The following is a 57,671-nucleotide window of genomic DNA, read 5'->3' on the forward strand; positions in this document are numbered from 1 at the left end:
ACAAATGCCACTTCCAAAATCATTAAAATACGGAGACACAATTGGGATTTACTCACCTTCTTCTCCAGTAACCTACACTTCTCCTAAAAGATTTGAACGAGCGAAATCTTACTTACAACAGAAAGGATTTCATATATTAGAAGGTTCACTAACAGGTCGATATGATTATTATCGTTCGGGTAGTATACAAGAGCGTGCTGAGGAACTAAATGCTTTAATAAGAAATCCTAATATTTCTTGTATTATGTCAACAATTGGTGGGATGAATTCAAATTCAATATTACCTTATATTGATTATGATGCTTTTCTAAATAACCCTAAAATAATGATTGGATATTCAGATGCAACTGCTTTATTACTAGGAATTTATGCTAAAACAGGAATCCCTACATTTTATGGGCCAGCTCTCGTCCCTTCCTTTGGCGAATTTGAACCTTTTGTTAATTGCACATACAAATATTTTGCAGAAACTTTACTACATGATCAATCTCTTCCTTATCATATAAAACAACCATTATTTTGGTCAGATGAATTTATTAATTGGGAAGAAAAGACGAAGGAGAAAGAACTTCGACCAAACGATTGGATTTCAGTAATTGATGGAAAAGCTACTGGGCGTATTATTGGCGGAAATTTAAACACGATACAAGGAATTTTGGGTAGCCCCTATATGCCACATATTCAAGAAGGCGACATTCTCTTTATTGAGGACAGTTCAAAAGATGCAGCTACTATTGAAAGAAGCTTTTCATTACTTAAAATTAACGGTGTATTTGATAAAATTTCAGGTATTATTCTTGGAAAACATGAGCAATTTGATGATTGTGGTACAAATCGAAAACCTTTTGAAATACTATTAGAAGTACTTCAAAATCAAAGAATTCCTTTTCTAGCAGACTTCGATTGTTGCCATACACATCCAATGATTACCATACCTATCGGTGTTCAAGTAGAGTTGGATGCAACAAATAAAACGATACATATTATAGAATCTTGGAAAAAATGAATACATGGCTTTTATTGTTTTACAATAAAAGCCATGATACTATATAATTTGGAATGTGAAAGATTAAACTCAATACGTTCCAATATCTATCATTAGAAAAATTAGGTATAAATATATATTTATATGCAAAAGAGAGTGAATAAATGAAACCAACTATTAAAAATTACTTATTTTTACATGTAGCTTTTTTGATATATTCTATCATTATGGTTTACATGAAATGGGCGGCTAAATTTCCCATTGCTTCCATCTCATTTTTTATTGCTTATTTCGGACTAGTTATACTTTTATTTGGATATGCAATTTTATGGCAACAAGTAATTAAACATTTCGAAATATCAAAAGCATATTCACATCGCGGGATTATTATACTATGGTCAATGCTTTGGTCAGTATTTCTATTTGGAGATACGATTCAGTGGAATCATTTACTTGGTGCAGCTATTATTATCGTCGGAATTGTGGTGGTGACAAAAGATGAATAGTTATATGTTATTATTTATTTTCGGGATAATTTTAGCTAATTACTCACAAATATTATTAAAAAAAGCTACTTTGCAACAATACGATTCTAGAATAAAAGAATATGCGAATCCTTATGTTATTATCGGCTACTCTTTATTTGTAATTAACGCTGGATTAAATGTTATCGCCATGAAGGGCATGGCATTAAAACAAGCATCAGCATTAGAATCCTTAAGTTATATCATCATATTAATTTTCGGTTGGTATTTCCTAGGAGAAAAAATAACGAAACGTAAACTCATCGGCAACATGATTATTATCGTTGGTGTAATCGTTTATTGTATCCAATAGTAAAAAGCTCCGTTTATCACAAACGGAGCTTTTTACTATTGACCTAAATTTTGCACTTTATCTTTCAAATCTCGAACTTGATCTACCGTCTGCATAAGCTCAGAGTTTTTAAACTCTTCTACATTCACTTTGCCTTCTTCTATCTTTGTCTTCGCCGTATCAATTAACGTATTTAACTTTTCGTTATATCCGACGATTTGTTGATGAAGATCCTTTGCTACATCAGGTGGCGTTAATTCATTGAATGCGGGTATATCTTGTTTAATTTCACTAAGCTTCGTTTCTAATTCTTTTCGAGCCTCGCTATCATTAACGGCCTTTTCAGCTAATGCTGGTGCATCATTTGCAAACGCACTTATTTCATTTACATAGTCTGTCGCTTTTTGAGCATAATCTATGGAGTTCTTCCCTTGTTCTACTAGTGAACATCCCATTAAGCCAATTGTAACTATAAATACCACTAAAGTTGATTTTATTTTCATTTTAGGCTCCCTTCGTCTTTATAATTGTCTGTAAGTTTCTCTATCCTAACTTCTAGCTACATTACTTATAACCTTTTTTCAAATAGCTATTTACCCTCTTACATGCCCGATTACTGTTACAACATCTACTTCTATATGTACGCTAATAATATCTTCAATTATATCCGTATATCCTTGTCCTATAGCTGTTCCATAGTGTAATGTAAGCCCCTTCTTTTCATACACTGACTTTGGCACTGAAAAAATAAATCTCCTCAAGTTTCTTTCATCAGCTGGTTCCATAATTAAAACAATCCCATCCTCATCAAACATATACGCTCGCCCTCCAACTTTACATTCACTATGGCTCAGTATTGCCTTGGTCAGCAAAATTTAAAACATCATAAGTTAAGATACACTCTGCTCTATCATAAAGTGAAACTTTAATTAGCCCTCACAAGTCGACTCTTTATCGGCAAATAGCGGGATAAAAATAAAAAGCATTCATTCTTTTTTGTTAAGAATGAATGCTTTTTAAAAAATCAATTTCTAACTCTAGCATCTTTTTTTGACGAGGTTTTACTTTCCTTACGGGAACTCCAGCGTAAATATACCAATCATCTAAACTCTCTTTTACCATACTCATCGCACCGACTGCCGTACCTTCTCCTACAATTACATTTGGAAAAATAATAGAATTAGCACCAATAATCACATGTTTTTTAAAAATAACTTTTTCTGCTTTCACATTCCTATATTGATTCGGGACGGTTGGCCCCATTAATGTATTTCCACTGAAATCATCAAGTACTCCATATACGATTGTTTTAGCTGAGATGTTTGCAAAATCATGCATTTCAATCCCAACTTCCCCTCCATATAACGCTGTATACGCTGATATGTGCGAATAACTTCCAATTGTGATTTTACCACTTAAAATGCAAAAATCATCAATTCTTACATGATTGCCAACTGATATAGCACCTGGATTATATATACTTGCTTTTTTACTAACCAATACATTTTTCCCAACAGATAAAAATCCAATTTTCTTTAGTTCTTCTTGGCTATAAAAACTATTCATCTACCGACACCACCTTCTGCTCTAAACAGATTACAATTTGCTCTACTAGTTCTTTCGTCATTCCTTCCCATAAAGGTAAACTTACGATTCGTTTTGCTATTTTATTCGTTTTTGTTAAATCTGTCGACTTATAGTTTTTAAAAAGAACTTGTTGGTGGCAAGATGGTGAAAAGTATAATCTAGCTTCTATTTTCTGTTTTTTCAGTTCTTCAATTACTTGTATGTTGCGAACTTCTTCTGGACAAATGATAGGCATAAATTGGTGAATAACTGCTTCTGTCTTTTGGACTTTCCACCCTTTTTTCATTAACCCAGTATTTTGTAACAACTGTTTATACCATTCAGAAATACGGGTACGTTCTTTTAATTTTTGATCCCACTTTTTTATAGTCGCAATCCCAATAGCTGCTGCGTATTCAGACATTTTACAATTAAACCCCATCATCGTACATTCACGATTTTTATCAAATCCGAAATTCCCCATTCTTTTAATACGTTGTATATCTTCTTCGTTTTTACTATATATGAGCCCTCCTTCACCAATTCCGAACGGCTTTGTTGCATGAAAGCTATATACGATCATTCCACTAAAATCTTGACCGTAATGCATCCCTCCATTCATTAATCCAAATCCCGGCGCCGCATCTACGACAACCGGAATCCCCTTCTTCTCTAATTCTTCATATTCTTCTAAGTTCATCCATGATCCAAAAGTGGCGTACGGGACAACAATCGCAACCTCTTCTTTTAATTCTTCTATCTTATCCAAAAGTACGGTTTTATCCATATACCAATCATCTATTGAGATATCAATAAAATAAGGTTCCAATCCACACCAAATAGCGGCTAAGGCAGTCGCAGGGAATGTAAAGCTAGGCATGAGAGCATACTTTCCCTTTCTTCTTTTCTTTAGTTGAATAGCCGCCATTAACCCTAACGTTGCGTTTGCTACTGTTGTAACAGCTCCCCTGTTTTGAAAAAATGACGACATAATTGTTTCCTCAAAACGTTGATTTATAGGTCCATAATTCGTATATATGTGAGATGTATCAATTTCCTTCAATTCATCCAAATACTCAATTACAGGTACAGTTGAAGCACGTAAAAAAGGAATATTCTCCATATCTATCTATTCCTTCCTATCATTTTCGGACAATATAGAGCATATCTGTTTCAGATAATCCAAATTTCCTAGCACTTTTCATCCCTTGTTTTTCAGCTAGGTTATATAATTCCACTTTAAATCCCGCATTCATTAATCGTTGAATGAACCCTGATTGATTATAAATTCTCACATGATCTTCTTGACCAAAAGCTAATTTCCTCAATTGTGGAGTTACAATTAATTCATTCTCTATAATAGAATCCACATTCATTACGATGGGTACTTGAATAATTCCCCATCCACCTGGTTTTAGAACCCTATATAACTCTCGCATTGCTTTGCCATCATCAAGAACATGTTCTAATACGTGGCTACATAAAATTACATCAAAAGTATTACTATCATATGTAATGCTTGTAACATCAATTTCCTTCATTAATGGATCCTTTGGCTCTAAATCCCCACATACATACGTAATATTTTTATACTCGTTAAACCAATCTCTTACATTCGCTTCAGGTGCAATATGAAGCATAGTATATTTTCTACTTAACAAGTCCGTTTCCGTTTCAATGTACGCACGATACAATCTTTCACGATCCATTGAACTACAAACTGGACATATCCCTGTATCTTTATTCCACATCTCAAATTTATATTTCGGAAAATCATAATGTGCTGGCCAAGGTAAAAATTTTTCAAATTGTTGATTGCAATATTGACAATAACAACATTCTTTCTCAAACATATGGGCAACTAGTTTGTTTAACCCCTTTTTAATCTTTTCATTATAAATTTGATCTAGTTCTCCATTTCTTACTGCATCCTTAACTATAAATCCCGCATTCTCTAAACAATAGGATAAGCTCTCTTTATAATCTCTTTCAGAACTTAAAAACCCACTATTATATGCATCAATAATTAATTCAATCCATTCTTCAATTGTCATTAAAATAAAATGCATTTGTTTTTGATTTTGTCCACTATGTTGTCTAAAATAACTAAGAGGTTCTTGTATATAAACTACTTTTCCTTTCCTCATCATGTCTAGCCAAGTTGCAATGTCATTAATAGCAGAATAAGCCTTCCCTTTAAAATACCCAAACTTCCCTTCAAACATATCTCGATTAAATAGAACAGTTGTCGGCTCACCAACTACATTTTTCAAATTTTTTAACATATAATTCCCTAATTCTTTTCCTTCAAAAAGTGTAGTTTCTTTCGCGATTTTCATATTTAATGTTGAAGGTGGTAATATCTCTCCATTCTCATCAATCAGTTCACGATATGACGTCACAAATGAAATATTTTCTAACGTCAAAAAGTATTTCATCATTCTCTCGATCTTTTCATGATGAAATAAGTCATCATCTAATAAAAAGTTTATATAATCCCCGTTCGCAAGTTCTATACACTTATTAAAGTTTTCAGCAACTAACGGCGTTTCATTTTTAACATATGTAATACACTCATATTCACGTAAATACGGTTGAATCATCGCATTGACTTCATTATTTGTACTGTCGTCAGAAATAATAATTTCAATATTTTCATATGTTTGATTCAGAGCACTATTAAGCGCCAATTCCAAGTAATACGGTCTATTGTACGCAGGAATCAGTATACTTACTTTCGGTAAAGGAGAATTATTATTTATATATTGTTTTTTCTTTTCTATGTTTATTTTCTTTTCTTTAATTTTTTGATAATAGTCTAATGTATATAATATTGATGACGGAACTATCCTTCTTGCATATTCTAGAAAATTAGTTATCGCTTCATCTAACTCTTTTTCGTTAGATAAGAAACCATATTTTTCTCCAGCTATAATACTATGTGAAAAATCTTCTAATCCATCCATCATTTTATTAGATTCATTTAACTGTTGATCTGGATGTAATCGAAAGTAACTCAGTGTCTCTGCTATATATACTGCTTTTCCTTTACTTAATAAAGATAACCATGAAGCTATATCTACGTTACAAAGATACCTCCTCTTATCAAAAATCCCATACGGTTCTTGTAAATCATTTTTACGAAATAAAACTGTTGTCGGTTCTCCAATATAATTTTTTTGATCCACAATTACCCTATTTGCTAATTCTGTTCCCTCTATAATCGTATCCTCTTCAAATAAACGGACAGTTGAATAAATATGTCGTAGTTCTTTCCCTTTTTCATCAATTACTTGACGATGAGATGTTACAAGCTTAATTTCATTATCTAAATCATTGAAAAAACACTTCATCATTTTTTCAATTTTATCCACATGAAAGATATCATCATCCATTAAAAAATTTATATACTCACCGTTCGCTTCATGAAATAACATGAGTGCATTTTCAAATTGTCCGAGTGTTGAACTGTTTTTTATATAAATAATATTTGAATGATCACATAAGTATTTTTGTAATACCTTTTCTGTTTCGTCATTCGTACTATCATCTCCAACTATAATTTCTATATTAGGGTACGTTTGTTCCAGCACACTACATAACGCCTCTTCAAAAAAGCGAGGACGATTATATGTAGGAATTAAAACACTTACCAAAGGAAGTTGATCTACCACCTCTTCAGTTCTTTCAATACGAGTTTTCATTTTACTCTCTCACCTCTTCGCATATTATTTATATACGCGACACAAAAATCACATCACTTTAACCGAATGGAGCCTATATACTTTTATGCAGACATGAAACGAAATATCATACTTTTCGTTCCTGAATAAACATATTTAATAACATGGACATTTTATTTGCACCTTTTTTATTCAAATGATCACTATCATAAAAATCTTCATCACAAAATAATGGTGAATCAAATAAATCTATAATTTCAAAAGAATATTGAGCTTGAAAGTCGTTTATAACTTTATAAAAATCTTCTTTTAATTTCTTACTACTACAATTGAAATAATGTGAAGTAACAGGGAATACAACAATTAGTGGTTTTATATCATGTTTTAAAAGTAATTCTAAATATGTTTTAAAAATTGTTTTATTTTCAACTAAAGTATGAGGATATGACAATTTAGCATGTGAAGCTGCTCTTATTTTTCCGTGTTCTTCAAAAGGAATGTGAAGAGGAGTGATATTCCATTCAGCATTTATCCAGGGCAATATCAATGATTCATCTTTTAGTTCGTCTAATAAAATATATTCAAAATGCAAATTAAAAATAGAAGAAAGTGGTTTCGGGGTATCTAGATGTGAGAATCCATCAGTGGGTAGAGGAGAATGCACTACAGTATGATGACCGTCTTGAAACAATGGATAATATACTTTGTGAATTCTATATGCTTCAGATGATAACGACATGTCAAAGTAAAAAGAGAAATAGGCTATTCCTATCAAACAATATTTAAAGGAATGATCGTTTGATAGTAGTTGTGACGCTATTAAATAATCATAGTACAGGTCTTGCGATGGAAGTGTAAATTTTATTGACTTTTTTGAGAGGATCTCCGTACTTATGCCACAATGCGGATAAGACAAGCCCGTCGCAAACAATTCATACGTTGGATCACTCTTTGCTTTTTTCATAGCAATATATAAAGACATAAGATCCGGATTTATTTGATAGATAGAAATTAATTTATTCCTCCATTCATACATGTATTTTATTAAATTAATAATTTTTGAACTTTGCACGCCCCTATTTATCAATTCATTTGTAAGTTTTTCTGCGTCCATTCTCCAAATGACTATATATTGAAAAGAATTTTCTATTTGAACAATAGCTGAAACGTCTACAACATGAACGATTGTTTTACATTTATTTTTGTCTAATGCATTTTGAATCCTTCCCCCTGATAATTCATCACAGAAAACAATAATTTTATACTGCTCCTTCATGTATATCCCCTCCATTATATGTATAATATGAAATCCATTTTTCATTCGTAACAATCATATACATCTGCAATCCAACATGAAAGAAGAATAGAATATTCATTTCAAAACAAAAATAGCTGCACCATTAGGCGTAGCTATTTTCACAATTATTACTTATTCAAACTATATTCCTTTATCTAACTCATAAAGCTTTCGATACTTCTCATTTTCTTTCAGAAGTTGTTCATGACTTCCTTGCATCACAATTTTACCACGATCAAGGAAGATAACTTCATCTACATGTTCAATTCCTACAAGATGGTGCGTAATCCAAATTACTGTCTTTTCTTCCGTTGCAGAAAACATTGTTTCTATTAAAGACAATTCTGTCTTTGGATCTAAGCCTATCGTCGGCTCATCAAGTACAATGATTGGTGCTTCTTGCATTAGCGTTCTAGCAAAAGCAACTCGTTGTCTCTCCCCGCCAGAAAACCTTTTTCCCATTTCATGCATTTTTGTTTGTAATCCATCTGGAAGAGTAGCAATATGCGAAGCTAATTGTGCTTTCTCTAAAGCTTTCCATATCTCTTCATCCGTAGCCTCTGGTTTGCCGATTCGAACATTATTTCCAATTGTCGTATCGAATAGATGCGGCTTTTGATTCAATACAGAAATATATTTTGATAAAAGATTCGTATGAGCATGTTCACTATTCAATAAAACTTCACCATGTAATGGGCTTAGTGCACCTGTTAACAATTTTAACAAAGTAGATTTTCCAGTTCCGCTTCTTCCTAAAATGGCGATTTTTTTTCCTGCTTTTATTTGTAATGATACGTCTTTCAATACAAATTCATTACTATGTGGGTAACTATACGATACATGATTTAATTCAATGTCTATATGTTTTGGTGCAACATAATCTTTATCTCTAGGTAATTCCTTTTCATCCTGTAAAACACCATTACCTTCTACTTGATTGAGACGATGAGCGGATTCTACATATGATGGAATTCGATCGATAGCATCTGACAGAGGAATTAACGCGTTTGTGACAGATAACGTCATTAAGACGAAAGCCGCAATAACGGTAGGAGCAATCTGTTCACTCGCCGCCTCATTTCCAGTCCATATAATCATTGAAACAACTACAATACCCACTACTAATTGAATAATACTGTCCCGAATATGATTCCAGCGCTTCATTCTTTTTTCCGTTTTTAACAACTGAGCATTTTGCTCTACATACTTATCAATAAATTCATCTTTTCTACCACTTGCTTGCCAATCAGATAATCCAAAAACAGCATCTGTTAGTTGTTGGTACAAACGGTTTCTTCCTTGTTTTAAAGTAACATGATGTTTCTTCATTAAAAGTAATGATATAAATGGAAGAAGAAAAACGATAGTAGCCAACATACATGCTGCAATAAGTGCAAACACTACGTCAAATGTACCGATAACAAGTACGAATATGCTATATACAACTAATGCTAATATGCTAGGAAATATTGTACGTAAATATAGGTTTTGTAAATGCTCTATATCTTCGGATAATACGCCTAACATATCGCCCGTTTGAAATCGTGAACGGAAAAATAACGCCTGTGGTTCTACTATCCCATATAGTTTCGTTCTCATCTTTTCTAATATGCGTAATACAACATCGTGTCCAACTAAACGCTCTACATAATGAAATACCGCTTGTCCTATACTAAACGCACGTGTTGCAACGATAGGAACATATACAGCCATTACATTTTCTGGTCTAAGAGCAGATTTAGAGATTAAATAACCTGAAATGAAAAGTAGCATCGCACCTGAACTAACTCCAAGAAGACCAAGGAAAATAGTTACAGTCATTCTACCTTTATTTTGCTCTATATACGGTTTAATCCAGTTACTCATCTCTATCCCCTCTCTTTCCTGCGAAAATGTAATGCTTCATTCTTTACAAGTTCTTCATACGTTCCGCTTTCTATCATTTTCCCTTTATTTAAAATAAGAATATGATCCATTTGTTTCATCCAGTGAAGACGATGTGTTGCAAGAAATACTAACTTACCTTCAAACAGACGTAACATCGCTTGCTTTATTTCAAATTCAGTTTCAATATCAAGATGTGCCGTAGGCTCGTCTAATAAAATAATTGACTTTTTACTTAAAAGGGCTCGCGCCATTGCGACACGCTGTTCTTGTCCGCCACTAAGCATACGCCCACCTTCTCCAATTCTTTCGTACATTCCATTTGGAAGTGATGTAACGAGTGAACGAAGACCGACTTCATTCATAACTCTTTCCACTTCTTCATCAGTTGTATTTGTTTCATAGAAACAAATGTTATCTTTTAATGAAAGCGGGAAAATATAAGGTTGCTGCGGAATATAAGCAATATTCTTTTGCCACTCTTCACGAGTAGACCAGTCAATTTCCACACCATTTACAATCATCTTTCCACCCGAAGGAGTTAAAAATCCAGCTAATACGTCGATTAACGTTGATTTCCCTGCTCCACTTTCACCAATTACACCTATAGCGCCAGTGCCTTTCCAAGTAAAATCAATTTCCTCTAATATAGCTTTTTCAGATTCATCATTCTTTACTTTTACATCTTGTAATTTCAAGTTACTAGAGGAATTCCATATTAGATCTACATTAGATTCTTTCTTCCCTATTTCTTTTTGTCGCTGTAAAATCTCTTCTATTTGTTCCATTGCAAGTTGTCCATCTAACGTAGCATGATAATTTGCTCCAACTTGTTTAATCGGCAAGAAATATTCCGGAGCTAAAATTAAAATCGTAAGGGCTGGCAATAGTACAATTGTTCCATCTATTAAACGTATCCCTAATCCGACCGCTACAAATGCAATTGATAAACTCGTAAAGAAATCTAATGCAAATGAAGAAAGAAAAGCAACTCGCAAAGTACGCATCGTTGCTTTTCTATATCTTTTACTTACTTTTTCAATCTTTCCTTCGTGTTGTTTACTTTGACCTAAATACTTTAATGTTTCTAATCCTTTTAACGTATCTACAAAATGATTAGAAAGAACACGATATGTTTCATATTGGCTATCCGCCATTTTCTGCGCTGCTAATCCTAGTAGGATCATAAAAATAATTACGATAGGAATCGTTACAACTAAAATGATTCCTGACTCAATATCTAGCGTAAAAACATATAGTACAATTAGTCCTGGTACGATACTACTTCTAATCATTTTAGGAATTGTTAATTCAATATATGTTTTAAATTTCTCAATACCCTCTATCGACAAGGTAACCAGATGACCTGTTCCAGCGGTTTGAACATACCGTGGACCTAATGTGAAATACGCCTCTATCAATTGTTTTCTCAGTAGCGATCCTGTTTTTTCAGCGAAACGTTCCACTAATATTTGCGATACTCGAACTAGCATGTGACGTACTGCAAACGCGATTCCAAAATAAACCGTTTCATTTAACATAGATTGCACTGTTTCTCCTTGAAATAAAAACGTAATAGCCCGCGCTAAAAACACTGTTTGCGCAATAATACTTATAGCTTCTAACATGCTAATGATCGTTAACACTACATATAAAACTCGGCTACCAGGATACGACGGAAGTCCTCTTTTTCTTTTCATTAGTACTCCAAATCTTTATCTGACTTAACAGGTTGTCTAAACACATAGAAACTCCATATTTGACTTCCCAAAACAAATGGCAATATAGCAATTGAAAAATACGTCATCAGTTTTAGTGCATAATCTCCTGATGCTGCATTATAAATTGTTAAATCGTATATTGACCCTAACGAACTAATTAAGACACGTGGGAACATGCCAGCAAACACACTTGCACTTAGTAAAATGATTGTTAAACTTGTCATAAAGAAAGCCCAACCATCTCTTCTTCTTTTATTTAATAATGTTGACACACATAATGCTACAAAAGCTCCGATTGGAACCATAATCCACTCTGTACCATGACCAGTGAAAATATCTGTTTTCCATAACCCTACACCGGCAAAAATAAGAAGTGCTATAATTGCGAGTGGTGCAATTTTCAACGCGGCAATACGTGCACGTTCTCTTAACTTACCTGTTGTACGTATAGTAAGGAATTGTAAGCCGTGAACAATACATAGCAGAAGAAACATAACTCCTCCAAGTAATGCAAAGGGATGAAGTAATTGTAAGAATCCACCTACAGCATTTTTCGTCTCATCAATTGGAATACCTACCATAAAGTTAGCAATGGCAACTCCCCAAAGGATTGGTGGTAGTAAACTTCCTAAAAACATACCCCAATCCCAAAAACCTTTCCATTTATGATTATCTATTTTCGCACGGAATTTAAAGGAAACACCTCTAATAATTAAAGCAAGAAGCATAAACACAAACGGAATGTAAAACCCACTAAATAAAGTTGCATACCAGTGCGGGAATGCTGCGAACATAGCACCACCTGCACAAACAAGCCATACTTCATTCGCGTGCCAAAATGGGCCAATTGTATTTAAGTAAATCCTTTTCTCTAAATCGTTTTCTCCTAAAAGCCTTGAAACTATACCTACACCGAAATCGAAACCTTCAAGTACAAAGAAGCCTACGAATAAAACTGCAATAATAATAAACCACAACTCATTAAGAGATAACATACTCATCCTCCTTATCAAATGGATCATGGCTTTGAGAATCCTGTTTCGCTTTCTTATTCTCATGTCCTTTAATGATACGAACGAATAAGTAAACTGTAATTCCACCTATAATTAAATATAGTGATGTGAACGAAACTAAAGAGAATAATACTTCTCCGAACGTAACATTTGGAGATACAGCATCTTCCGTTTTCATAACACCGAAAACTACCCAAGGCTGACGTCCCATTTCAGTCATAATCCATCCTACTGTATTACCGATAAACGGTAGTGAAATTGCATACACCATTAATTTTAAATACCAAGTTTTTTCAGCTAATCGATCTTTTCTTGATAAGAACCATCCGTACGCTCCTAGAAGAAGCATAAATGTTCCACTCATTACCATCGCTCTAAAGCTCCAGAACATCGTGTGTACTGGTGGAATATAATCTCCAGGCCCATATTTTTCTTCATATTGCTTTTGAATTTGATTCATCCCTTCTACTTGACCGCTAAATTTATCATATGATAATAGACTTAGCATATACGGGATTTGAATTTCAAACGAATTTTCTTTCTTCTCTGCATCAATTTTCGCAAATACGGTAAATGGCGCTGGATCTTCACTCGTATTCCATAACGCTTCAGCAGCCGCCATTTTCATTGGGTGTGTTTTGATTAATTGTTGCGCTTGCGCATGACCGAAGAATAATACTAGCGCCGTTGTAAGTGTTCCAACAATGATAGAAATGCGGAATGATTTTTTAAACACTTCCGTTTCTTGGGCTTTCGTTATTTTCCATGCACTCACACCTGCAATAAAGAATGCACCCGTTGCAATTGCCGCTGTAATGGTATGCGGGAATTGTACCCATAATTGTGGATTTTGAATGATCGCTAAGAAATCATTCATTTGTGCACGTCCATCGGCTGCCATTTCATATCCTACCGGTGATTGCATAAATGCACTTGCAGTTAAAATCCAAAATGCTGATAACATTGTTCCAATTGAAAGGAGCCAAATACATAAAAGGTGAATTCGCTTCGGTAATTTATCCTCACCGAATACCCATAAACCTAAAAATGTAGACTCAATGAAAAATGCTAATAAACCTTCAATCGCAAGTGATGGACCAAACACATCACCTACGAAACGTGAATAGGTTGACCAGTTCATACCAAACTGGAATTCTTGTAAAATACCAGTTACTACACCTACCGCAAAGTTAACAAGGAATATTTGTGTCCAAAACTTCGTCATCTTCTTATAAATTTCTTGTCCCTTTACCACATATAACGTTTGCATTAACGCAATGATAAAAGCTAAACCAATAGACAGCGGAACAAAAAAGTAATGGAAAATCGTTGTTGATGCGAATTGTATTCGTGCCAATTCGAGCGTTTCCATACTACAATCACTTCCTTCATAGTTTTTATAATAAAAGTTAATTGAGCAATCTTATCAAGCTCAATTATTAAGAAATACGAAAAGACAAAAACATTTTGTATGTATTGTCGAAAAATACGAAGTTTCAGTTTTTCAAACTATTGTAATGCTATTTTTTACCTTTTCACTATTTCTGTAGTGTTTTATTCGTTAATCGAATTGTATAATATACCTGCATAGTAAATTCAGCTGATTTTTGACGTATTATTGACATCATTTTGTCTGAAATATGTCTTTTGGTATTTTTTTGAATTAGATTTTTCTCATCGATAAAATGTGTTTTTTTAGTATGAGACTTATCTTTGCATCAATAAAATAATCGTTTCTCTCTTTATACACTTGACTTTTCTACGAAAAAATGTCCTATTAACCAATGGATAATTTCGTTATTTTTTTGTCAAGAGAAAAATGTATTTCTAAAATTCAAACATGAAATATTGTTATTCAAAAATAGGAAATAACCTCCTCTTTTCAGATTAAAAATTCACTTTTTTGTCATTTTTTCAAACTAAAATAAATTAAAAAATACCGAGAATCCATTAGACTCTCGGTATTTTTTAATTTATTTTGCTGTATGTTTTCTAATAGCCGGTAAAATTTCAGTAGCAATTAGCTCGATATTTTTCTCAATTTTATCATATGGTACGCCACCAAAATCAATTTGTGCCATAAAGCGTTGTTGCCCAAACAATTCATATTGGTAAAGCATTTTTTCAATAATTTGTTGTGGGCTACCAACCATTAACGCGTCACGATAATCTATTGCATTTGTAAATTGTTGTTTCGGATACCCACCACCGCGTAGCGTAAGCATACCAGCATTAATGTGAGGGTAGTATTCACTAAGTGCATCTTGTGAATTTTTCGCTGTATAAAATAAACTCGTTGTTGCAACTGGCAAACTCGCTGGATTAAATCCACTTTGCGCAGCCGCCTCACGGTAAGCATCTACTGATCCTTTAAAGTTAATAGCTGGACCACCTAGTGTTGTTATCATCATTGGTACACCTGCACGTCCTGCTTTAATCGCACTAGCTGGTGGGCCACCAACTGCACGCCAAATTGGTAAGTTATTATTTTTAGCTCTTGGAATAACCGATGCATGCGCAAGCGGTGCTCTGAACTGTCCATTCCATGTTACATGTTCCTCTTTATTAATTTTTAATAAAAGATCCATCTTCTCTTCAAATAACTCTTCATAATCATTCACATCATAACCAAGTAAACTATATCCCCCAATACGAGATCCACGACCAGCCACAATTTCTGCACGTCCATTAGAAATCAAATCAAGTGTAGCAAAGTCCTCGTATACTCGTACCGGATCAGATGTACTTATTATCGTTGCTGAACTTGCAATTTTTATATTTTTCGTTGCTTGCGCAATCGCTCCTAAAATAACTGTATGAGCTTGCGTTGTAAAGTGTGTTTGATGACTTTCACCGACAGCAAATACATCAAGTCCAGCTTCATCCGCTAACTGTGCGGTTTTAATTAATTCATGAATTCTTTGTTCAGCACTAATTTTCTCTCCGTTATGTGGATTTAAAACATGATCCCCAATTGAATATAACCCAAACTCCATTCCTTTACTTGTATTCATACGGTATTTTTCCATCATTACTCTCTCCTTTGATGAGGTATTATTAGTTTCTCTTTTAAAAACATTTGTAAGTCAAATGTTTTTCCCTATTGCTTACAACATCACTTGATTAGTCAATTGATAGTGTAAAAAAAATTACTCTTGCGGTAATTCTTTTTTTTCACTATGCTTATGAACCTTCGTCATTAGCTCGTATAACATTTTCTGCTCTTCTTCATTTAATACATCATCAAAAAACGATGATTGAAATGCAAGCTGCTCTGGCAGTGCTCTCTCTAAGGCCGCTTCCCCTTGCTCTGTCAGACTAATTGTTTTCGTTTTCCAATCTTGTTTTCGTACAATATATCCTTCTTTTTCAAGACGTGTTAACATTCGAGAAATACCGCCTTGTGTAACAGTTACCTTTTCAGCTAACTCCATTTGTGTTAGTGGTTGATACGTACGTATTTGTAAAAGCACATCAAATTGAGCAGTCGTTAAATCAAAGCGTTTTAAAAACTCATTTGACATCTGATTACTTTGGTTCGTAAATCGTATTAAACGTAACCATATTAATGATCCTATCGTATTATCACGCATGTTTGATCACTTCCTATCGTGAATCTTACTATCACTTTACTACGCAAGTGATAAAAAAGCAAGAGAAAAAGTGAAAAATATCTCATTAGAGTATTACATAAATAACGATAAGAAAGAATTCATGTTTAAATGAATTCTTTCTTATCGTTATTCTTAACTTTCCATATCATTCATTGCTATATGTAAAGCGCCTACTGCTTTGGGCCAACCAACATAAAAAGCCAAATGTGTTATTAATGCAATCATTTCATTTTCTTTAATTCCATTTTGTTTGGCCAGTCGCAAATGAAATGGTAATTGCTCTGTATTACCAAGACTGATTAATACCGACACTGTACATAAACTCCTTTCTCTTAATGTTAAAGTGTCATCTCGCCACACTTCCTCGAACAATATTTTTTCACTATAATGAGCAAATGCAGGTGCCTTTTCTCTCATTTTCTCTTGAATACAATATTCAATGGATTCATTCATCATTTCACTCCCCCTTCACTTTTACCAATTGCGCCAATCCTTGACCAAACGACCAATTTTCAGCGGCTGTCTCGTTAAGTGTAATAAAAATGTCTGCACTTTTTATACTAGAACATTCAGAAACCCTCAAAGATATTGACTGATACAGATCGCGTTTCTGCTTTATCGTTCTTCCCGGTCCACATGTGATAGAAACATATATCATATTCTCTGTTCTCTTTTCTCCTCTTTCTAATAAATAATATGGATCATATAAAAAATGATTTTGTTGATAAGGTACAAACATTTCAAAAAAATCATTTTCAGGGATGTTAAAATGTTTAATTAATGAAAGATGAATACATTCACCTATCTTTTTCAATTCTTCTTCATTTAATATATTTTCATGATAATAAACGTTTACAAAAGGCATATATTTTCACCCCTTTACTTAATTTAGCATTCAACAAGATATCATTGTGAAATGTGCAAAATCTCATATACTGTAGTACCTTTATTCGTTACCATATCAGGCTTTTCTTCATAAAAATTAAACTTACTATATCCCCATTTATCTGGATTATATACTATTACATTTCCTAAACAATTTTCTACCTTTTGATCCACAATGATAGATTGAATCCCACTCAATGATTCACTTGGAGAAATACTTCCTTCATATTCAACAACATATCTACATTTCTTAAAATCATTTTTTAAATTAACAACTAATGGAACACCTATATTTATTTGTTGCCACCCAAACGATTGTAAAATATTATCGTAATACCCTTCAAAAATAAATTTATTCATCCCTTCATGACCATTCCAAATATATATAGGTGCATAACAGTTATAGAAATTTCCGTCCTTATCTGCCTCAGTAATTAAATAAGCTTTAAAATTTAAGTCTTGAAAACCATCCGTTTTATACCCATTATCCTTTACCCTTTTCTTAATAATCTCCATATCATAATCTTTCGGCAAAATGACCTTATATTGCATTCCAATCATGTTTATCACTCACTTTCCATCTTATATACACAATGATAAACCGATGATTGACTAACGTAAAATAGGTATAAATTATGTTTGGTATCATTTATAATGATATCGTATAAGGGGCTGTGATAAATGGAAATAAATGATCTTATTATATTCAAAACTGTGGCTAGCGAAGGTTCTATTAGTAAAGCTGCGAAAGAGTTAGGGTATGTTCAACCGAACGTAACTGAGCGAATTAAAAAATTAGAACAAGAGTTAGAAACACCTTTACTACATAGAGATAACAAAGGCGTTTCTTTATTACCTTCTGGTGACATTTTATTAGACTACACAAATCAAATATTAACGCTAGTAGAAGAAGCAAAAAATAAAATTAAAACAAGTGGGTCTTCTTATATAATCGCAACGTCACAATCTATTTTGACTAATTATGTAAGCAAGCGCATTAAAGAAAATTTTAGGAGTTATCAAATATATGTAGAAAATAGTAGTCATTTGCAAAAATTACTGCAGCAACAAAAAGTTGATATGGTCATTACTTATGAGGATTACCCAGACATATCGTTTAAAAAAGTATTTTCCACTTCAATTTCTATCGGCTTATTAAAACCGAAAGAAAAGTGTACCATTGAATTTTCAAAGGAACTCTTCTTCGTTAGTAATGACAAAAAGTGCCCTTTTAGGAATAAGACGATACAATTTCTAAAAGAAAATAATTTATCTCAGCGCCAACTTCAACAACTAGATTCTTATTCGCTTATAGAAGAGTTTATTCAGGACGGAAAAGGAATAGCCTTTTTACCAATTAAAAATGATAAATTAGTACCAATTGAAGATGTTCCAATTGAGAAATTAGCTGTTCATTTCTTTACGAATCAAAATTCTTTCAAACAAATCCCTGATGAACTATTTAATTAATATAATATTTATAAAAGAACTAAATTTACATACAGCAATAAAAATCCCTCCTTTCCGAATCTAAAAGAGGGATTTTCATATTCTATACAATTGATTTTTCACACATTTTGCTCCACTTCTGCACTTTTCTCCTTCTTATTCCGTTTCATATTCTTCAGTCCCTTAACCGTGCCAACTAATCCTTTCGGGAAAACTAGCAGTACGATAATGTACAATACACCAAGAATAATCGTCCATCGTTCAAAGATCGGATACTCTGTAGCTAGTTCTGATAAATAATATTTTAGGGATTCAATAATTCCAGCTCCTGCAATGGCTCCTATTAACGTTCCAACGCCTCCAATCATAGTCATCAATAATGCATTTAATGTCATTTCAATTGAAAATACAGTTGTATTAACAAAGCGTAAAGTGATAACAAATAAACCACCGCTAATTGCAGCTACTACTCCTGCAACAATGCTAGCAATAATTTTATAATGAAGAACTTTATATCCTAGTGCTTCAACACGTTGCTCGTTTTGTGAAATTGCCTTTAATACTTTTCCAATAGAAGATTTGGTAAAAAGACGTAACAGAACAAAAATGATAAGTAAACATATAAGTGTTACATAATAAAACGTAAAACGATCACGAAATACGTCTGGTATACCAAATGTAAAACCATCTCCTCCGTGAGTGAGCCCACGCCATTTTTCAGCAAGTACGAAAAACAACTGTGAAATAGCAAGTGTTAACATTGCATAAAAATGACTTTTCAGCCGTAAAGAAAGCAAACCAATTATATAACTAACAATGGCTGAAATGATAATTGCAGCTACTATCCCTATTAAAAAGTTCGTTATGGATACTCCTTGTCGATCAAATAAAAGTGCTACGCCATATGCTCCTATTCCAAAGAACATACAATGGCCGAATGATACAATTCCTGTATATCCAAGCAATACATCAAAACTCATTGCAAAAATAGCAAAGATGAAGATTTGAGTGAACAAAATTAACAAGCTCCGTGAATCATTTACGAATGGAAATACACTTAAACAAATGAGCATACATACTCCGAAGTATACTTTAATTCGATTTGATGTGCTGTTCACCATTTCACCCCTTTTCACCAACAAGTCCATTTGGCTTCACGATTAAGAAAAACAGTAGCATTAACATATTGATTGCAAGTGATAAATCCGGTATAAAATACGCTGTAAAAGCACCAGCTAATCCGACAATTAAAGAAGCAATTGCTGAACCTTGTACGCTTCCTAACCCTCCAATGATTACTACTATGAAAGCCAAAATCGCATACTGCATACCCATCTCAGCGAAAATAACACCTGAATACGGTGCTAATAAGAAACCTCCCAACGCTGCCATCCCTGCGCCTAATAAAAAGACGAAAGAAAATATCGCTTTTACGTTAATACCGAGCGCTTGAACCATCTCTTTATCCATTACGCCTGCGCGTATCATAAGACCTATCTTTGTTTTTTTGAGCAATAATATTAATGCAATGTATATGATAACCCCAATTATGATAACGAATAGACGATATTTAATTAATATAACGCCTCCGAACGTAAAACTTCCTTGTAGCCATAACGGTAACTTTGCCCCAATTGGATTTGGTCCCCAAAATACTTTAATACATTCACTAAGTACAAGCATTCCTCCAAGCGTAACAAGAAGCTGTCGAACATGATTTCCATATACCGGTCTAATAAGGAATCTTTCTAAAATAAATCCAAGGAACATTCCCATAGCTATTGCTCCAATTAAAGCTAACACATAACTCCCTGTCATATTAAATAGCCAAACACCTGTAAATGCTCCCCACGCAAATAAACCACCATGTGCGAAGTTTAGAACACTCATTAAACCGAAAATAAGTGAAAGACCTGATGCTAATAAAAAAATGAGCATCCCTGTTGAAATCCCATTTACAAATAAATTGATTAACACATCCATCCTTCTCACCCCGGATTCATGTTAAGAGATTCCTAAATATTTGTGACACATTTCCTTATCCTCTTTTAATTCATGCATAAAACCGTTATGAACAATTTTTCCGTTATCCATAATATAAAAATAATCACCAATTTGACTAGCCATCATAAAATTTTGTTCAACGAGTAAAACTGTTGTTTTCTCCTTCATTTTCAAAATAGCTATCATTAATTTTTCTATCATAATAGGAGACAAGCCTTTACTCGGCTCATCAATAAGTAGTAAACCATCACTATTAATAAATGCTCTTGAAATTGCTAACATTTGCTTTTGTCCCCCGCTTAAGAGTCCACTTTTTTTGTGCCAAAATTGCTTTAAATCTGGAAATAGTTCAAGCATCCATTCTATTTTTCCTTCCGCTTCTTCGCCCTTACCTCTAGCAAGAGCGAATGTTTCTTCTACTGTCAGATCGTGAAAAATACCTTGATTTTCTGGTACATACCCTATCCCTTTCCTTGAAATTAAATGTGTAGATAATCCATTTACTGGTGTACGATCATAATAAATTTCACCATGTGCGATATGGTGAAACCCCATAACCGAACGTAACGTCGTAGTCTTCCCTGCCCCATTTCTTCCAAACAGTACAGTAATCGTTCCTTTCTCAACAGTAAGAGATACCCCTTGTAAAATATGAAACTGATCTAAATACGTCTCTATATTATTCACTTGTAATAGTGCCACTATATAATCCCCCTAAATAAGCACTTTGTACACGCTCATCTTTCATAATTTCTTCGGGTAAACCTTCAGCCAATAACTCTCCATGAAATAAAACGATTAGATGGTCTGACAAACCTAGTACCATATCCATTTTGTGTTCAATAAGTACAATTGTACTCTCTGGATGTTTCTTAATATTTTCAATCACTTGTAGTATAGCTGGGACTTCCTCAACCGAAATACCTGCCGTCGGCTCATCAAGTAATAACACATCCGTTTTTAAAGCTAATAACATCGCAAGTTCTAGCTTTCTTTTCTCTCCATGTGCCAAATCTTTCGCTAATACATTCTCTTTCTCCTGAAGTAATACTGTTTTTAAGAAACGTCTCGCCTCTCCAACTTGTTGCTTTAATTTTGCTGGACTCGGGAAAAAACTATAGTAATCTTGTACGAATGATTGAACACTTAAACGGACATTTTCAAGTACCGTTAATTCTGGGAATATGTTTGTAAGCTGAAAAGAGCGACCGATTCCTAAGCGTGTTCAATCTGAAATCGATAGTTTTGTAATATCTTGCCCTTTAAAATACACTTCACCTGTTGTGGGTGAAATCTGTCCACTTAGTAAATTAAATAATGTTGTCTTACCCGCACCATTTGGCCCGATAATAGAAATGAGTTTTCCTTTTTGTACAGTTAAATTTACATCTTTAATAACATGATGCTCGCCAAAAGATACACTAAGATTTTTCGTTTCTAGCAAATGTGTCACGAAATCCCTCCCTTTCAAGCTTTCAGTATGAAAGAAATACGTATAAAGAGGGTGTACCCCTCTTTATACGTAAACAACAGAAAATTCAGTCTATTTATTTTGAACTGGTGGTTCTGTTTCTTTCATCGTTAATTCTCGCTCTAACACTGGCACCGGATAATCAACACCATCTTGTTTTTTCAATGTGATAGAATACAGCGTCTGCATCGCTTGATGATCCTTCTCTCTAAATTTCATCTTTCCTTTCGGTGTATCAAATTCCATTCCTTCCATTTTCTTAATTAATGTATCTACATCTGTATCACCTTTTGTTTTCTTTAAAGCTTCTACAATTGAAATTGCCGCTGACATTCCTCCTGCTGTAAATAAATCTGGCACCGCACCATTAAATCGTTTTTTATGTTCTTCCACTAACCAATCATTCACCTTATTTTTCGGGAGTGTATGATAATAAACAGAAAAACCTTGCATTCCTACTAATGCATCCATCGTTTTTAATGCTGGTATATCTGGCGCACCTGTGGAGATTTTAATACCTTGCGCTTCCACATTCATATCTTTCAACTGTTTCCAAGGTGAATTCGCCCCTGCCCAAACGATAAATAAATAATCTGGTTTTGAGCTAATGATATTTTGAATATTAGCTGTAAAGTCAGTCGAATTTGTATCTGCATATTGCTCGTTTACAATGTTCGCACCTAATTTCTTTGCTCCAGCTTTAAACGCCGCAATTCCTTCACGGCCGTATGCGTTATCTTGTGCCAACGTTGCTATTTTCACATCTTTTTTAGCAATTGCTGCAGCACCAGCGACTGCATCTTGAGATGAATTTCTACCTGTTCTAAAAATATATTTATTCCAGTTCTTACCGGTAATACTATCAGCTACCGCCGGTTCTACAACCATTATTTTTTCATATTCTTCAGCTAGTGGTAAAACCGCTAATGTATCACTTGAACTAGACGATCCGACTAAAAAATCAACTTTCTCTTCTTCTAATAACTTCGTAGCTTTTTTAACCGCTACATCAGCTTTTGTTTCTGTATCTTCTACAACAAACTTAATCTTCTTTCCTTCCACTTTCCCAGTTCCATCCGTCGCATAGTCTAACCCTAATTCAAATCCGTTCACTGTTTGTTTTCCATATGATTCTAACGGACCTGTTAATGATGCAAGAACCCCTACCTTAATCGTCTTTTCATCCTCTGTACTTGTTTTCTTTCCTGAACAAGCTGCCGTTATTAATAACGAACCTAAAACACAACCAGTAGCCATCATTTTTAGCCATTTACGTTTTTTCATCGACATTGTGATCCTCCCCATACTTTTCTTTCTGATAGAATCAATCTCGCCAAAGTTATCCATCCGTAATTATGACTTTTTCTTTGAATCATACAAACAAATTTATTAAAAAATTAATGAAGTACCATTACATTCGCCGCCCCTTTCCAAATACCTCCATTTCCCATATGTTCATTTGGAATTTTTCACCATCTAATCACAGTAGCTGCCCACGTATACCCAGTCCCTGCACTAACTACTACTGCAATATCTCCGGCCTGTAATTTTCCCTGTTCATTTGCAAAGTGAAGACCAATACAAGGATCAAGCGCTGACATATGTCCATAATGATCTAAATATACAACTTGTTCTTCCGCTAGCCCTAGCCCCTGTATCAATTCTATTAACATAGAACGTTTTGTATGCAGTGGTAACAATACTTTAATATCTTTAGGAGTTAACCCACTTTTTCTTAACGCCTCCCGAATCACCTTGTCAAAATTAGGGATTGAAACCCGATCTAGACGTTCTTTCATACTATTAGGATCTATTACATCAATATAATGCTGTCGATTCTCAACTGTATCATAGCTCGCAACCTTCTTCGATCCACCAGCGGGGATACGAACATCTTCATGAAATGAACCATCTGTTATTATCGTACTTCCTAATATTTCACCGTTTCTAGCGTCTTTTTTCACTAAAGCTGCACTTCCGCCATCAGCGAAATTAAACATAAAACGTGAACGTGGATTATCATAATCTACAATTTGAGATTCTTTACATCCACCTACTAATAATATATTTTCAATTGAGTTATCGGAGTAGAGCATATCTTTTGCGACTTTGAGAGCAATAGGAAAGCAAGAACTAACATTCATAATTTCAAAAGCATAAGCATTTTTCAATCCAAGTTCATGCTGAATTTTTGGGGCACTTGACCATACGTGGTAATCTTTATGTGGACTGCCAAAATAAATGACTACATCAATAGATTGAGGATCTACTTGTGATAATATTGGTTTTGCAGCAGCAATAGCTAAATCTGATGCATGCATCGTTTCATCTGCGACATGTTTTTCATATAATCCAAACTTTTCTATAATAATATGCTCAGGAATACCTGTTTTTTTAGATAGGTCTGCAGCCGTCTCTACGTCTTTTGGGAAGAAAACACCAGTCGCTTCAATCCCAATATTCATTAGACTACTCCTCCTTCTTTTGGCACCATCATTGTAGCTACACCTGTTAATACTAAATCTCCTTTTTGGTTATGACACTCTGTTAACAATTTCAAAACTCTCTTTTCCATCATAAATTCTTGTACTGTAGCCGTTGCTGTAATTGTATCTCCTATAAAAACTGGTGCTGTAAATTTAATAGTTTGCTCCATGTAAACGGATCCTTTTCCAGGTAAATGAATACCAAGCAATTGCGATAATAAACTAGAAGTTAGTAAACCATGTGCTATTCTTTGATTAAATCTAGTTTGTTTCGCATACTCATGATCAATATGGATTGGGTTAAAATCCCCACTCAAACCTGCAAATAATACAAAATCTGTTTCTGTAATTGTTTTACTACATGACGCCTGTTGACCAGTGATATATACCGTCATCTCTTCACCTGCTTTTCAATTGATTTGCTAACTGTGCTTTTTGAATTTTACCAGTTGCATTTTTTGGCAATTCCTCTAGAAAAACAATTTCTTTCGGTATTTTATATTTTGCTAGAAATAAACGACAATGCTCAATGACTTCTTTTTCAGTTAATACACTGCTACTCTTTTTCACAATAAAGGCGATTGGAGTCTCTCCCCACTTTACATGTTGCCTACCAACGACCGCTACCTCATATACGTCCGAAAGCTTATTAATGACTTGCTCTACTTCAAGTGGATAAATATTTTCACCACCGGAAATTATCATTTCTTTTTTTCTACCGACAATGTATACAAAACCATCTTCATCAACTCTAGCTAAATCTCCCGTATATAACCAACCATCTTGAATCGCTTCTTTTGTTGCATCTAGCCGGTTCCAATACTCTTTCATTACATTCGGTCCTCTTATTAGTAACTCCCCAACTTCACCAACCTCAACTTTATTTTTGTTTTCATCAATAAGTTCATACTCACAAAACAGAACAGGTTTCCCAATCGAGCCTACTTTACGTCTTGCATCTTCTTCTGAAAGCATAAATACGGTTGGTGATGTTTCAGTCATACCGAATCCTTGACCAAATAAAAATCCTCTATCTATAAATTCTCTCATCAACTCTTCTGGACACGGAGCACCACCGTTATAAAACCAGCGAACTGATTGTAAATTTGTAGTTTCAAACTTTGAACAATTTATTAATGCTTGATGAATTGTAGGTACTCCCATCACAACAGTCACTTTATGTTTTTCTATCATAGAAAGAGCTTTGGTTGGCTCAAATTTTCTTGGAATAACGATTACACCACCTGCAAATAAAGTTGGAAATGCGAATAAACCAATACCACCAATATGAAATAAAGGCAATAATACAATAGAGCGATCGTGCATAGTTAAATCAATCGCAAATGTATTATTAAGCGCATTCCAAAACATATTTTCTTGTGTAAGTACAGCTCCTTTCGGTTTTCCAGTTGTCCCTGAGGTATAACATATAATAAAGGATGCGCTTTCATTTATCTCCTCAAAGTTATCAATTTTTCTATCTTCTATTTCTTTTAAACTTGTAATCGAAATAACTCTTTGTACATACGATACCTTCTGCATTGACAATGCCATATTTTGAAATGTTTCCTCTACAAATAAAACTGTAGTTCCACTATCCTTCAACTGAAATATAAGTTCATTTTCTGTTAACCGTATATTTAGTGGAACAGCAATACATTCTACCTTTGCTATAGCGAATAAAAGCACAATATATTCCAAGCTATTTTGCGATAAAATAGCTATCCTTTCTCCTTTTTGCACATGTAAGTCGTAAATGAAATATGCAGCTACTTTATTTACATACTCATGTAACTGTTTATATGTCATTTCCTCCTCATCTGTAATAATGGCAATGCGATCTGGATGTAAATAGGCCCGTTTTTCAATCCAATAAGCAATGCCTTGCATATGTTCCCCACTCCCTTATCTCTTTCTCAATCCTTCAAATATTAATGACATCGCTGCTTCAAATACATCTTCTGGAACATCTTTCTCTTCCCAATAACCCCATCGCATACCTAGAAATTGCCCAATTGACATAAGACAATACGCAATTGTTTCTGTATCAAGTTGTTTAAACTCTCCTGCTTCCATACCAGCTGATAAACTTTTTAAAAATCCATTTGCGAGCTTTGCATAGTACCATCTATATAAATTATCATCAACAACTACCGCCTGTTGTACAATGTTATATAGATTAGGACGATCTTTCACCCACCGAAAAAATGCCTGAAAACCTCTTCTTTGTGCCTCTTCATAACTTGATATCCCCTTCATTTCTTCTTTAATAATTAAGCGTAACTCACGGTTCAATCTGCGAATCAATTCATCAAATATATCTTTTTTAGATGGAAAGTAATTATAGAAAGTTCCGTGCGCCACCTTTGCTTCTTGTGTAATATTCACGATAGAAGCCTCGTAATATCCTTTACTACCAAACACCTTTTCTGCAGCACACAATAATTTCTCTCTCGTTTCTAGTCCTTTTGTTGTTAAGTTTTTTACATCCATTATTATTTTTTCTGACACCTGAATCACCTCTTATATTTGATTATAAATATTTTTCCTAATTTTACAATTATTATTGTTAGACAAAATCCGCAACTGTCTTTCTATCCCCCAATAAAGATCGGCTTCTTTTGACTAACTATTAATTAATGAGCATTTTATAATGCATTCCTAATCAGAATATATAAACGTCCGTCAGTTGAATTTTTTACACTTCCCACCCTCTCATAACACCATATACATTTAAGAAATATTATGAAAATAAATCCATATTTTACAAAATCGGAATATCCTAATATAATATATAAATGATTATCACTTATAAGTATCGGATATGAGTGAGGAAAATTTTTATATACCTAGGAGGAATCATAATGAATTTTAAACATGTACTCGCAACAGGCTTAATTACCGCCACATTATTTGGTGCAACGAATGCTCATGCACAAACTGAACATTTCATTGATGTACCAACGAATCACTGGTCTAAAGATTCGATTGACCATTTAACTGAGCAAAAGATTATTAGTGGTTATGGTAACGGAAAATTTGGATTTGGGGACAATGTAACTCGTGGGCAAGTAGCTGCGATTATTTCAAGATACTTAAAACTAGAAAATACCGGATCTACAAATAAACATTTCTCTGATATTCATGGGCATATGTTTGAAAACAATATTAAAGCAGTTGCCCAAAAAGGACTTATGACAGGGGACAGTAAGACTGACAAGTTTAGACCTGATGATACATTAACTCGATATGAAATGGCTGTTATCTTACAAAAAGCATTTCATCTACCTGTAAAAACAAATGACCTTTTCTATGATGTCCCAAATAATCATTGGGCAACAAACTCTGTTCGTTCATTGTATAGTAATGGCATTACAAAAGGAATTGGAGACTATAAATATGGCGGAGAAATGAATGTAACAAGAGAACAATTTGCAACGTTTATGTATAAAGCAATTAATGTAAGCCCTTATTTTATTCCTGATTCTATTCCTGCAAAAGATGAGGATAAGTATAAAGAAATTGAGAATATACTAATTGATTCTGGATTTTTAAAAACCGATTATAACTATGTATATACTAAAACTAGTCAAACATATGATGGCATTATGTATTTTAATTTTTCTCCCTATGATGACAGCGCATATAGAATGTCTATTCATAGTGATGATCCTGTATTAAACGAGCCGGTGAAAAAAATTCTCAATACACTACTACCAACTGAAGCGGATAATCTGTACAATCTAATTAAAAACCCTACTGCAAGCTCTCGAACAACAGAATTAGATGGTCGCAAAATTGAATTTAGAAGAGACTCTAGTACTAGTGTAAATGTTTCTCTTGGAAAACGAAAATACTAAAAGAGTGACTATTTAAAATGAATACAAGTATCTATATACTTATTCATAATAAAATAAAAGGACTGCCCCATAAGTCGTTTTCAGCAACTTATGGGGCAGCTCCCTTTAATGTTAGTTAGAATTAAGTTCCACTTTCTCTAACCCTTCAGCCAATTGGTTCTTATCTAGCCCTTCCCCTATTACTACTAAGTTCGTTGGGAAACCGAAGTCTTGTTCCAGTAAAGTCGGTACTCCGAACGAGTATTGGAATAAGTGAGGATATTTGTCCCCATGAAATTTCACAAAACCTTTTACGCGATAAATACTATCTGGTAAATTTGAAAGCCATTCGTATAATTTATCTTGATCAATCGATTTCGTAAATTGATACGTCATCGTTTGTATATGTAAATGCTGTTTTACATGTAGTGTCTCATGTTCCGCGTCATTCGTAAATTCAGCTTCTTCTATGTCTTCTAAAGATATATTACAATATTTTGTTTCAAACAATTTCGCATGATTATTTATCACTTTCACTTCTTCTATTACTTTGTTCTTATCCGCATCTGTTAGTAAATCTGATTTATTAATTAAAATGTGACTACCAAACTTCAGTTGCTCATGCAATAATTGCTGAACGTTTGCACTTAATACACTTCGATTTAACCATCTTACTGCATCTAAAACGACTACAATGGATTTCACTTCTAAGAAAGGTGCTAAAATTGGTGATACACATGCATCTAACACTTCAATTGGATGTGCAACACCTGTCGTTTCTATATAAATGACATCTGGTCTTTCTTGCTGATATAACGAATGCAACTGTATTTCAAGCTCTTCTTTTAACGTACAACAAATACATCCTTTCAGAAGTTCTCTTAAAACATTCTCTTTTCCAATAATATCTGTATCTACCGAGTATTCACCAATTTCATTCATTAATACTGCAACTTTTCTATTTTTCTTTTTCTCTGCTAACAATAAATTTTGTAATAATGTTGATTTTCCACTACCTAAAAAACCACCTAATATATGAATCTCCACTTTATTCATGCGATCGACCATCCATTTCTTTATTTCAAACGTATTCAAAGCGTAATAATTACGATTTATATTTATCATTTTATTAAAAGAATGACCATTTGTAAACATAACAGATTCATTGTTCATTTACTTCATGTGCAACCCTAACTCCAGACTCTATTGCTCCTTGCATCCATCCATGTGTTAATGTCGTATGCTCTCCTGCAAAATGTACTTTCCCAGATGGTGGTGTAATATACGGAAATAACTCGAGCTCTTGGCCCGGTTCGAACGCTGTAAATGCGCCGCAAGAATACGGATTTTGACTCCAGCTAAAAGAGGTTCCAGTGACAAACTCACTATAGACGATGTCACCGTATATTTCCGCTAAATTTTTTAATGCGTAACGAATACGATCTCTTTGCGAGAGACTATCCCATGTTAATGCCTCATCTGCCCACGTATAACTTGCTATAACGATAGCTGGTCCTGGAGTATGAATACCATAGCTCGGATAGTATGTAAACCGTATCGGTAAATCAGTAATAGATTTACCGCCACACTGTCCCGCTTTCTCCCAAAATTTACTTTTAAACTCTATCGCAATTTTAGTCGCAGCAATATAATTTAATTCACGAATCGCTCGTCTTTTAAAATAAGAGAATAAATGGTATGGCTGAACTTCTACAAATCGTAACGCTGAAAATGGAATTGTAATAATAGCAAAATCACTTGTTATTGTAAATTGCTCTAACGTTTGTTCATGATTTCCTTGTAACATTACTTTACTATCTTCTTGTATGATTTTATCAACCTTATACGGCATTAAAATATGTTCTCTTAATTGTGGTAAGAATGCATTCGATAACTTATCCATTCCACCAGTTATTTCATAATATTTCGTTGTTGAAGTAAAGAAAATCATTTCACGTAATACTTCAATTAAAGACATTCCCATATAAGCTTCCATATCAAGAAGTACCCCGATCATGTCTATTGCACCATCTGAATAATACTCCATTAAAAATGAACCAAGCGAATACATTTTATACTTTTTTTCAATGATAAGCCAATTTTTATCAGGATCCTTCTTAATATAATTTAGTATTGGTTCTAATACCTCAAGCATTAGCTCTTCTGCCGTTTTTCCTCTTTCTTTATCCAAAACCGGATATTCAAGTACACTTGGATCATTTTCAAACACATTCAATCTCGTTTGAATGTTATTCGTATAAATGATATCTGCAAAAGTTTTATTTATAAAAAGGTTTAAAGGAAGTTTAAATTTATGAATATACGCTAAGGTTAACTTATGGGTATCAGGGATTCTCATCGGTCCAGCATTAAAATATAAACCCACATTAAATGGCTCCCGAATTGTGTACACTCTGCCACCTATTCTGTTATTTGCTTCTATAATCGTTACTTCATGCCCAGCCTCTTTTAATAAAGAACCTGCAACTAATCCAGAAATCCCTGCACCGGCAATCGTAATTCGTTTTGGGTTATTCTTTTTAACAAGCCCTGCATGAATAATATGAAGCATTTCTTCCATTGCTAATGGGTTCCCCATGCCATTTCCCCTTTTACAAAGGATTTTACTGAATTATATTCGGTTCACTGAATTCCTATGTTTTGTTCACGGATTTGCACGGATACATTTTCAAACACTTGAATATCTTTTATAAAATGTAATAAACTAGATATGACTCTGTAGAAGTAAGACGTATTATCTTACATAATAAAATCAATGAAATTGCGAGGAATTTTAAAATGAAAAAAGGGATTAACCGTGTTGTATTAGTAGGAACAGGAGCAGTTGGATGTAGTTATGCTTACTGCATGATTAACCAAGCTGTAGCTGAAGAATTTGTTTTAGTTGATGTAAACGAAGCAAAAGCTGAAGGAGAAGCAATGGATTTAAGTCATGCCGTTCCATTTGCTCCAGCTCCAACTAGAGTATGGAAAGGTAGCTACGAAGATTGTAAAGATGCTGACCTTGTAGTCATTACGGCTGGATTACCACAAAAGCCAGGCGAAACACGTTTAGATTTAGTTGAGAAAAATGCAAAAATCTTTAAACAAATCGTGCGCAGTATTATGGATAGCGGATTTGATGGTATCTTCTTAATCGCAACTAACCCTGTCGATATTTTAACTTACGTAACTTGGAAAGAATCTGGTTTACCGAAAGAACGCGTAATTGGTTCTGGTACAACACTTGATTCTGCTCGTTTCCGCTATATGTTAGGTGAGTACTTCAATATTGGTCCACACAACATTCACGCTTATATTATCGGAGAACATGGTGATACGGAACTTCCTGTTTGGAGTCACGTATCAGTTGGTATTCAAAAACTACAAACACTGCTTGAAAAAGACAATACGTATAATCAAGAAGATTTAGACAAAATCTTCATAAACGTTCGTGATGCAGCTTACCATATTATTGAACGAAAAGGCGCAACATACTATGGTATTGGTATGTCACTTCTACGCGTTACTAAGGCAATTTTAAACGACGAAAATAGTGTATTAACTGTTTCGGCATATTTAGAAGGTCAATACGGTCAAAAAGATGTGTATATCGGTGTACCTGCTGTTTTAAATCGCGGCGGTGTTCGTGAAATTTTAGAAGTAGAATTAAGTGAAGACGAAGAATTAAAATTCGATCACTCTGTTCAAGTGTTGAAAGAAACAATGGCTCCTGTTCTTTAATCATATATGTGAAAAAGCAATCCAATTTATTTTGGATTGCTTTTTGTTTATTTTCTATTTTTTATTCGATTCCTCATTATTTACATCAAGTACATCTAATAAAAAGATGAAGATTGGTATCCCGATAATAAGCCCCCATATTCCAAGGAAATGTTCTGAAAAGATGAGAATCATAAATGTATAAAAGATTGGTAAATTTGTTTTCGCAGACATAAACTTCGGGTTTAAAAAATAACTTTCAAGAGCATGGATGACTGTAATGAACACAAGTATGTACACAACGTATATAACTCCGCCTACGTTATAAGCAATAATACAAAGTGGAAATAAAGAAATAATCACACCTGCAACCGGAATTAATCCTAGTAGAAAAATCATAACAGCTAATACGAGAAGCTGCGGAAATCCTAAAACAATTAATACAATAACAGTAAGAATACAATTTACAACTGCAATCAAAAACTGTGCTTCAATTACTTTACCGAACGATCTTGCAAACCTTTCGCCAAAATAGGCAATCTCCTCGTAAAAAATCTTTAGCTTACTCTCTTTAAATTTAGAAGTAAAGGTAATAATACGCTCTTTTTCTAATAAGAAAAAGAGGCTTAATATGAGAGACAATAATATTTGTAAACTTACCTTCCCTATATTTGCTATCGATTGATAGATGACATCTACACCTTGTTCTATATACTTTGATACTTCCATTCCGTTAATTGTCGAAAGTGCATATTTAATGATTTCATTATCAGGTGGGTTTTGAAAAAACAATTTAAATTGATAAATCAATTGCGAAATTTGTATCGTTAACACAGGTAAATATTTATACAATGTCGTGCCAATAAAGGAAACTAATATGATATACAAACAGGCGATAACAATTTTCCGGTTCACTTTCAATTTCTTTGAAATAAAACGTTGAAATCGATCCATTAAAAATGTCAGTATAAACGTAATTAATATTAAGTTGATCATACTTTTTAATCCATATAATACAAGCGCTAATATTATTAAAACGAGAAACCGTTGAAACCCTCTACTTCGAAAGAAATTTTTCACTTCATTCATTAAGATTTAACCTCCCCCTTCAATGGATGGAAATTGAATATATTACATTTTATGAACTTCTATAGACAATCTTTCTTACTAATTAGGAAGAATCCTTTTTTTCTTTTTATATTGTTAGATTCTATTTATATTAGCCCACCTACTTACTTCAGTTGAGATCTTTTTTTCGTTTAACCTTTTACAATTTAGGTGGTTTTCTATTTTTAGACTGCTGTTCATACGCATATCCAATATTGAACAGTTCCTTCTCACTGAATTGCTTCCCGACAAATACTGCACCTACTGGCTCTCCATTGTTATCATATCCTGCTGGCACCGCTAATTCTGGATAGCCAGCTACAGCTGATAGAAGAACTTCCTCGTTGTTAATCATAACTAAAGCATCCAAACCTTTTTCTACTAAATATCTATCTAGCTCTTTTTTTGCATTTTCTTGACTCGTTTGCACTACTTTTTCAAACTCATCTTTCGTTATAGCAGATTTTTCAGACCCCTCAATTAATGTTTGTCCGTATTTTATTCGTCTATTACTATCTCTTTTGTTAAACGCTATAATCTCTTTTAACGATTTTACCGGTACATTCTTTTGCTTTGAAAGAAAATCGTTAACATTATGTTTGAATTCATATTCTAATGTTTGTAGATTATCTACACCCTCAGCGTTTAACTGAATATCATCAGTCAATGTTGCACCTGCATCTTGAAGGTCTTTTCTTATCTTTTGTGCTACTTCTTTTCTATTGTCATCTTGTCGATCTATTGAAAATAGTACTCCTACTTTTTTCCCTTTCAAACCGTCTATTGATAAGTCCTTCGTATAATCCATTCTTTCTTTATCTTTCATTTTTTCTGTCATAGCATCTTTTTCATCATAACTTACCATTATGTTAAATAACGTTGCCGCATCCTTTACCGTTCTTGCCATCGGCCCTGCTGTATCAAGCGTTTCAGCTAACGGAATAATGCCTAATCTACTCACCATACCTAGTGATGGACGTAATCCAACTACTGATTGCTGCGTCGCTGGTGCTACAATTGATCCAGTCGTTTCTGTCCCGATTGCAAGCGGTGCAAAATCTGCCGCAACTACTGTAGCAGATCCAGAGCTTGATCCTGATGTATCAAACGTAATCGGACCATACGGATTCAAATTTTGTCCTTTTTTCCCGCTATATCCGCTAGGCATTGTAAAGGATAAATAATTTGCCCACTCAGACATATTCGCTTTTCCTAAAACAAAAGCACCTTCTTCTTTCAACTTTTTCACAATCGTCGCATCCTCATCTGCAATCCAATCTTTTAACACATACGTTCCTGCACTAGTAGGCATCACTTTTTCCGTCTGTACATTATCTTTTACAATGACAGGAATACCATATAAATTCGATTTTTTATTTCTACCTCGCTCTTGATCTAACTTTCTTGCTTCCTCCATCGCATTAGGGTTTATCTCTGTAACAGCATTTAATGTTATTCCATTTTGATCATGTTCTTGTATTCTAAAAAGATAAATACTCGTTAATTCTTCATATGACAACTTTCCATCATCAATCATTTTTTGAAGCTCATCTATAGTCGCATTTACGACTTCTTTTTCTTTTATCTTTACATTTTCTATGTTAATTCCTTTTAACTGGTTATATATCGGTTTTAACACTCTATCTTTATCATATACGATACGCTCAGGTTCCTTTGGAAAATAATTTTTATATACGTAATATCCGCCAGCACACGCTAATAAAACAATGCCTCCAGCGATAGACAGCGTTACCTTTACCCATTTCTTCATGTTGCTTCCTCCACTCTATAAGGTGCTTCTTTATACGAAAAAGAGAGTTACCTTTTACTTAACTCTCTCCAATCAAAATGCTAAATGAAAAAATGAAAGATTTCAATCTAATTACTTCTTTTTTTGCATTTGCTTTGCTAACATTTCTTTTACTTGATTATACGTTAACCCTGAATTTTTATTTAAACGCTTTACTTCCTCAACATCAGTACCTACCACTGTATATTTTTTCTCATCATTCATTTTCCTAATTCCCTTCTCAACGGATTATTTCTTATATTTCTTCCCTAAATGCGCATAATTTAACACCACTACAAAAAAGGAAGCTGTTTTTAAGCACAGCTTCCTTCTCGTTACATATTGTATTTCTTAATAAAATTTCACTACATCTTCAGTAGGCAAGAACGTTCTTTCTGCTGGTTGTTCGTTTGGTTCACCAAATGGCATTTGACCTACTAAGCTCCACTCTGCTGGAATGTTCCAAGTTTCTTTCACTTCAGCATCTACGATTGGGTTGTAATGTTGTAATGATGCCCCAATTCCTTCAGCAGATAATAACATCCACACAGTATGTTGTAACATTGCATTTCCTTGATGAGACCAGAATGGGAACTGATCTTTATATAATGGTGCGTTTTCTTGCATTTTTTCTACAGTTGCTTGATCTTCAAAGAATAGTACAGTCCCTACACCTGCATGAAAACCTTTTAGTCTTTCTACAGTCGCTTCAAAGTTTTCTGCTGGTACGCGGGCTCTTAATGTTTCTTTTACAATATCCCAAAACTTTTCATGTTCTCCATCCATTAATACGACCATACGGCCACTTTGCATATTGAAAGATGTTGGTGCGTGTAAAGCTGTTTTTAGCACTTCTTCAATTCTTTCTTTCGTAATTGCATCATTTTTTGTTACTTTACGAATGGAACGGCGGTTCACGATTGCTTCTTTTAAGTTTGTTGTAGTTGTTGACATTTTAATTCCTCCAAATGTTTGTTTTATAATTTATTTTGTTATTTCATAACAAGCGAATTAGCAATATCCATCGGTATTACATTGCATACCTTCAAATGAATTTGTTTTATCCTTTTCAATTTCTTTATCAATGACCCTTTGTAGTGTTTCTTTACTAGCAAGCCCTTGAATGATTTCATCTCCAATCATGACAGTTGGAACAGCCATAATATTCGCTTCATCATATGCGTGCTGAATTGCTTCTTGATGCTTTTCCTTATATTTACGAGTTACTAAAGCATCTTTAAATTCCGCCTCAGGAAGTCCTACTTCTACCGCTAATTTTGTTAACACATCAATATCTTCAATGTTTTGCTCTTCTTGGAAAAATGCTGTGAATACGCGGTGATGATACTTATTACCTAGTCCACGTTCTTTCGCAAATTGACACCCTTCGAAAGCTAAATGTGTATATGGATGCGGAGAAACACGTGGCAAACGCATATCAATTCCTAACTTCTTCGCTGTCGGAAGAATGAAAGCATCCCATGAACCTAATTTTTCTGGCTCATTCCATGGATCTATTTTTGAATATGGACTTGGACGTAATTCAAATGGCATCCATTCAATTTCTACATCTTTCTCTTTCGCTACTTCATCTAATGGACCTTTTGCTAAAAAACAAAATGGACATATAAAATCTGAGTATACTTTCATTTTTACAGTCATAACTTTTACACCTTACCTTTATAGTTGTAACCACATGAGTTACATTAATGTTAAAAAAATATAAATATGATTTAAGCATTCATTTTTTCTTGCAAAGTTTTAAACAGCTGCCCCATCGTAATATTTCTCAAAACTTCTTCCATCGCGGATTGTGCTTGAATTAAAATAATTTCTAACACCGCTTGAATATTCGCCCCAATTGGACAATCTGGATTCGGTTGCTCATGAATGTGAAATAATTTATCCTCTTCCACTACATTCACTGCATGATACACATCTAACAATGTGATTTCATGTAAATCCTTTAGTAAACCTGCGCCACCTGGTCCACGATTTACGTAAACAAAGCCAGCTTGTTTCAAGTACGACATCATTTTACGAATGACTACTGGATTTGTATTGACACTCTCAGCCATATAGTCTGAAGTACAAAGTGAAGATGGATTGTTTTTCAAAATAGATAAAATATGAACAGCTATGGAAAAGCGGCTACTAATTTTCATCGTAATCACCACCTCGATGTAATCATTATAGTTACAACCAAAAAATAAGTCAATCCTTTTCATAGATTTTTTATAAGTAAATTAAAAAGTGTCCCATTATAATATATGAGACACCTCTTTTTATTCTGCAAATAGCGCCTGAAATTCTTCAATAAATAGCTGCACAGCGATTGAAGAATCCTTTAATGAAGGAACAGCTAAAGCAATTTCTCTCCATACTTGCGGTTCCAACTCTCTCGTTTGCACATTCTGTGGTAAATTCGTTAAAGATAATTCAGCTAATATTGCAATACCTAGCCCTTCTTGAATCATATTTAAAGCGGTAGTAACGGTAGAAATTACATACTCAGCCCGAAGTGGTACGTTGGCTTGTTTAAACATATCAATGATGGGTGGTTCGTATCCGCCCTTACATAATATGATCGGTTCATTCTCCAAATCACGAATTGTAATAGAGTCCTTCTTACAAAGAGGATGATCCTCTCTTAAGATAGCAACCATTTTTCCCTTCGTTAACGGGACAATCTCCATCTCTTTATTAGGCAAAATAACAATTCCTATATCAACAACTCTCGATATTAACCAATCTTCAACTTCTTTAATTGTTCCTTCGCAAAGAACGACCTCTAAGCTCGGATACTTCTCCTTAAAATGGTTTATCATTTTCGGTAAGAAATGTGCAGAAGCACTCGGAAAACTCCCAATTCGAATCGTCCCCACTTCGTGTCCTTTCTCCATCGCAACTTCTTGTTCAATCTTCTCTACACCGTTCAAAATCTCTCTAATATGTACAAGAATTCTGTTTCCTACATCCGTAACGAGTAATCCTTGTCGTTTATCACGTATAAGAATCGTAACTCCTAACTCTGACTCAATACTTGAAATCGCATGACTTACTGCTGGCTGCGTCATATTTAACACCCGAGCAGCCTTCGTAAAACTACCTAACTCAACAGTTTTTATTAATACTTGTAGTTGTGTAATGGTCATAACTAATCGCTTATACTCCTTATAAAAAAGATTCATTTTATTTATTACAGTCGATATCATATCATAGTGAAATGAATAACATCAAGGAGGTCTTACAGTGACACAGCTTTCTCGAACTAAGACGGCCATCATCCTTACCTTTCTCGTTTTCATGTGGGGAATCAATTGGCCTTTATCTAAGTTTGCCCTGCATTATACACCACCCGTTTTATTTGCAGGCGTTCGAACTTTAATTGGAGGATTCATTTTACTCCTGTTCGCATTACCGAAATACAAAGAGTTACACTTAAAAGAAACTTGGCATTTATACGTTATTTCTTCTTTACTTAATATCATTATATTTTACGGATTACAAACTGTCGGCCTTCAATATATGCCTGCTGGTCTATTTTCCGCCATCGTATTTTTACAACCTGTTTTACTTGGTATTTTCTCATGGATATGGCTTGAAGAATCAATGTACGGTTTAAAAATTTTCGGGCTTATACTCGGATTTATTGGCGTGGGTGTTATTAGCTCAAGCAGTTTAACTGGACATATTTCTATTATCGGGATTCTTCTCGCGATAGGATGCGCTATTGGCTGGGCACTTGGAACCGTATTTATTAAGAAGACTGGGCATCGCGTTAATTCCATTTGGATGGTAACACTGCAACTTATTATTGGCGGACTTTGCTTAATTGGATTTGGATCAGAGTTTGAAAGGTGGTCTAGTATCGCTTGGAGTATGCCGTTTGTTAGTGTACTACTCTTTATTTCATTCTTTGTTATTGCAATGGGGTGGCTTGCATACTTCACACTCGTTGGAGCTGGTGAAGCAAGTAAAGTTGGGGCTTATACATTTCTCATTCCTCTAATCGCTATTATTGTAAGTTCAATTTTCTTACATGAAGCCATTACTATTAGCTTGTTCATCGGACTATTATTTATTGTAGTTAGTATTTGTTTCGTAAATATAAAGCCGAAAACACTTGCTGTAAGGCAGCAGGTTGAAGTGAAGTAAATTGACATAAGAAGGAGCCTACTGATTGTAGGCTCCTTCTTATCATTATTACTTATTTTTTACGACGTACCATAAAAACACACGTACCTACCGAAGATACAATCGCTAAAATAGATAAAACAATTGCTATCAATTGCATATTACTAGTACCTTCATTCTTTTCTACACTAGACACTTCACCATGTTCTCCTGTTAATGACGTACCTTTTGCAATTGTTGTAAGTGAATGTGGTTTTTCAGCTTTTTCATCGCCCGTCCATTCCACAATTTCACCGTCTTTATATTGTTGGTATGCATCCCAAGCTATTTTTTGCTCTTTATCCGGATTTTTAGCGACAAAAGTAAATCGCTGGAATTGACCAGGTAAAATCCCTTCTCCTGTTGCTTCCCATACTACAGTTTTCACTTTTCCAGCATTATCTTTTTGCTCTTCCACTTTCCATCCTGGCACTGGTTCATACTGTTGGAACTCTACTCCAGACGGTATTTTCAGTGTAACTTTTGTTGTTGCTATATTCTTTTCAACTGGTACTTTTATCGTGTAAGTCTCCCAAGAACCGATGTCAGAAGTTGCTGGCTTCACAGTAACGTGCGCACTAACAGGTAACGAAAAAATTCCCATTGCAATTACTGTTGCTATCATTGTTGTTCCTAATTTTTTTATACGTTTCATTTTCAATTAGCTCCTTTTTATCTATACCTACTCTTTATCCCGCTATTTGCCGGGTAGCTCAATTGATGAGGGCTGCTTAAAGTTTCACTCTATCTGCCACCTACAATAAATTTATAATCCGTATCGAAGCTATCAAGTGATTTTGTTAATCCATGTACTTGTATATTCCAGTTACCTGTCATGTTAATATACATACCTTCCGCTTCATATTCTCCCGGTGAAACTGCCGAAACTTTAAATGATCCTTTTCCCATATTCATATCTAACGATTGAGTCGTTAATATGATTTGTTCCATATTAGTAACAGGTTGTCCGTTCTCATCCTTTAAAGTAATATGGAATATATTTTGTCCTACTCTATTAGGACTTACATTTAGCGTCATTTCATATCCATTATCTAATTGTTTACTCTCTGTAAAAGGTCCAGTAGGAGGCATCGGTGGTGTTTGTACGTTTGTCATAAAAGCTACGATTACGAAAATGATAATCCCAATGATAAACTCTACTTTCACCGTAGCACCTAATCCTTGCTCCGCTCTCATTTTCCCTTTCACATAATGAATAATTCCCAATATCCCCATGAAAACGAATAAAATTATCTTTACTAATAAAGCTAATCCATACTTCGTATCAAATAACGATTGGATTGTTGGAATAAAAAATGTACTGTTAAAAAGACCTGTTATGAAAATCACAATGACAGCACATGTTGCCCACGGTGAAAAACGCTTAATCATATCCCAATACATATTCCACTTGTTATCCTCATTACGTAACAGAAGAATAATGGACGATAAACCACCAATCCATAATGAAGCTGCGAATAAATGTAAAAAATCCATAACAACAGCAATATCTTTAAACTTTAAACCATATGCGTGACTATTACATGCTTTCATAACAAGTATCCCGATAAACAATACTATTGGAATGCTCCATACTTTAAACGACGAAAGCTTCTCACGCTTCATCACAAAATACGTAACGATTATAAGCGAACTAATAAGAGTCATTTGAGTAATCCATACATAACCAAAAACAGAAAGCTGTAATGTTTCTTTTAATAGTAAAGGATTGAATGCTTCTAGCCATGAAACATCCGCATTTATTTTCGCTTGCAATGGTAGATTAAATACCAAGCTAATCAATATACCAAATAAGGAGATCCATATTATGTTCTTACTCCTTGATCGGACCGAAGTTGCATTCCCTTTATACATAATAAGATTAAAAAATAGCACGCCTATAAATAATGAGAAACTTGTATATAAAATTCCACGTTCCATAATCATATCGATTTGTGGGACGTAACCCATCTCTTCCACTTGTATACCGTCTGCTTCCACTTCTGCTAATCCAATACGGAATGGAATAACTCCTTGAATTGGATGGCCATCAGCTGAAATCACTTTCCACTGAATAGAGTACAGACCGTTTTTTAAATTTTCTTTTAACCCTGCTTCTAATAACTTTTTGTTTTTCTTATCAATATGAGCATCTTTTAAATCTACTCTTGTACCTGATGTATCTCTCACGTACAATGTATTAAAACTTGAAACTTGTATGTCCTCATCGAACTCGATTTTCACAACAGACGGTGCTTTCTTCAATGTTTCATTTTCAGTAGGGTTTGATTTCACAACGTACGCATGAGCAGATGCACTTTTCGGTATCAATATAATAAGCACACATGCAAGTAATAGCCATGTCCCTACCCTTCTCATTACTTTCACAATCATTTCACTTCTTTCTTACTCATCGCTCTATTTTCATGCCTTTAACTTCCTAAGTTTAATTCTCGGGCGAAATATTAACCTAATTAAATATAAATTTCTATACAGTATAACTCTTTATTTCTCTCTCACCTCTAAACTTCTAATAAAATAGTAACTACCTGTATAGATACAACTTACATTTTTAAAGTCGATTGTTATTATATCATAAAATATATTTATGTAAGTTCCTGAAGAAGAAAAGTTATCGTGAATCATTTGTGAAGAAAATGTGAAATACATAAATAAAAAGATGTTACTTTATTACGTAACATCTTTTTAAAAATATCTTTTTTCTATTTCTCTTCCGGATAATCACAATACTCTATGATTGTTCCCTCTGTATCCGCTGGGTTAAGATAGATTAATCTTCTGCCATGTTTATTCATTCGAAGTGTATGCTCTAAGGTTCGAATACCTTGTTCTTTTAGCTCTTCTAGGGCCACATCTAAATCATCGACACGATATGCCACGTGATGAACACCTTTACCTTTTTGTTTAATAAAACGCGCTATTGGAGATGTCGTATTATTCGTAGGCGCAAGTAATTCAATTCTATCTCCATCCACTTCAAGAATGGCTACTTCGCTTTCAACACCAGGTGCCTCACTTACGTAACGATCTATTAATGTTCCTAACAATACCTTTTCATAAAAGCTTATCGTACTATCTATATCGCGCACTGCGATGCCGATGTGATCAATTGTTTTTTTCATTTTATTTCCCCTACTACTTTATTTTCTCTCATTATTAATAGTAACAAAAATAGTTATAGAAACAAGTTCTATAACTTTTTTATTTAACCTATTTTCTTATTCGTATTTGCTGCTGGTTGGACTTGATTTTTTACTTTTAAAACGCTAATGCCATATCCGATACATCCACTGATAATCGCTGGGCAGATCCAGCCTAATCCTCCTTCCTGCATCGGAAGGAATTTAGTGAACAGTTGGCTTACTACTTCAACGTTAACTCCAGCTGCACTTAATCCATCGAATAAGCTGATAATAAATGTTACAGTTAAGCTCACTTGATAAACTTCAGCTCTTCCCTTGAATAATGAATGGAAGAATGTTAAGAAAATCAATACGATTGCTAGTGGATAAATTGCTGTTAATACTGGAACAGAAACTGCAATTAATTGTGTTAATCCTACATTTGCAACAATTGCACTAAATACACATAGCGTGATTGCAATTGCTTTGTAAGGAACATTTGGGAATAACTTATGGAAGAATGAAGAACATGCTGATACAAGTCCCACACTAGTTGTTAAACAAGCTACTGTAATCATTAACCCTAATAATACTCCGCCATATGATCCAAAATAGTAGTTGGAAACTTTCGCTAATACTTCTCCGCCGTTCTCTAAATGTCCAAGCTTTGCAACACTTGAAGCACCCATATAAGAAAGTGCTGTATAGATAATTGCTAAAATAGATGCGGCAATGATTGTTGCTTTCGCACAAACGACCATAATTTGTGTTTTCGTTTTTGCACCTTTTTCTTTAATTGCATTAATGATGATGATTCCGAATACGAATGATGCAAGCGTGTCCATCGTTAAGTATCCCTCTTGGAACCCTTTAAAGAATGCATGTGATGTATAAGCTTCAACTGGTGCTTGCATTTCTCCAATCGGATGAATAAAAGCAACGATTACTAAAATACCGATGAAAGTTAACTTAATTGGCGTTAAGATTTTTCCAACAATATCGACAATTTTCGCAGGATTTAGCGAAAAAAAACAAGTGATGCTAAAGAATACAATTGTGAAAAGAATTAAAGGTGTAGAACCTAATCCCTCTGGCATAAACGGTTTAAGACCAATTTCATAAGAAACATTTCCTGTTCTTGGTATTGCAAATAACGGGCCAATCGCCAAGTATAAAACTGTTGTAAACACAATCCCGAATACTGGGTGAGCACGACTTGCTAATGACTGTAAATCATCTTTACCCGAAAAACCAAATGCTAGTACACCTAGTAATGGTAATCCAACACCTGTTACTAAAAATCCAGCGTTAGCAATCCATACATTTTCTCCTGCCGATTGACCAAGCATTGCCGGAAAAATTAAATTTCCTGCTCCAAAAAATAGTGCAAATAACATTAATCCAATAACTACTATGAACGAAAACGGTACTTTATTCGCCATAATATAACCCCCATTCAAATTTCCTTATCTCATTTTCCAATTTTAACTAATTGAATTTTCTGAATATTTAATTTAAGTATCAACTATTCTTGAACTCATTATAGTTTGCTATATAATATTTTGCAATACTATTTTCTAACTTTTCATTCATTTTATAAATATACATTTTTTAACATAGAAATAGACTAAAAAACCAACATGGTCATCCATGTTGGTTTTTCCATTTTTACTATCAATTAATTAAAATTTCGCCGCTACTTTCTTAACGTTCTCTAAACCTTCTTCAACAATTTGTTGTGAGCGATCTGGATATTGGTTGTGCCCTTCAATTACAACAGTCTCTGGATTTGTAATGCCCCAGAATCCAAGTACAGTTGTTACGTAATTAACTGCCATTTCCATAGGAGCCATTTGTTCTGAAGAGTAATCTGAACCACGAGCACCTAACACAACTACTTTCTTACCACCAGCTAAACCTTCTGGGCCATTAGCTGTATATTTAAACGTTTTTCCAGCTTGAGATAAGTATGAAATATATGTGATTAATGGTGCTGGTACAGTAAAGTTCCATAATGGGAATGCAAATACAACTTTATCAGCGTCTAAAAATTGATTTAAATATTGATCTACTGTAGCAACTGCCTTCTCTTCTTCAGCTGTTAACTCCATACCTTGGCTACGTTTGTATCCACCTGAAATAGCAATATTTCCGTAATAAGGAAGATCTAATGCAAATAAATCTAACTCTGTAATTTCTGTATTCGGATTTGCTTCTTTATAAGTACTTACAAATGTTTCATACATTTTTGAACTAACTGCTTGCTCCGCTGGACGATCGTTTGCTTTTACAAATAATACTTTTGACATTGTTTTATTCTCCTCTACTTTTGTATTTTCTTCTTTTTTACCAAATAACGAGCTAAATAATCCCATTTTTTTCACCTAAACTTTCTTATCATATTCATTATTCATCATCACAAAAATTCTTATTCTAATAAAAAGTTCCAATAGATACCTTAAGTAAAGATACAAAAAACTTTTTGTTATTTAATTACCTTATGTAAGTGATTGTAATATAGTCACTTACTTTAGTCAAGTAACTTTTAATAAAAAAATAAATCTCAAATTAAAAACATTTACTAAAATACAATTGAACACCAAATACGACTTTATTACTTGTATAATAAAATTAGAGAGGAAAATTCATATTTAGAAAGGATTTATTCATGAGCACTATAGAAAAGATTCAAACTTTTATTATTCTTTTTGCTGTTACATGCGGCATCATACTTGGACAATTTAATGTTATACATATGTATTCAGACAAATTTATTGTTCCCTTTTTATTTTTCATGCTATATGGATTATTCCTCAGCATCCCATTAAAAGAAATAAAAAACGGATTTCACAATTTAAAATTTGCTGGAACAAGTCTTACTATTAACTTCTTATGGACACCTTTACTCGCTTGGGGATTAGGAGCACTATTTCTTTCAGATCACCCAGCACTTTGGGTTGGATTTATAATGCTAATGGTTACTCCATGTACAGATTGGTACTTAATCTTTACTGAAATAGCAAAAGGTAATGTAGCACTTTCTACAGCGATTTTACCAGTAAATTTAATTTTGCAAGTACTACTACTTCCCATTTATTTATTTTTATTCGCTGGTGTTATGAAGACTGTAGCGGTTTCTGTTTTAGTAGAAAGTATTGTTATCGTAATCGTCTTACCATTTTTACTTGCACACGCTACAAAATTCATTATGAATAAACTGAAAAAAGCTGAAACGCTCGAGAATAAACTCATTCCGTTTTTCAGCTCTGCCCAAATTGTATTTTTAAGTTTAGCAATCGTAGCGATGTTTGCATCACAAGGTAAATATTTATTACAAAATATGAATGTCGTTTTATTATTACTCATTCCTGTTCTATTGTTCTTCATCATTAATTTTGTACTAGGACAATTTATCGGGCGCGTTATGCGTTTATCTTATAAAGATACAGTAAGTCTAAATTTAACAACGTTAGCAAGAAACTCACCTGTCGCTCTTGCTATTGCTGTAACAGCTTTTCCAGATGAGCCTCTTATTGCTCTCGCATTAGTTATTGGGCCATTGATTGAGTTACCGGTACTTGCTTGTGTTTCACAAGTGTTGTTACTTATTAAGAAAAAACGGCAATACGCATAATAAAAAACGTCTCGTAATGAGACGTTTTTTATTTTTGAAAAATTTCATACAACACTTATTTCTTATGTATCAATACAAATGAAATCACCGAAACTACAAACGTAATAATCCCAATTATAATAAATAGAATAGACGCGGAAATTGACTCTAGGGAATACCCCGTTATTGCAATTCCTATCGGAGTTGATACTAGTAATAACGAATTTAAGAAACCGAAAAATCTTCCTTGCACTTCATTTGGAATTAACTTTCTATACAACACTCCAAAATATACATTACTTACTCCAAATACAATCCCTGACAGAAAATAATAAAACGTAAATAATACCGGATTCAATGTCGTACCCATTGCAGCGTTAAAAACCCCCATAATAGCTGTAAATATAAAGGCAGTGGTAATCGTTTTATATGTACGAATCTTTTTCGTAATAAATGCACCAATTAAAATCCCTATCGGTGATGCTGCAAAAACTATACTATACCACTGCATAGAAAGATCCATCTCTCTAACAACGATTACTTGCAGTGAAAGTATACATGCTGCTCCAAGTAAATTAATGACCGCAGCGCTCATTAGTAATGTCTTCAACGATTTGTTACTATTAATCACAGAAAATCCCTCTTTAAAATCTTCATAAAAAGGCTTCTTCTTCTCTACTTTTAATTCACGTGGAAATTTGATTTTCATTAAAATTAAAAACGATATAAAGAATGTAAGTGCATCTAACACGAATACTCCATGAAAACTAAAAATACTAATTAAAAAGCTTGCCAATAAAGGAATTACCACAGATATAATTTGTATTGATACTTGCCTTAATGAAATAGCTTGTTGAACATGCCTTTCTTCCACATATGTAACTAACGCTGCATTTGAAGCTGGTGTAAATAAGGCACTTCCAATTGAGCGTATAATAAGTAACAGTAGTAACGGTATGTACAGCATTTTATTATAAAATGCTATAACTGCAATTAAAACCATAACGATACATCTCATCACATCCGCAATTATCATAAGCTTTCTTCTCGACATTCGATCTGCTAACGTTCCTGTTACAGGTGCAAACAAAATCGCCACCGTTGCAATAGCAATGTTTACCCCCGAAACAAGTAATGGTGAATTTGTTAATTTCATTACCCATAGCGGTAAAACGAGTGTAACCATTGAATTGCCTATCAAAGAAATACAACTTGCTAAGAAAAAATACGAAAAAACTTTATTGCTCCATATACTATTACTAGCGCTATCCTCTTTTAAAGTTCCAACTCGATTATTCACTATGCCCTCCGGTTTCTCCTTCTATATTTTCTTTGATTCTTTCTCTTCTGTATCACCACCTTTCTAATTCTCTATTTAAATGACAAAAAACCTTCTTCAAAATAAGAAGAAGGTTTACTTATACCTATTTTCTTATCTATTAGGACTTTTAGATCCTACAGGATTTAGCACCTTTATATCACATTAGGTTGCTGAGGCTTCGAAGGGCCAGTCCCTCCACCTCTCTTAATAAGAAGTTTTTATTCAATTATCTAAATTTATTATATATTACATTAAAATAATTTCAATATATTTTTCTATGCAGTTAAAAGAGGATGACATCTATCATCCCCTTTTAACAAATTTGTCATTACATTCACAAAGCCTTCCTAATTAAAAATTATCGGAAACGTAAATATAACGAAAGCTGCCCAAAGTCCGTAGATTGGCAAATACTTCGTAATCGCATCTTGGATAGCTGTCGGTCCTGATTTGTTTTGCAAGAAACGCATATAGGAAAACATAATCCAAATTAAATTTGCCCAGATCAGTATGTTTACGCCTAAAACAGCAAGTCTATTAGGTGTAATACCATAAGAAGAAAGTCTGAATATGATGGCTGACAAAGCCACAGTGTCAATAATAAGTGCCAGAACAATCAAGGCAAAATTGATATAATCTGAAATGTTCTTTTTCTCGTCTGAGTCACTCTCAACGATAGAAAATATAGTAACAGCCAATACACCAAGGAGTATTCCGTTAAAGGCCATTAGGAAATTACGGTCCAAGAACGGATTTTTCCCGACCCATATAACCGTTATAAGATAGATCAACAATGTGATCAGGACGAGAGGACTAAAAACTTTAGATATGTATGGTGTAATGTTTTTAGCAAGTTTAAGAGTCATTGATACTAAATATGCAGCCACTACAGCGAGAGCAGCAGCACCAAATAAAACAACATTACTAAAATAGAATTCTCCTATATCCAAGTCAACAAAGCTAAATAAACGCATGGTGAATACTGCTAGTATCATTCCGCTCACTGCCATGCTGGCGTAGAGAAGACAATATTCTAAATTAAATTTAATATAGGCTAATCTTGTACTGCCTTTTGAATATTCATTTCCTGTAAACGCAAGCCCTACTAAGACCCATAACAATATAGGAAGATGTAAATAAGCAAGGATAATACTGTCTTTATCATTTAATGGCAACGTATTAAGATATATCCCAGAAACTAGGAACAACGCTACAAGGGAATAAATAACACTTTTTTCCGGCTTATTATTGTAAACAAAATAAGCGACAATAAAGGGAATTACACCAAAAGCTAGGTTAATTGGAGCAATTGCTTCCTGCTCGACAAAGTAGAAAATGATTCTGGTGCTTATCCCGGCCAGAATAGCTAACATACCCATGAATAAGAAACCTTTTTGAAACAACGACTTTTTTTCCGTATTTGCCGTCTCCTTGAAATGTAACCTTTCATACCAAGCACCTAGAAGCTGAGAATCAGGATTTTGAGCCCATGCTTGTGAGAATGACTTTTTAAAAGCTTTTGGGTCTTTTCTATATATTTTCTCCAACTTATGAGGGTCATCAATATTTTCAATAATTAAATTGTGATTGTTCATAGTTTTACCTCTCTTCTAGTTTAAAAATAAAGTTATTACCTTTTCTATAAAAAGCACCTCACCGATTTATTATGATATTGATTTTAATACATTATTTATTGTTTTACAATAAATAATTATCAATTATAAATGGTTTTTTATTGTATATTTTATTTTCAACAAAAATAAATAGCACTCCTTATTCAAAAAAAATCCTATAGAATAGACTTTTTTAAGCGTCTATTCTATAGGATACAGTTTAATTATCATATTTTTTTATTTGTTGAAACAACTTAATTCTCAAACACAAAATTAATCTTATTTTCTTTCCATTCTAACATCGCATCAAACGTTTTCTCACCTTTTTTAAAGCCTTTAATTAAATCGGTCTTTTCACCTTTTAAGAGCTTTGTCATATTCTTTTGTGAAATTGTTTTACTTAATATTTTCTTCGAGATGGTAAAGTCACATTGCGTTGTGTTGTAGTTAGAACAACCGTAAAACGTTGACTTATCAATCACGTCGCCATCACATTTTTTACAACTACCAACCTTTTTACCAGTTGTAAATTTCGATCCTTTTCGCTCAATCGATTCAACATGTAACCCAGTGAAATCCCACTTCTCCGACATTTCCACTGCATCTTCAATAATTTTCGCTGATAGCTTTTTCGTTTGTTCCATAAATGTAGCTGGTGATGCTGTACCTTCCCCAATTTCCGCAAGGCGCTGCTCCCATTTCGCTGTCATTTCTGGTGAAGCTAGTATTTTATCACCGATTGCGGTAATTAATACTTTCCCTTTATCGGTTGCATACACTTGGTTTTTCTTCACATCTATATATTTACGGTCTTTCAGCATCGTAATAATTCCAGCGCGAGTTGCCTCTGTACCTAAACCTTCTGTTTTCTTTAATACTTTCTCAAGCTCTTCGTTCTCTAAATACTTACCTGCCGTTTTCATTAACGTAATAAGTTGACCTTCTGTATAACGCTTCGGTGGCTGTGTTTTTCCTTCTTTCACTTTCACCTTTACAACTTTCCCTTGTTCACCTTCTGCGACAATTGGAAGAATTGTTTCGTCATCTTTATCATTTTGGAAAATAACTTTACGCCATCCTTCTTGAATTTGCTGTTTTCCTTTTGAAATAAATTCAGCACGTTCATCTACAAGCGTTACAATCGTTGTATAGTCAAAGATTGCAACTTCATAGTGAGCTGCTATAAGCCTTCTTACGATCATATCGTAAATTTTCTTTTCATCACCTGACAATCTGCTTGGATTTGTAACTTGCTCTGTCGGAATAATTGCGTAGTGATCTGTTACTTTCTTTTCGTTCACATAACGCTTATTATTCATAATCGATTCAACTGGAGCTGGTAATAAATCTTTATATTCATCAAACTGACTTAACTTCTGTAAAATATCCGGGAACGTCGCTGCCTCTCCTTGTGTAACATAGTTGGAATCCGAACGAGGATAAGAGACAATTCCTTTTTGATATAGTGCTTGCGTTATATCAAGCGTCTTTTTCGGTGAAAATTTAAATGCTTTATTTGCCGTTGCTTGTAGTGATGATAAGTTAAATAAAAGCGGAGGTTGAAACTCTTTACGCTCCGTTTTCATTTCCTTCACTACTGCCGGTTTACCTTGGCAAAATGCCGCAATTTTATTCGCCATATCAGGATCTTTTAAGCGAGATTCATTATCCTTTTCCCATTTCCCATCATATTTCTTTCCTTCTATATTAAAGGTTGCAAACACTTCCCAAAACGGCTCTGACTTAAAGTCTTCTATTTCTTTTTCACGTTTTACGATTAATGCAAGTGTCGGTGTTTGTACACGTCCGGCGGAAAACACATCATTCATTCCTTTTTTCTTTAACAAAATACTAAAAACACGCGATGCATATAGCGATAGGTAAGTTTTTGATGCTATCTCCAACTTTTCCCCCGCTCCACACCGTACGTGCGATTTTCACCGCATACGGCGTTCCATCAATTTAAACATATCTTTGTTTTCCCTAATCTGATAATATTAGTTCTTTTTAATACGATTATATTATTCAATATTGTTATATAGCTTTGTTTCCAACTTTCTTTCTTAGTTTGTTAAGTTTTTCAAGTTGGATCTCGTTGAGATCAAATAAGGTTAAGAGCTTGTTTATATTTTTAGGGTCATTTGTATGAATAAGTAGGTGTATATCATGATGTATGACCACTAAATTTACATATCTATCATCTTTTGATTCATGATGAGGAATAATGTGATGACAGTGGATTTCATTGAAAGCCAGTTCCCTGCCTGTGATAGCACATTTTCCATGTTGAGCGACAAACTTTGATATACGATTGTCATTGTACTCAACTGTAGCACGTTCATTTATAATAGGATTCTCTCTTAACCATTGAAGCATATATTCAGACACTAGACTCTGGTTTTTATGAATTTCTACACGCCCCTGCGGGGTGTACTTATTAGTCGAACTTTTCTTGCCTAATGGTTTTCGTTGTTTAACATAGCCAATAGGGATAATCGGCATATCAAGCAAATACCTCATATTTTTCGACTTCATGTATTTCATAATACCTTTGTCTTTTGTCTTATAATTGCTTGTTTTACTCAATCCACGTAGCCGATTTTTAAGGCTTATCATCACAGAGTAATGGATGCCATTAACATCAGACGCTACATGCGAAGCTATATTATAGTAATTATGAATACCTAATACCAAAGCGTTATATCTACTAATTTCAGCCACTGTTTCTTTTGAGTTTGAGCTTTTCTGAATGGCTCGTATTTGAGTTTTAAGCTGATACCTTATGCTTTTTATTGCTTTTTGCGATACATGAGTGTGCATAACATATCTATCAGCTTTCCTTTCGGCTTTCAACTCAAATCCCAAAAATGTACTTCTTTCATTCCACAAATCAGTTATTTGGGATTTTTCTTCTGAAATTGGTAGACGTAACCTATCTTCAAGCCACTGTTTACTTGCATGGTAGATGCGTTCAGCAGTCTTCTTGTCCTTGCAAAATATTTTAAAGTCATCAGCATACCGGACATAGTAGAACTCCTTAAGTGTTGTACTTGACCTTAATTTGCGATAATGATTTGATTTAACTTCACCTTTACCTTTGGCATACTGGTTTATAATTTCTTTACAGCGACGTCCTTGCCATTGCTTTGATATCCACCAGTCAAACTCGTTTAGATTAATATTTGCTAGCAGAGGAGAAAGAACTGCACCTTGCGGTGTTCCTTTTGTTGGAATTATCACTATGCCGTTAGGCATGACAATAGGTGATTTCAGCATTTTCCCAATGATTGCTAATAGTTGTTTGTCTCTGATGCCAATAGTCCAAAGTTGTTTCATGAGTTTGCTGTGGCATACTTCATCGAAGAAGCCTTTGATATCCACATCAACCACATAACGACATTGATTAAAGTTAATTCTATGACCGCAATCAACGATTGCTTGTTCCACTGACCTATTAGGTCTAAATCCGTAGCTGTGAGTATTGAATTTTGCTTCGCAGATAGGTTCTATCACTTGAAGAATGCTTTGCTGTGTCAGCCTATCCCAAATAGATGCAATTCCTAATGGTCTTGTCTTTCCATTTGGTTTAGGAATATCTACCCTTTTGACACGCCTCGGTTGATACCAAGAAAATCTTTTCTTCATTATGGATAGGTATTCATTTGCACTAAGTTTTTCAATATCCTTGATTGTCAATTTATCAATACCTGCTGTGTAACTTCCTTTATTACGTTTGATATTTCTGTACGCTAGTAGCAAGTTATCATCAGATACGATATATTGCATTAGGTTTTTGAATATCGCATTCTCGGAACTTTCTTTGAACAGCAAATCAAACGTTGGTGTCATACCGTAGTATTCAGCATGTCGCAACTTGCTATCTTTTAGTTCCTTTTGAACTACATCATTCATAGTTAATCACTTCCTATCGGACGTGTTGCTAGTTGTCTTACACGAACCTATGAAAATGATTAGGGTTTCCGATTTGTTTCTAAAATTGACTTGTGGCTATTCCTCTGTTCTCATTACAAGAACTTCAACGGTCACGCCACTACTCTCACTAGGATAAAATAAGGTTATTCGCTATTTACGCATTTCCTTATAACGCTTCATTGAGTGTGTCCTCTCTACGTTCCCAGCTTTCCACGTTGCCTTATTTCTATCAAAATTACATTAGGTTAGGTGCTGACTATACCCCACCATTCTATCCAACGCCTGTAACGTTGCATGGTTTTTCATAGAATGAATTCTTACTCAACCACAGAATGATAAACTCAGATTTCTCTAAGCCAGTTCGTAGGAGCGTACATTCGCCAGTTCGTCAGTGTTTTACCACATTCTCACCATACTAAGTTTTTAACGACTTCCGAGCTATCATATACGGACAATACCGCTATTGCCTTTTCGGTTGTTTACTGAACACTACGGTATATTTCACTCGACTTCACCGAGCTTCACACCATTTCCATATACACATAGGAAATCGCATGTCGGAGTATTAAAGGGAGCGTTTCAGAACGTTACTTCATCATTCCACTCCTCGAAATAAGACTTTATCCCTTATTTGTTTAATTTCATAACACGTAGGGATAAGATAGCTTTTCACTATCTAACGTGTCGCACTCATACCAACGACCCAGTCCGCACATGACCTTGTATACGCCTCATAATACGTATTAATTGTATCTGCTTCATCTAGTAAATTTTTAAATCCTTGGTATATAGCTTGTTTCGTTAAAGATGAAATCCAAAGACGTTTCATCGGTTTTTGCACGTTACAAAGATTAATAATATTTCGTACAATCAATTCCCCTTCACGCCCAGCATCGCCCGCGTGAATAATTTCTGTTACCTGTGGATTATGTAACAGCTGTTTCACTACATTAAATTGTTTATACTTCGACTTTGTTACTTCAAATTGAAAACGTTCTGGAATCATTGGTAACGTATTAAGTGACCATTTTTTCCACTCTGCGTGATAATGTTCTGGATTACATAACTGCGTCAAATGACCAATTGCCCATGTACAGTACGCTCCATTTGGAAATAACTCATTCGCTTCTACTTCTAAATATCCATCTTTCCGGCGATATTTAAACTGTGAAACAAGAGCCAAACCTTGATCTGGTTTCTCGGCAATAATTAATTTCATTTTATAACTCCCTATCTGTATTCCAGTGTTACTTTCATTGTCTATCTGTTTAGAAGCGATGATAAAACAACAATCTTATTTATCATTCGCGGGTTATCCCGAGTAATGGGATAACTATAATATTATACGCTTATTCTTTATTGCTTCACAATAGAAACTCATTATATAACACTTTCTTTCACATGTTCACACATAAAAAAAGATGCAAAAAAAAGCAAACGCCACCTTGCCTTCATTTATGAAATTGTGCAGATAATATGCAGATATAAAAAAGCATAAGTACTCTCTATATGAACATATGATGAAGTGAATGATAGGATAGGGAGGTATCATGATGTTTGCTTATATATTAACTGCCTTAACGCTTTGCTGTATCTCAATTATTATTACATCATATATTTCAAAACGAAGTGGTACCCTAATGGAGTATATGGTATTTATTATGTCTTTTAGTATGAGTATCGGTTTAAGTATAGGTTTTTATTTAGGTATTCTATTTAAGGGAGAATTGCTATATTCTACTTTGCTTGCTATTTTAATTAGTGGATTTATCGGCTTTTTAGTCGGTCTACGTTTCCACATGTATACTGCTTTAGAAGGAATGTTTTCTGGATTAATGGCAAGTATGATGGGAGCAATGATTACAGAAATGTTAAACGCACAACAAGCTCATAGTATACTGTTCATTAGCCTCTTACTTACTATAACGATAACTATGTCATTTATAATTCAACTTTTATCAGAAACCTTTTCTACTTTTATCCAACGGCGTTTTTTGTTATTACTTTCAATTAGCGTAGTAATTATTGTTTCTGTATTCGTAACATTCCCAGATTATACTCCTTCAACTTCGTTCGAGCATAAGCAACATATGCATTAAAACTTAGAAATGAATTTAATAAAGCTGAGGCTTTATTAAATTCGAATATTTTAGATATGCAAGATGCTTTACTTGCAACGACTGCATTAGCATCTCTCGTATTTCTTAATTAATAATAAGACAAAGATAACTAAAATCCTCTTCACAAAAGAATGTAGATTTGTGTATAATGAGAACTAATGTTCCTTACAAAGAGACAATAGACCCAAATCACACAAATATATCAAATGGAAGAGGATTGATATACGATGAAAATTGATAGACCGAAAATTTCACCAGAGTTATCTTCAAAGAATTTTCAAGATATTTTTTATGAAGAAGATGCAACATTAGAAATGTGTGAGATTATAGATTCCAGTTTCGAAAATGAAGCGATGGATAGAGTGCGCTTATATGATGCCGTGATAAAGAATTGTAAGTTCACTAATACAGACTTTAGCAATATTGATATTACAGATGTTTGTTTTGAAAACTGCGATTTATCAAATGTTAATTTAAGCAATTCTTCTGTTCACAGAGTTGAATTTAAAAACAGCAAATTAATTGGAGTTAATTTTACAGAATCTAGCCTAGGAAATGTTAAATTTGAGAATTCTATTTTGAATTTAGCTGCGTTTGGAAATTCTAAACTAGAAAAAATTATATTTAATGAAACTTCATTAAATAATGCAGATTTTTTTGACTGTAAACTAAAAAAAGTTGAATTCCAATTATGTAGCCTTGACGAAGCTAATTTTGACCAGACATCACTGAAGGGAATCGATATTAGTTCTTCTAATTTTGATACACTAACAGTTTCAGTGAATGATTTAAGAGGATGTAAAGTATCTACATATCAAGCTGTTCAGTTTGCAACTTTGTTGGGGTTAATAATTAAAGACTAGTATTTCGAAGGTGAACAGAACTCTATCCCGAATCATGGATTTTGTAATCGTCCACGATTCGAGGTAAAGTTCAAATCAATTAGTAGTGACTTTTTTCTTATTATTTAACTACAGCTTGATTTCCTTTTACATGTTCATTATTTCCACTCATAAATGCTTCAATTTCTTCCACTTCTCTAATGATATCTTTCGATAAATTTTCATGTCCATCTTTCGTTACAAGAATATCATCTTCTATTCGAATACCGATCGACTCTTCCTCAATGTAAAGACCTGGTTCTATCGTAATAACCATGCCTTCTTCTAATACTCTATCTTTGTATGTCCCTACATCATGCGTATCTAAACCAAGGAAATGGCTGACACCATGATAATAATATTTTGATAACTCTTCATCTTCTTGAATTAAACCAACCGCTTTACACCCTTCTGCAAGTACTTTTTTAGCATGCTCATTTAATGCAGCGAACTTTAAGCCTGGCTTAATAATCTCTGTTGTTTCTTTTAATGCTTTTAATACAATATTATAAATTTGTTTTTGGCGACTAGAGAATGTTCCATTTGCCGGGAATGTATAACTAATGTCAGCGTTATAGTAGTCTTTTTGAGCGCCTAAATCTAGTAATACTAAATCACCATTTTGAATTTGTGCATCATTATCTTCATAATGAAGAACTGTAGCATTTTTCCCACTTGCCAAAATTGTATTGAACGCATGATGCTTAATGCCAGATGACTTCAATATGAAATCAAAATAAGCTTCTAATTCATATTCCATCATGTTTGCTTTTGCATGCTTAAGTACATTGTAAATACCGTCTTTCGTTACAGCAATCGCTTCTTTCATAATTTCAATTTCTTCTTCTGTTTTAAACACTCGCAATTCACAAATATTCGGATATACATTACCAATTATTACGTGTGGATATTGTTTTCTTACATGTTTAGCAAATGCTAGCGTTTTTGTCTCTGTACCATTCCACTCACGACGCTCTAAATCTAAATATAGATGCTTCACATTTTCTGTGAAGAGTATATTTGACATTGTCTTCTCAAAACTATCTAAATATACAACTTTCTTTATACCAGAAATTTTCTCTGCTTCTTCTTTAGAAACTGTTTTACCGACCCATTTTTCCATTACTGGATCTGATTTTTCAATGAAAAGTGTCTCTTCTACACAATTCCCAAACTTTTTCAGCATAAAAATAACATTTGGTTCATCGATTCCTGTTACATAATAAAAATTCCGATTCGGCACAAACTTATAATGTGCATCCGCTGACATATGAGGTGCTTGTCCAGCAAATAAAATTGTAATTGATTCATCTGGTAATGTGTTTACTAATCGTTCTCTATTTTGAGCAAAAAATGTTGCTTTCATAATAATCCCCCTAGCGTTCTATGTATGATTAAAAAAATAATTATCTAATCAATTCATTTTATTATTGTTACAATTTTTCGTCAATTTTTAACCTTTTTTTGATGGTGTTGACATAATTAAAATTACACGTTACAATAACTATATATTAGTAAGCAACTAATGTAATTAAATTA

51 protein-coding genes, 3 pseudogenes and 1 riboswitch are annotated in these 57,671 nt (G+C 34.0%); of the genes and pseudogenes, 10 read left to right on the forward strand and 44 right to left on the reverse strand.

Features of this window, described 5'->3' with window-relative positions; translation table 11 throughout:
- Positions 1 to 4 precede the first annotated feature (4 nt).
- From QCI73_RS17475 to QCI73_RS17485, 3 genes are all read left to right on the forward strand, one after another.
- Positions 5 to 1,006, forward strand: coding sequence for a S66 family peptidase (locus QCI73_RS17475; protein WP_262725465.1), 1,002 nt, complete (start codon positions 5 to 7; stop codon positions 1,004 to 1,006).
- A gap of 143 nt (positions 1,007 to 1,149) precedes the next feature.
- The gene (locus tag QCI73_RS17480; protein ID WP_000805122.1) at positions 1,150 to 1,491 is read left to right on the forward strand and encodes an EamA family transporter; all 342 of its coding nucleotides are present in this window, start codon (positions 1,150 to 1,152) and stop codon (positions 1,489 to 1,491) included.
- The gene (locus QCI73_RS17485) at positions 1,484 to 1,822 is read left to right on the forward strand and encodes an EamA family transporter (RefSeq protein WP_242316539.1); all 339 of its coding nucleotides are present in this window, start codon (positions 1,484 to 1,486) and stop codon (positions 1,820 to 1,822) included. The genes QCI73_RS17480 and QCI73_RS17485 overlap by 8 nt, the downstream gene beginning before the upstream one ends.
- A gap of 35 nt (positions 1,823 to 1,857) precedes the next feature.
- Here the strand turns inward: QCI73_RS17485 and QCI73_RS17490 are convergent, their stop codons facing one another.
- The 15 genes from QCI73_RS17490 to QCI73_RS17560 form a co-directional block, all read right to left on the reverse strand.
- Entirely contained in the window at positions 1,858 to 2,304 is a 447-nt protein-coding gene (locus QCI73_RS17490) for a DUF6376 family protein (RefSeq protein WP_353823426.1), read from the reverse strand.
- 90 nt (positions 2,305 to 2,394) lie between these two features.
- Positions 2,395 to 2,616: a hypothetical protein gene (locus QCI73_RS17495; RefSeq protein ID WP_000459104.1), complete on the reverse strand. Its 222-nt coding sequence runs from the start codon at positions 2,614 to 2,616 to the stop codon at positions 2,395 to 2,397.
- Positions 2,617 to 2,800: 184 nt separating this feature from the next.
- Positions 2,801 to 3,367: an acyltransferase gene (locus QCI73_RS17500; protein WP_353823427.1), complete on the reverse strand. Its 567-nt coding sequence runs from the start codon at positions 3,365 to 3,367 to the stop codon at positions 2,801 to 2,803.
- Positions 3,360 to 4,490, reverse strand: a complete 1,131-nt coding sequence (locus QCI73_RS17505) for a DegT/DnrJ/EryC1/StrS aminotransferase family protein (protein ID WP_353823428.1) — start codon at positions 4,488 to 4,490, stop codon at positions 3,360 to 3,362. The genes QCI73_RS17500 and QCI73_RS17505 overlap by 8 nt, the downstream gene beginning before the upstream one ends.
- 19 nt (positions 4,491 to 4,509) lie before the next feature.
- Positions 4,510 to 7,071 (reverse strand): glycosyltransferase, encoded by a 2,562-nt coding sequence (locus QCI73_RS17510; RefSeq protein ID WP_353823429.1) that lies wholly within the window; start codon positions 7,069 to 7,071, stop codon positions 4,510 to 4,512.
- A 106-nt stretch (positions 7,072 to 7,177) separates the two neighbouring features.
- Positions 7,178 to 8,326, reverse strand: a complete 1,149-nt coding sequence (locus QCI73_RS17515; RefSeq protein ID WP_353823430.1) for a hypothetical protein — start codon at positions 8,324 to 8,326, stop codon at positions 7,178 to 7,180.
- 162 nt (positions 8,327 to 8,488) lie between these two features.
- The gene (cydC, locus tag QCI73_RS17520; RefSeq protein WP_327923205.1) at positions 8,489 to 10,213 is read right to left on the reverse strand and encodes a thiol reductant ABC exporter subunit CydC; all 1,725 of its coding nucleotides are present in this window, start codon (positions 10,211 to 10,213) and stop codon (positions 8,489 to 8,491) included.
- 2 nt (positions 10,214 to 10,215) lie between these two features.
- The gene (cydD, locus tag QCI73_RS17525; protein ID WP_353823431.1) at positions 10,216 to 11,931 is read right to left on the reverse strand and encodes a thiol reductant ABC exporter subunit CydD; all 1,716 of its coding nucleotides are present in this window, start codon (positions 11,929 to 11,931) and stop codon (positions 10,216 to 10,218) included.
- Positions 11,931 to 12,947, reverse strand: a complete 1,017-nt coding sequence (cydB, locus tag QCI73_RS17530) for a cytochrome d ubiquinol oxidase subunit II (RefSeq protein ID WP_353823432.1) — start codon at positions 12,945 to 12,947, stop codon at positions 11,931 to 11,933. Before cydB ends, cydD begins: the two co-directional genes overlap by 1 nt.
- On the reverse strand, positions 12,934 to 14,337 hold the full coding sequence (gene cydA, locus QCI73_RS17535) for a cytochrome ubiquinol oxidase subunit I (RefSeq protein WP_000448882.1): 1,404 nt from the start codon (positions 14,335 to 14,337) through the stop codon (positions 12,934 to 12,936). The genes cydB and cydA overlap by 14 nt, the downstream gene beginning before the upstream one ends.
- Before the next feature lie 601 nt (positions 14,338 to 14,938).
- Positions 14,939 to 15,994 carry an LLM class flavin-dependent oxidoreductase gene (locus tag QCI73_RS17540; protein WP_070805792.1) on the reverse strand — a complete coding sequence of 352 codons (1,056 nt, stop codon included), beginning with the start codon at positions 15,992 to 15,994 and terminating at the stop codon, positions 14,939 to 14,941.
- Between the two features lie 120 nt (positions 15,995 to 16,114).
- Positions 16,115 to 16,558 carry a MarR family winged helix-turn-helix transcriptional regulator gene (locus tag QCI73_RS17545; RefSeq protein ID WP_001205526.1) on the reverse strand — a complete coding sequence of 148 codons (444 nt, stop codon included), beginning with the start codon at positions 16,556 to 16,558 and terminating at the stop codon, positions 16,115 to 16,117.
- Positions 16,559 to 16,711: 153 nt separating this feature from the next.
- Positions 16,712 to 17,035, reverse strand: a complete 324-nt coding sequence (locus tag QCI73_RS17550) for a carboxymuconolactone decarboxylase family protein (protein WP_070805791.1) — start codon at positions 17,033 to 17,035, stop codon at positions 16,712 to 16,714.
- Position 17,036: 1 nt separating this feature from the next.
- Positions 17,037 to 17,444, reverse strand: coding sequence for a tautomerase family protein (locus tag QCI73_RS17555; RefSeq protein WP_001117245.1), 408 nt, complete (start codon positions 17,442 to 17,444; stop codon positions 17,037 to 17,039).
- Between the two features lie 41 nt (positions 17,445 to 17,485).
- On the reverse strand, positions 17,486 to 18,025 hold the full coding sequence (locus QCI73_RS17560) for a DUF4865 family protein (RefSeq protein ID WP_353823433.1): 540 nt from the start codon (positions 18,023 to 18,025) through the stop codon (positions 17,486 to 17,488).
- A gap of 120 nt (positions 18,026 to 18,145) precedes the next feature.
- Here QCI73_RS17560 and QCI73_RS17565 point away from each other — a divergent pair, with 120 nt between their 5' ends.
- Complete coding sequence (locus tag QCI73_RS17565) at positions 18,146 to 18,934, forward strand: LysR family transcriptional regulator (RefSeq protein WP_070805789.1); 789 nt, start codon at positions 18,146 to 18,148, stop codon at positions 18,932 to 18,934.
- Positions 18,935 to 19,032: 98 nt separating this feature from the next.
- Here the strand turns inward: QCI73_RS17565 and QCI73_RS17570 are convergent, their stop codons facing one another.
- From QCI73_RS17570 to QCI73_RS17610, 9 genes and pseudogenes are all read right to left on the reverse strand, one after another.
- Positions 19,033 to 19,986: a branched-chain amino acid ABC transporter permease gene (locus QCI73_RS17570; protein ID WP_353824119.1), complete on the reverse strand. Its 954-nt coding sequence runs from the start codon at positions 19,984 to 19,986 to the stop codon at positions 19,033 to 19,035.
- 49 nt (positions 19,987 to 20,035) lie between these two features.
- The gene (locus QCI73_RS17575; protein WP_070805788.1) at positions 20,036 to 20,896 is read right to left on the reverse strand and encodes a branched-chain amino acid ABC transporter permease; all 861 of its coding nucleotides are present in this window, start codon (positions 20,894 to 20,896) and stop codon (positions 20,036 to 20,038) included.
- A 21-nt stretch (positions 20,897 to 20,917) separates the two neighbouring features.
- Entirely contained in the window at positions 20,918 to 21,619 is a 702-nt protein-coding gene (locus QCI73_RS17580) for a branched-chain amino acid ABC transporter ATP-binding protein (protein WP_353823434.1), read from the reverse strand.
- A pseudogene (locus QCI73_RS17585) lies at positions 21,597 to 22,370 on the reverse strand (ABC transporter ATP-binding protein). The gene QCI73_RS17580 and the pseudogene QCI73_RS17585 overlap by 23 nt, the downstream one beginning before the upstream one ends.
- Positions 22,371 to 22,460: 90 nt before the next feature.
- Positions 22,461 to 23,678 carry a substrate-binding domain-containing protein gene (locus tag QCI73_RS17590; protein ID WP_070805786.1) on the reverse strand — a complete coding sequence of 406 codons (1,218 nt, stop codon included), beginning with the start codon at positions 23,676 to 23,678 and terminating at the stop codon, positions 22,461 to 22,463.
- 179 nt (positions 23,679 to 23,857) lie between these two features.
- Positions 23,858 to 24,853, reverse strand: coding sequence for a 3-oxoacyl-ACP synthase (locus QCI73_RS17595; protein ID WP_001020495.1), 996 nt, complete (start codon positions 24,851 to 24,853; stop codon positions 23,858 to 23,860).
- Entirely contained in the window at positions 24,853 to 25,269 is a 417-nt protein-coding gene (locus tag QCI73_RS17600; RefSeq protein WP_000219484.1) for a MaoC family dehydratase, read from the reverse strand. The genes QCI73_RS17595 and QCI73_RS17600 overlap by 1 nt, the downstream gene beginning before the upstream one ends.
- A gap of 4 nt (positions 25,270 to 25,273) precedes the next feature.
- On the reverse strand, positions 25,274 to 26,764 hold the full coding sequence (locus tag QCI73_RS17605) for an o-succinylbenzoate--CoA ligase (RefSeq protein WP_353823436.1): 1,491 nt from the start codon (positions 26,762 to 26,764) through the stop codon (positions 25,274 to 25,276).
- Between the two features lie 15 nt (positions 26,765 to 26,779).
- Complete coding sequence (locus tag QCI73_RS17610) at positions 26,780 to 27,385, reverse strand: TetR/AcrR family transcriptional regulator (protein ID WP_130983645.1); 606 nt, start codon at positions 27,383 to 27,385, stop codon at positions 26,780 to 26,782.
- Between the two features lie 353 nt (positions 27,386 to 27,738).
- Here QCI73_RS17610 and QCI73_RS17615 point away from each other — a divergent pair, with 353 nt between their 5' ends.
- Entirely contained in the window at positions 27,739 to 28,734 is a 996-nt protein-coding gene (locus tag QCI73_RS17615) for an S-layer homology domain-containing protein (protein ID WP_353823437.1), read from the forward strand.
- A 111-nt stretch (positions 28,735 to 28,845) separates the two neighbouring features.
- On the opposite strand, the gene QCI73_RS17620 is transcribed toward QCI73_RS17615, so the two are convergent.
- Together QCI73_RS17620 and QCI73_RS17625 are read right to left on the reverse strand one after the other, a co-directional pair.
- Positions 28,846 to 29,769, reverse strand: a complete 924-nt coding sequence (locus tag QCI73_RS17620; RefSeq protein WP_070807289.1) for a CobW family GTP-binding protein — start codon at positions 29,767 to 29,769, stop codon at positions 28,846 to 28,848.
- A 106-nt stretch (positions 29,770 to 29,875) separates the two neighbouring features.
- On the reverse strand, positions 29,876 to 31,312 hold the full coding sequence (locus QCI73_RS17625) for a flavin monoamine oxidase family protein (RefSeq protein ID WP_353823438.1): 1,437 nt from the start codon (positions 31,310 to 31,312) through the stop codon (positions 29,876 to 29,878).
- A 200-nt stretch (positions 31,313 to 31,512) separates the two neighbouring features.
- Between QCI73_RS17625 and QCI73_RS17630 the strand changes: the two genes are divergently transcribed.
- On the forward strand, positions 31,513 to 32,457 hold the full coding sequence (locus tag QCI73_RS17630) for an L-lactate dehydrogenase (protein WP_000715326.1): 945 nt from the start codon (positions 31,513 to 31,515) through the stop codon (positions 32,455 to 32,457).
- Positions 32,458 to 32,511: 54 nt separating this feature from the next.
- Here the strand turns inward: QCI73_RS17630 and QCI73_RS17635 are convergent, their stop codons facing one another.
- From QCI73_RS17635 to QCI73_RS17665, 7 genes are all read right to left on the reverse strand, one after another.
- Complete coding sequence (locus tag QCI73_RS17635) at positions 32,512 to 33,525, reverse strand: AI-2E family transporter (protein WP_353823439.1); 1,014 nt, start codon at positions 33,523 to 33,525, stop codon at positions 32,512 to 32,514.
- Positions 33,526 to 33,703: 178 nt separating this feature from the next.
- Entirely contained in the window at positions 33,704 to 35,314 is a 1,611-nt protein-coding gene (locus QCI73_RS17640) for an amidase family protein (protein ID WP_353823440.1), read from the reverse strand.
- Positions 35,315 to 35,425: 111 nt separating this feature from the next.
- Entirely contained in the window at positions 35,426 to 35,557 is a 132-nt protein-coding gene (locus QCI73_RS17645; protein ID WP_000997344.1) for a hypothetical protein, read from the reverse strand.
- Positions 35,558 to 35,683: 126 nt separating this feature from the next.
- Complete coding sequence (locus QCI73_RS17650) at positions 35,684 to 36,286, reverse strand: nitroreductase family protein (protein ID WP_070805779.1); 603 nt, start codon at positions 36,284 to 36,286, stop codon at positions 35,684 to 35,686.
- Between the two features lie 57 nt (positions 36,287 to 36,343).
- Positions 36,344 to 36,994 (reverse strand): DsbA family oxidoreductase, encoded by a 651-nt coding sequence (locus QCI73_RS17655; protein ID WP_353823441.1) that lies wholly within the window; start codon positions 36,992 to 36,994, stop codon positions 36,344 to 36,346.
- 71 nt (positions 36,995 to 37,065) lie between these two features.
- Positions 37,066 to 37,497: an Rrf2 family transcriptional regulator gene (locus QCI73_RS17660; RefSeq protein ID WP_353823442.1), complete on the reverse strand. Its 432-nt coding sequence runs from the start codon at positions 37,495 to 37,497 to the stop codon at positions 37,066 to 37,068.
- 120 nt (positions 37,498 to 37,617) lie between these two features.
- Positions 37,618 to 38,487, reverse strand: a complete 870-nt coding sequence (locus QCI73_RS17665; RefSeq protein ID WP_065223511.1) for a LysR family transcriptional regulator — start codon at positions 38,485 to 38,487, stop codon at positions 37,618 to 37,620.
- A gap of 97 nt (positions 38,488 to 38,584) precedes the next feature.
- Between QCI73_RS17665 and QCI73_RS17670 the strand changes: the two genes are divergently transcribed.
- The gene (locus tag QCI73_RS17670; protein WP_000192795.1) at positions 38,585 to 39,490 is read left to right on the forward strand and encodes a DMT family transporter; all 906 of its coding nucleotides are present in this window, start codon (positions 38,585 to 38,587) and stop codon (positions 39,488 to 39,490) included.
- Between the two features lie 52 nt (positions 39,491 to 39,542).
- On the opposite strand, the gene QCI73_RS17675 is transcribed toward QCI73_RS17670, so the two are convergent.
- The 5 genes from QCI73_RS17675 to QCI73_RS17695 form a co-directional block, all read right to left on the reverse strand.
- On the reverse strand, positions 39,543 to 40,163 hold the full coding sequence (locus QCI73_RS17675) for a YcnI family copper-binding membrane protein (protein ID WP_000821403.1): 621 nt from the start codon (positions 40,161 to 40,163) through the stop codon (positions 39,543 to 39,545).
- Between the two features lie 89 nt (positions 40,164 to 40,252).
- Positions 40,253 to 41,902: a copper resistance CopC/CopD family protein gene (locus QCI73_RS17680; RefSeq protein WP_353823443.1), complete on the reverse strand. Its 1,650-nt coding sequence runs from the start codon at positions 41,900 to 41,902 to the stop codon at positions 40,253 to 40,255.
- 329 nt (positions 41,903 to 42,231) lie between these two features.
- Positions 42,232 to 42,651 (reverse strand): VOC family protein, encoded by a 420-nt coding sequence (locus QCI73_RS17685; protein ID WP_000750862.1) that lies wholly within the window; start codon positions 42,649 to 42,651, stop codon positions 42,232 to 42,234.
- Between the two features lie 83 nt (positions 42,652 to 42,734).
- Positions 42,735 to 44,093, reverse strand: a complete 1,359-nt coding sequence (gene brnQ / locus QCI73_RS17690; protein WP_353823444.1) for a branched-chain amino acid transport system II carrier protein — start codon at positions 44,091 to 44,093, stop codon at positions 42,735 to 42,737.
- Between the two features lie 240 nt (positions 44,094 to 44,333).
- Positions 44,334 to 45,026 carry an FMN-dependent NADH-azoreductase gene (locus QCI73_RS17695; RefSeq protein WP_327923189.1) on the reverse strand — a complete coding sequence of 231 codons (693 nt, stop codon included), beginning with the start codon at positions 45,024 to 45,026 and terminating at the stop codon, positions 44,334 to 44,336.
- A gap of 293 nt (positions 45,027 to 45,319) precedes the next feature.
- Between QCI73_RS17695 and QCI73_RS17700 the strand changes: the two genes are divergently transcribed.
- Positions 45,320 to 46,285, forward strand: a complete 966-nt coding sequence (locus QCI73_RS17700) for an arsenic resistance protein (protein WP_353823445.1) — start codon at positions 45,320 to 45,322, stop codon at positions 46,283 to 46,285.
- Positions 46,286 to 46,340: 55 nt separating this feature from the next.
- Here the strand turns inward: QCI73_RS17700 and QCI73_RS17705 are convergent, their stop codons facing one another.
- The 5 genes and pseudogenes from QCI73_RS17705 to topB (QCI73_RS17725) form a co-directional block, all read right to left on the reverse strand.
- The gene (locus QCI73_RS17705) at positions 46,341 to 47,564 is read right to left on the reverse strand and encodes an MFS transporter (protein ID WP_353823446.1); all 1,224 of its coding nucleotides are present in this window, start codon (positions 47,562 to 47,564) and stop codon (positions 46,341 to 46,343) included.
- A 129-nt stretch (positions 47,565 to 47,693) separates the two neighbouring features.
- Positions 47,694 to 47,799: riboswitch (SAM riboswitch) on the reverse strand.
- Positions 47,800 to 47,932: 133 nt separating this feature from the next.
- Complete coding sequence (locus QCI73_RS17710) at positions 47,933 to 49,180, reverse strand: DUF4153 domain-containing protein (RefSeq protein WP_353823447.1); 1,248 nt, start codon at positions 49,178 to 49,180, stop codon at positions 47,933 to 47,935.
- Between the two features lie 272 nt (positions 49,181 to 49,452).
- A pseudogene (gene topB, locus QCI73_RS17715) lies at positions 49,453 to 51,078 on the reverse strand (DNA topoisomerase III); the annotation flags it as partial.
- Between the two features lie 154 nt (positions 51,079 to 51,232).
- Entirely contained in the window at positions 51,233 to 53,110 is a 1,878-nt protein-coding gene (ltrA, locus tag QCI73_RS17720) for a group II intron reverse transcriptase/maturase (RefSeq protein ID WP_076868583.1), read from the reverse strand.
- Positions 53,111 to 53,810: 700 nt separating this feature from the next.
- A pseudogene (gene topB / locus QCI73_RS17725) lies at positions 53,811 to 54,350 on the reverse strand (DNA topoisomerase III); the annotation flags it as partial.
- 334 nt (positions 54,351 to 54,684) lie between these two features.
- Here topB (QCI73_RS17725) and QCI73_RS17730 point away from each other — a divergent pair.
- Together QCI73_RS17730 and QCI73_RS17735 are read left to right on the forward strand one after the other, a co-directional pair.
- The gene (locus QCI73_RS17730; RefSeq protein ID WP_353823448.1) at positions 54,685 to 55,230 is read left to right on the forward strand and encodes a hypothetical protein; all 546 of its coding nucleotides are present in this window, start codon (positions 54,685 to 54,687) and stop codon (positions 55,228 to 55,230) included.
- A gap of 248 nt (positions 55,231 to 55,478) precedes the next feature.
- Positions 55,479 to 56,114 carry a pentapeptide repeat-containing protein gene (locus QCI73_RS17735; RefSeq protein WP_140969340.1) on the forward strand — a complete coding sequence of 212 codons (636 nt, stop codon included), beginning with the start codon at positions 55,479 to 55,481 and terminating at the stop codon, positions 56,112 to 56,114.
- Positions 56,115 to 56,214: 100 nt separating this feature from the next.
- Here QCI73_RS17735 and QCI73_RS17740 read toward each other — a convergent pair whose 3' ends face one another.
- Complete coding sequence (locus tag QCI73_RS17740; protein WP_353823449.1) at positions 56,215 to 57,498, reverse strand: aminopeptidase P family protein; 1,284 nt, start codon at positions 57,496 to 57,498, stop codon at positions 56,215 to 56,217.
- Between the last annotated feature and the right edge of the window lie 173 nt (positions 57,499 to 57,671).

Origin of the sequence: Bacillus cereus group sp. MG16, assembly GCF_040459875.1 — a bacterium.
In the GTDB taxonomy this organism is placed as follows: Bacteria; Bacillota; Bacilli; order Bacillales; family Bacillaceae_G; genus Bacillus_A; species Bacillus_A paranthracis.

Excerpts from the sequence above, each read along its gene's own strand:
- QCI73_RS17540 (WP_070805792.1), bottom strand. The coding sequence starts at position 15,994 with ATGGAAAAATACCGTATGAATACAAGTAAAGGAATGGAGTTTGGGTTA.
- QCI73_RS17490 (WP_353823426.1), bottom strand. The coding sequence starts at position 2,304 with ATGAAAATAAAATCAACTTTAGTGGTATTTATAGTTACAATTGGCTTA.
- QCI73_RS17565 (WP_070805789.1), top strand. The coding sequence starts at position 18,146 with ATGGAAATAAATGATCTTATTATATTCAAAACTGTGGCTAGCGAAGGT.
- QCI73_RS17605 (WP_353823436.1), bottom strand. The coding sequence starts at position 26,764 with ATGCAAGGCATTGCTTATTGGATTGAAAAACGGGCCTATTTACATCCA.
- QCI73_RS17595 (WP_001020495.1), bottom strand. The coding sequence starts at position 24,853 with ATGAATATTGGGATTGAAGCGACTGGTGTTTTCTTCCCAAAAGACGTA.
- QCI73_RS17735 (WP_140969340.1), top strand. The coding sequence starts at position 55,479 with ATGAAAATTGATAGACCGAAAATTTCACCAGAGTTATCTTCAAAGAAT.
- QCI73_RS17740 (WP_353823449.1), bottom strand. The coding sequence starts at position 57,498 with ATGAAAGCAACATTTTTTGCTCAAAATAGAGAACGATTAGTAAACACA.
- QCI73_RS17710 (WP_353823447.1), bottom strand. The coding sequence starts at position 49,180 with ATGAACAATCACAATTTAATTATTGAAAATATTGATGACCCTCATAAG.
- QCI73_RS17510 (WP_353823429.1), bottom strand. The coding sequence starts at position 7,071 with ATGAAAACTCGTATTGAAAGAACTGAAGAGGTGGTAGATCAACTTCCT.
- QCI73_RS17655 (WP_353823441.1), bottom strand. The coding sequence starts at position 36,994 with ATGACTGTAAAAATGAAAGTATACTCAGATTTTATATGTCCATTTTGT.
- QCI73_RS17620 (WP_070807289.1), bottom strand. The coding sequence starts at position 29,769 with ATGAATAAAGTGGAGATTCATATATTAGGTGGTTTTTTAGGTAGTGGA.
- QCI73_RS17730 (WP_353823448.1), top strand. The coding sequence starts at position 54,685 with ATGTTTGCTTATATATTAACTGCCTTAACGCTTTGCTGTATCTCAATT.
- cydA (WP_000448882.1), bottom strand. The coding sequence starts at position 14,337 with ATGGAAACGCTCGAATTGGCACGAATACAATTCGCATCAACAACGATT.
- cydB (WP_353823432.1), bottom strand. The coding sequence starts at position 12,947 with ATGTTATCTCTTAATGAGTTGTGGTTTATTATTATTGCAGTTTTATTC.
- QCI73_RS17660 (WP_353823442.1), bottom strand. The coding sequence starts at position 37,497 with ATGAAAATTAGTAGCCGCTTTTCCATAGCTGTTCATATTTTATCTATT.
- QCI73_RS17485 (WP_242316539.1), top strand. The coding sequence starts at position 1,484 with ATGAATAGTTATATGTTATTATTTATTTTCGGGATAATTTTAGCTAAT.
- QCI73_RS17630 (WP_000715326.1), top strand. The coding sequence starts at position 31,513 with ATGAAAAAAGGGATTAACCGTGTTGTATTAGTAGGAACAGGAGCAGTT.
- QCI73_RS17550 (WP_070805791.1), bottom strand. The coding sequence starts at position 17,035 with ATGATGAATGAATCCATTGAATATTGTATTCAAGAGAAAATGAGAGAA.
- QCI73_RS17505 (WP_353823428.1), bottom strand. The coding sequence starts at position 4,490 with ATGGAGAATATTCCTTTTTTACGTGCTTCAACTGTACCTGTAATTGAG.
- QCI73_RS17665 (WP_065223511.1), bottom strand. The coding sequence starts at position 38,487 with ATGACCATTACACAACTACAAGTATTAATAAAAACTGTTGAGTTAGGT.
- cydD (WP_353823431.1), bottom strand. The coding sequence starts at position 11,931 with ATGAAAAGAAAAAGAGGACTTCCGTCGTATCCTGGTAGCCGAGTTTTA.
- brnQ (WP_353823444.1), bottom strand. The coding sequence starts at position 44,093 with ATGGCGAATAAAGTACCGTTTTCGTTCATAGTAGTTATTGGATTAATG.
- cydC (WP_327923205.1), bottom strand. The coding sequence starts at position 10,213 with ATGAGTAACTGGATTAAACCGTATATAGAGCAAAATAAAGGTAGAATG.
- QCI73_RS17575 (WP_070805788.1), bottom strand. The coding sequence starts at position 20,896 with ATGGATGTGTTAATCAATTTATTTGTAAATGGGATTTCAACAGGGATG.
- QCI73_RS17635 (WP_353823439.1), bottom strand. The coding sequence starts at position 33,525 with ATGAATGAAGTGAAAAATTTCTTTCGAAGTAGAGGGTTTCAACGGTTT.
- QCI73_RS17640 (WP_353823440.1), bottom strand. The coding sequence starts at position 35,314 with ATGAAGAAATGGGTAAAGGTAACGCTGTCTATCGCTGGAGGCATTGTT.
- QCI73_RS17495 (WP_000459104.1), bottom strand. The coding sequence starts at position 2,616 with ATGTTTGATGAGGATGGGATTGTTTTAATTATGGAACCAGCTGATGAA.
- QCI73_RS17695 (WP_327923189.1), bottom strand. The coding sequence starts at position 45,026 with ATGGGATTATTTAGCTCGTTATTTGGTAAAAAAGAAGAAAATACAAAA.
- QCI73_RS17480 (WP_000805122.1), top strand. The coding sequence starts at position 1,150 with ATGAAACCAACTATTAAAAATTACTTATTTTTACATGTAGCTTTTTTG.
- QCI73_RS17600 (WP_000219484.1), bottom strand. The coding sequence starts at position 25,269 with ATGACGGTATATATCACTGGTCAACAGGCGTCATGTAGTAAAACAATT.
- QCI73_RS17680 (WP_353823443.1), bottom strand. The coding sequence starts at position 41,902 with ATGATTGTGAAAGTAATGAGAAGGGTAGGGACATGGCTATTACTTGCA.
- QCI73_RS17500 (WP_353823427.1), bottom strand. The coding sequence starts at position 3,367 with ATGAATAGTTTTTATAGCCAAGAAGAACTAAAGAAAATTGGATTTTTA.
- QCI73_RS17625 (WP_353823438.1), bottom strand. The coding sequence starts at position 31,312 with ATGGGGAACCCATTAGCAATGGAAGAAATGCTTCATATTATTCATGCA.
- QCI73_RS17475 (WP_262725465.1), top strand. The coding sequence starts at position 5 with ATGCCACTTCCAAAATCATTAAAATACGGAGACACAATTGGGATTTAC.
- QCI73_RS17560 (WP_353823433.1), bottom strand. The coding sequence starts at position 18,025 with ATGATTGGAATGCAATATAAGGTCATTTTGCCGAAAGATTATGATATG.
- QCI73_RS17555 (WP_001117245.1), bottom strand. The coding sequence starts at position 17,444 with ATGCCTTTTGTAAACGTTTATTATCATGAAAATATATTAAATGAAGAA.
- QCI73_RS17545 (WP_001205526.1), bottom strand. The coding sequence starts at position 16,558 with ATGCGTGATAATACGATAGGATCATTAATATGGTTACGTTTAATACGA.
- QCI73_RS17570 (WP_353824119.1), bottom strand. The coding sequence starts at position 19,986 with ATGCTCATTTGTTTAAGTGTATTTCCATTCGTAAATGATTCACGGAGC.
- QCI73_RS17685 (WP_000750862.1), bottom strand. The coding sequence starts at position 42,651 with ATGAAAAAAACAATTGATCACATCGGCATCGCAGTGCGCGATATAGAT.
- ltrA (WP_076868583.1), bottom strand. The coding sequence starts at position 53,110 with ATGAATGATGTAGTTCAAAAGGAACTAAAAGATAGCAAGTTGCGACAT.
- QCI73_RS17675 (WP_000821403.1), bottom strand. The coding sequence starts at position 40,163 with ATGAAACGTATAAAAAAATTAGGAACAACAATGATAGCAACAGTAATT.
- QCI73_RS17590 (WP_070805786.1), bottom strand. The coding sequence starts at position 23,678 with ATGTCGATGAAAAAACGTAAATGGCTAAAAATGATGGCTACTGGTTGT.
- QCI73_RS17645 (WP_000997344.1), bottom strand. The coding sequence starts at position 35,557 with ATGAATGATGAGAAAAAATATACAGTGGTAGGTACTGATGTTGAGGAA.
- QCI73_RS17615 (WP_353823437.1), top strand. The coding sequence starts at position 27,739 with ATGAATTTTAAACATGTACTCGCAACAGGCTTAATTACCGCCACATTA.
- QCI73_RS17700 (WP_353823445.1), top strand. The coding sequence starts at position 45,320 with ATGAGCACTATAGAAAAGATTCAAACTTTTATTATTCTTTTTGCTGTT.
- QCI73_RS17515 (WP_353823430.1), bottom strand. The coding sequence starts at position 8,326 with ATGAAGGAGCAGTATAAAATTATTGTTTTCTGTGATGAATTATCAGGG.
- QCI73_RS17650 (WP_070805779.1), bottom strand. The coding sequence starts at position 36,286 with ATGTCAACAACTACAACAAACTTAAAAGAAGCAATCGTGAACCGCCGT.